General features: G+C 45.7%; 54 protein-coding genes (1 of these 54 cut by a window edge). 33 read left to right on the forward strand and 21 right to left on the reverse strand.

Annotated elements, in window-relative coordinates; all coding sequences use genetic code 11:
• Nucleotides 1-123: 123 nt before the first annotated feature.
• The 5 genes from LG368_RS04695 to LG368_RS04715 all read left to right on the forward strand — a co-directional run bounded on the left by LG368_RS04695 (nucleotide 124) and on the right by LG368_RS04715 (nucleotide 5,041).
• Nucleotides 124-999, forward strand: a complete 876-nt coding sequence (locus LG368_RS04695) for an MYG1 family protein (protein ID WP_226753574.1) — start codon at nucleotides 124-126, stop codon at nucleotides 997-999.
• 82 nt (nucleotides 1,000-1,081) lie between these two features.
• The gene (locus tag LG368_RS04700; protein WP_226753575.1) at nucleotides 1,082-2,140 is read left to right on the forward strand and encodes an extracellular solute-binding protein; all 1,059 of its coding nucleotides are present in this window, start codon (nucleotides 1,082-1,084) and stop codon (nucleotides 2,138-2,140) included.
• 68 nt (nucleotides 2,141-2,208) lie between these two features.
• Nucleotides 2,209-3,333, forward strand: coding sequence for an ABC transporter ATP-binding protein (locus LG368_RS04705; RefSeq protein WP_226753576.1), 1,125 nt, complete (start codon nucleotides 2,209-2,211; stop codon nucleotides 3,331-3,333).
• Nucleotides 3,317-4,186: an ABC transporter permease gene (locus LG368_RS04710; protein ID WP_226753577.1), complete on the forward strand. Its 870-nt coding sequence runs from the start codon at nucleotides 3,317-3,319 to the stop codon at nucleotides 4,184-4,186. Before LG368_RS04705 ends, LG368_RS04710 begins: the two co-directional genes overlap by 17 nt.
• A 3-nt stretch (nucleotides 4,187-4,189) precedes the next feature.
• Entirely contained in the window at nucleotides 4,190-5,041 is an 852-nt protein-coding gene (locus LG368_RS04715) for an ABC transporter permease (RefSeq protein ID WP_226753578.1), read from the forward strand.
• Between the two features lie 94 nt (nucleotides 5,042-5,135).
• On the opposite strand, the gene LG368_RS04720 is transcribed toward LG368_RS04715, so the two are convergent.
• Nucleotides 5,136-5,939 (reverse strand): DUF1338 domain-containing protein, encoded by an 804-nt coding sequence (locus tag LG368_RS04720; protein ID WP_226753579.1) that lies wholly within the window; start codon nucleotides 5,937-5,939, stop codon nucleotides 5,136-5,138.
• A 108-nt stretch (nucleotides 5,940-6,047) separates the two neighbouring features.
• Nucleotides 6,048-6,929 (reverse strand): LysR family transcriptional regulator, encoded by an 882-nt coding sequence (locus LG368_RS04725; RefSeq protein WP_226753580.1) that lies wholly within the window; start codon nucleotides 6,927-6,929, stop codon nucleotides 6,048-6,050.
• Between the two features lie 160 nt (nucleotides 6,930-7,089).
• Here LG368_RS04725 and amaB point away from each other — a divergent pair, with 160 nt between their 5' ends.
• From amaB to LG368_RS04785, 12 genes are all read left to right on the forward strand, one after another.
• The gene (amaB, locus tag LG368_RS04730; RefSeq protein ID WP_226753581.1) at nucleotides 7,090-8,634 is read left to right on the forward strand and encodes an L-piperidine-6-carboxylate dehydrogenase; all 1,545 of its coding nucleotides are present in this window, start codon (nucleotides 7,090-7,092) and stop codon (nucleotides 8,632-8,634) included.
• A gap of 195 nt (nucleotides 8,635-8,829) precedes the next feature.
• Entirely contained in the window at nucleotides 8,830-10,101 is a 1,272-nt protein-coding gene (locus LG368_RS04735; RefSeq protein ID WP_226753582.1) for an NAD(P)/FAD-dependent oxidoreductase, read from the forward strand.
• 149 nt (nucleotides 10,102-10,250) lie between these two features.
• Entirely contained in the window at nucleotides 10,251-11,165 is a 915-nt protein-coding gene (locus LG368_RS04740; RefSeq protein WP_226753583.1) for a LysR substrate-binding domain-containing protein, read from the forward strand.
• Between the two features lie 183 nt (nucleotides 11,166-11,348).
• On the forward strand, nucleotides 11,349-12,878 hold the full coding sequence (gpmI, locus tag LG368_RS04745; RefSeq protein WP_226753584.1) for a 2,3-bisphosphoglycerate-independent phosphoglycerate mutase: 1,530 nt from the start codon (nucleotides 11,349-11,351) through the stop codon (nucleotides 12,876-12,878).
• A 7-nt stretch (nucleotides 12,879-12,885) separates the two neighbouring features.
• Nucleotides 12,886-14,025, forward strand: coding sequence for a murein hydrolase activator EnvC family protein (locus LG368_RS04750; RefSeq protein ID WP_226753585.1), 1,140 nt, complete (start codon nucleotides 12,886-12,888; stop codon nucleotides 14,023-14,025).
• Between the two features lie 60 nt (nucleotides 14,026-14,085).
• On the forward strand, nucleotides 14,086-15,387 hold the full coding sequence (locus LG368_RS04755) for a S41 family peptidase (RefSeq protein WP_226753586.1): 1,302 nt from the start codon (nucleotides 14,086-14,088) through the stop codon (nucleotides 15,385-15,387).
• A gap of 19 nt (nucleotides 15,388-15,406) precedes the next feature.
• A complete protein-coding gene (locus LG368_RS04760) occupies nucleotides 15,407-16,483 on the forward strand; it encodes a divergent polysaccharide deacetylase family protein (RefSeq protein ID WP_226753587.1) in 1,077 nt (358 codons plus the stop codon).
• A gap of 303 nt (nucleotides 16,484-16,786) precedes the next feature.
• Nucleotides 16,787-17,899, forward strand: coding sequence for a branched-chain amino acid ABC transporter substrate-binding protein (locus tag LG368_RS04765; RefSeq protein WP_226753588.1), 1,113 nt, complete (start codon nucleotides 16,787-16,789; stop codon nucleotides 17,897-17,899).
• A gap of 90 nt (nucleotides 17,900-17,989) precedes the next feature.
• Nucleotides 17,990-18,901: an ABC transporter permease subunit gene (locus LG368_RS04770; protein WP_226753589.1), complete on the forward strand. Its 912-nt coding sequence runs from the start codon at nucleotides 17,990-17,992 to the stop codon at nucleotides 18,899-18,901.
• On the forward strand, nucleotides 18,902-20,176 hold the full coding sequence (livM, locus tag LG368_RS04775; protein WP_226753590.1) for a high-affinity branched-chain amino acid ABC transporter permease LivM: 1,275 nt from the start codon (nucleotides 18,902-18,904) through the stop codon (nucleotides 20,174-20,176).
• Nucleotides 20,173-21,057: an ABC transporter ATP-binding protein gene (locus LG368_RS04780; RefSeq protein WP_226753591.1), complete on the forward strand. Its 885-nt coding sequence runs from the start codon at nucleotides 20,173-20,175 to the stop codon at nucleotides 21,055-21,057. The genes livM and LG368_RS04780 overlap by 4 nt, the downstream gene beginning before the upstream one ends.
• The gene (locus LG368_RS04785; protein WP_264193970.1) at nucleotides 21,054-21,767 is read left to right on the forward strand and encodes an ABC transporter ATP-binding protein; all 714 of its coding nucleotides are present in this window, start codon (nucleotides 21,054-21,056) and stop codon (nucleotides 21,765-21,767) included. Before LG368_RS04780 ends, LG368_RS04785 begins: the two co-directional genes overlap by 4 nt.
• Before the next feature lie 156 nt (nucleotides 21,768-21,923).
• On the opposite strand, the gene tsaC is transcribed toward LG368_RS04785, so the two are convergent.
• The 5 genes from tsaC to glnA form a co-directional block, all read right to left on the reverse strand.
• Entirely contained in the window at nucleotides 21,924-22,481 is a 558-nt protein-coding gene (tsaC, locus tag LG368_RS04790) for an L-threonylcarbamoyladenylate synthase type 1 TsaC (protein WP_226753592.1), read from the reverse strand.
• A gap of 80 nt (nucleotides 22,482-22,561) precedes the next feature.
• Complete coding sequence (locus tag LG368_RS04795) at nucleotides 22,562-22,942, reverse strand: DUF3461 family protein (protein WP_226753593.1); 381 nt, start codon at nucleotides 22,940-22,942, stop codon at nucleotides 22,562-22,564.
• Nucleotides 22,943-23,120: 178 nt separating this feature from the next.
• Nucleotides 23,121-24,560 (reverse strand): nitrogen regulation protein NR(I), encoded by a 1,440-nt coding sequence (gene ntrC / locus LG368_RS04800; protein WP_226753594.1) that lies wholly within the window; start codon nucleotides 24,558-24,560, stop codon nucleotides 23,121-23,123.
• Nucleotides 24,557-25,642, reverse strand: coding sequence for a nitrogen regulation protein NR(II) (gene glnL / locus LG368_RS04805; protein ID WP_226753595.1), 1,086 nt, complete (start codon nucleotides 25,640-25,642; stop codon nucleotides 24,557-24,559). The genes ntrC and glnL overlap by 4 nt, the downstream gene beginning before the upstream one ends.
• 257 nt (nucleotides 25,643-25,899) lie before the next feature.
• A complete protein-coding gene (gene glnA, locus LG368_RS04810) occupies nucleotides 25,900-27,306 on the reverse strand; it encodes a glutamate--ammonia ligase (protein WP_226753596.1) in 1,407 nt (468 codons plus the stop codon).
• Nucleotides 27,307-27,666: 360 nt separating this feature from the next.
• On the opposite strand from glnA, the gene thiI reads away from it, so the two are divergent.
• From thiI to dtd, 3 genes are all read left to right on the forward strand, one after another.
• On the forward strand, nucleotides 27,667-29,118 hold the full coding sequence (gene thiI, locus LG368_RS04815) for a tRNA uracil 4-sulfurtransferase ThiI (protein ID WP_226753597.1): 1,452 nt from the start codon (nucleotides 27,667-27,669) through the stop codon (nucleotides 29,116-29,118).
• Between the two features lie 247 nt (nucleotides 29,119-29,365).
• Nucleotides 29,366-31,186 carry a translational GTPase TypA gene (gene typA / locus LG368_RS04820; protein ID WP_226753598.1) on the forward strand — a complete coding sequence of 607 codons (1,821 nt, stop codon included), beginning with the start codon at nucleotides 29,366-29,368 and terminating at the stop codon, nucleotides 31,184-31,186.
• A gap of 145 nt (nucleotides 31,187-31,331) precedes the next feature.
• Nucleotides 31,332-31,766, forward strand: coding sequence for a D-aminoacyl-tRNA deacylase (dtd, locus tag LG368_RS04825; protein ID WP_226753599.1), 435 nt, complete (start codon nucleotides 31,332-31,334; stop codon nucleotides 31,764-31,766).
• A 21-nt stretch (nucleotides 31,767-31,787) separates the two neighbouring features.
• Here dtd and tatC read toward each other — a convergent pair whose 3' ends face one another.
• The 8 genes from tatC to LG368_RS04865 all read right to left on the reverse strand — a co-directional run bounded on the left by tatC (nucleotide 31,788) and on the right by LG368_RS04865 (nucleotide 38,263).
• Nucleotides 31,788-32,543, reverse strand: coding sequence for a twin-arginine translocase subunit TatC (gene tatC / locus LG368_RS04830; protein ID WP_226753600.1), 756 nt, complete (start codon nucleotides 32,541-32,543; stop codon nucleotides 31,788-31,790).
• A 6-nt stretch (nucleotides 32,544-32,549) separates the two neighbouring features.
• A complete protein-coding gene (gene tatB / locus LG368_RS04835) occupies nucleotides 32,550-32,933 on the reverse strand; it encodes a Sec-independent protein translocase protein TatB (RefSeq protein ID WP_226753601.1) in 384 nt (127 codons plus the stop codon).
• Between the two features lie 3 nt (nucleotides 32,934-32,936).
• Nucleotides 32,937-33,152 carry a Sec-independent protein translocase subunit TatA gene (gene tatA, locus LG368_RS04840; RefSeq protein WP_226753602.1) on the reverse strand — a complete coding sequence of 72 codons (216 nt, stop codon included), beginning with the start codon at nucleotides 33,150-33,152 and terminating at the stop codon, nucleotides 32,937-32,939.
• Nucleotides 33,153-33,169: 17 nt separating this feature from the next.
• Nucleotides 33,170-33,502, reverse strand: coding sequence for a phosphoribosyl-ATP diphosphatase (locus LG368_RS04845; protein WP_226753603.1), 333 nt, complete (start codon nucleotides 33,500-33,502; stop codon nucleotides 33,170-33,172).
• Between the two features lie 16 nt (nucleotides 33,503-33,518).
• Nucleotides 33,519-35,162 carry a ubiquinone biosynthesis regulatory protein kinase UbiB gene (gene ubiB / locus LG368_RS04850; protein ID WP_226753604.1) on the reverse strand — a complete coding sequence of 548 codons (1,644 nt, stop codon included), beginning with the start codon at nucleotides 35,160-35,162 and terminating at the stop codon, nucleotides 33,519-33,521.
• A 2-nt stretch (nucleotides 35,163-35,164) separates the two neighbouring features.
• Complete coding sequence (gene ubiE, locus LG368_RS04855; protein WP_226753605.1) at nucleotides 35,165-35,920, reverse strand: bifunctional demethylmenaquinone methyltransferase/2-methoxy-6-polyprenyl-1,4-benzoquinol methylase UbiE; 756 nt, start codon at nucleotides 35,918-35,920, stop codon at nucleotides 35,165-35,167.
• A gap of 140 nt (nucleotides 35,921-36,060) precedes the next feature.
• The gene (locus tag LG368_RS04860) at nucleotides 36,061-37,620 is read right to left on the reverse strand and encodes a GGDEF domain-containing protein (RefSeq protein WP_226753606.1); all 1,560 of its coding nucleotides are present in this window, start codon (nucleotides 37,618-37,620) and stop codon (nucleotides 36,061-36,063) included.
• A 25-nt stretch (nucleotides 37,621-37,645) separates the two neighbouring features.
• The gene (locus LG368_RS04865; RefSeq protein WP_226753607.1) at nucleotides 37,646-38,263 is read right to left on the reverse strand and encodes a thiol:disulfide interchange protein DsbA/DsbL; all 618 of its coding nucleotides are present in this window, start codon (nucleotides 38,261-38,263) and stop codon (nucleotides 37,646-37,648) included.
• 441 nt (nucleotides 38,264-38,704) lie between these two features.
• Between LG368_RS04865 and yihA the strand changes: the two genes are divergently transcribed.
• A complete protein-coding gene (gene yihA, locus LG368_RS04870; RefSeq protein WP_226753608.1) occupies nucleotides 38,705-39,349 on the forward strand; it encodes a ribosome biogenesis GTP-binding protein YihA/YsxC in 645 nt (214 codons plus the stop codon).
• Nucleotides 39,350-39,421: 72 nt separating this feature from the next.
• Here the strand turns inward: yihA and gshA are convergent, their stop codons facing one another.
• The 4 genes from gshA to hisB all read right to left on the reverse strand — a co-directional run bounded on the left by gshA (nucleotide 39,422) and on the right by hisB (nucleotide 43,267).
• On the reverse strand, nucleotides 39,422-41,014 hold the full coding sequence (gshA, locus tag LG368_RS04875; protein ID WP_226753609.1) for a glutamate--cysteine ligase: 1,593 nt from the start codon (nucleotides 41,012-41,014) through the stop codon (nucleotides 39,422-39,424).
• 173 nt (nucleotides 41,015-41,187) lie between these two features.
• Nucleotides 41,188-41,961: an imidazole glycerol phosphate synthase subunit HisF gene (gene hisF, locus LG368_RS04880; protein WP_226753610.1), complete on the reverse strand. Its 774-nt coding sequence runs from the start codon at nucleotides 41,959-41,961 to the stop codon at nucleotides 41,188-41,190.
• Nucleotides 41,962-41,983: 22 nt separating this feature from the next.
• Entirely contained in the window at nucleotides 41,984-42,661 is a 678-nt protein-coding gene (hisH, locus tag LG368_RS04885; RefSeq protein WP_226753611.1) for an imidazole glycerol phosphate synthase subunit HisH, read from the reverse strand.
• A gap of 12 nt (nucleotides 42,662-42,673) precedes the next feature.
• Entirely contained in the window at nucleotides 42,674-43,267 is a 594-nt protein-coding gene (gene hisB, locus LG368_RS04890) for an imidazoleglycerol-phosphate dehydratase HisB (RefSeq protein WP_226753612.1), read from the reverse strand.
• A 202-nt stretch (nucleotides 43,268-43,469) separates the two neighbouring features.
• Here hisB and LG368_RS04895 point away from each other — a divergent pair, with 202 nt between their 5' ends.
• From LG368_RS04895 to LG368_RS04905, 3 genes are all read left to right on the forward strand, one after another.
• Nucleotides 43,470-45,722: an AsmA family protein gene (locus tag LG368_RS04895; RefSeq protein WP_226753613.1), complete on the forward strand. Its 2,253-nt coding sequence runs from the start codon at nucleotides 43,470-43,472 to the stop codon at nucleotides 45,720-45,722.
• A 69-nt stretch (nucleotides 45,723-45,791) separates the two neighbouring features.
• The gene (gene mutY / locus LG368_RS04900) at nucleotides 45,792-46,886 is read left to right on the forward strand and encodes an A/G-specific adenine glycosylase (protein ID WP_226753614.1); all 1,095 of its coding nucleotides are present in this window, start codon (nucleotides 45,792-45,794) and stop codon (nucleotides 46,884-46,886) included.
• Nucleotides 46,887-46,998: 112 nt separating this feature from the next.
• Entirely contained in the window at nucleotides 46,999-47,283 is a 285-nt protein-coding gene (locus tag LG368_RS04905) for an oxidative damage protection protein (protein WP_226753615.1), read from the forward strand.
• Nucleotides 47,284-47,386: 103 nt separating this feature from the next.
• On the opposite strand, the gene LG368_RS04910 is transcribed toward LG368_RS04905, so the two are convergent.
• Nucleotides 47,387-47,809 (reverse strand): flagellar basal body-associated FliL family protein, encoded by a 423-nt coding sequence (locus tag LG368_RS04910; protein WP_226753616.1) that lies wholly within the window; start codon nucleotides 47,807-47,809, stop codon nucleotides 47,387-47,389.
• 151 nt (nucleotides 47,810-47,960) lie between these two features.
• Between LG368_RS04910 and LG368_RS04915 the strand changes: the two genes are divergently transcribed.
• From LG368_RS04915 to trmB, 5 genes are all read left to right on the forward strand, one after another.
• Nucleotides 47,961-48,464, forward strand: a complete 504-nt coding sequence (locus LG368_RS04915; RefSeq protein WP_226753617.1) for a disulfide bond formation protein B — start codon at nucleotides 47,961-47,963, stop codon at nucleotides 48,462-48,464.
• Nucleotides 48,465-48,572: 108 nt separating this feature from the next.
• Nucleotides 48,573-49,043, forward strand: a complete 471-nt coding sequence (gene rsd, locus LG368_RS04920; RefSeq protein WP_226753618.1) for a sigma D regulator — start codon at nucleotides 48,573-48,575, stop codon at nucleotides 49,041-49,043.
• On the forward strand, nucleotides 49,015-49,998 hold the full coding sequence (locus LG368_RS04925) for a WD40 repeat domain-containing protein (protein ID WP_226753619.1): 984 nt from the start codon (nucleotides 49,015-49,017) through the stop codon (nucleotides 49,996-49,998). Before rsd ends, LG368_RS04925 begins: the two co-directional genes overlap by 29 nt.
• Nucleotides 49,999-50,068: 70 nt before the next feature.
• Nucleotides 50,069-50,470, forward strand: a complete 402-nt coding sequence (locus tag LG368_RS04930; RefSeq protein WP_226753620.1) for a DUF423 domain-containing protein — start codon at nucleotides 50,069-50,071, stop codon at nucleotides 50,468-50,470.
• A 182-nt stretch (nucleotides 50,471-50,652) separates the two neighbouring features.
• Nucleotides 50,653-51,357 carry a tRNA (guanosine(46)-N7)-methyltransferase TrmB gene (gene trmB, locus LG368_RS04935; RefSeq protein WP_226753643.1) on the forward strand — a complete coding sequence of 235 codons (705 nt, stop codon included), beginning with the start codon at nucleotides 50,653-50,655 and terminating at the stop codon, nucleotides 51,355-51,357.
• Between the two features lie 149 nt (nucleotides 51,358-51,506).
• Here trmB and LG368_RS04940 read toward each other — a convergent pair whose 3' ends face one another.
• Nucleotides 51,507-51,905, reverse strand: coding sequence for an H-NS histone family protein (locus LG368_RS04940; RefSeq protein WP_226753621.1), 399 nt, complete (start codon nucleotides 51,903-51,905; stop codon nucleotides 51,507-51,509).
• Between the two features lie 319 nt (nucleotides 51,906-52,224).
• On the opposite strand from LG368_RS04940, the gene LG368_RS04945 reads away from it, so the two are divergent.
• The 4 genes from LG368_RS04945 to glmS all read left to right on the forward strand — a co-directional run.
• The gene (locus LG368_RS04945) at nucleotides 52,225-54,375 is read left to right on the forward strand and encodes a Tex family protein (RefSeq protein ID WP_226753622.1); all 2,151 of its coding nucleotides are present in this window, start codon (nucleotides 52,225-52,227) and stop codon (nucleotides 54,373-54,375) included.
• Between the two features lie 41 nt (nucleotides 54,376-54,416).
• Nucleotides 54,417-55,319, forward strand: a complete 903-nt coding sequence (locus LG368_RS04950) for a LysR family transcriptional regulator (RefSeq protein WP_226753623.1) — start codon at nucleotides 54,417-54,419, stop codon at nucleotides 55,317-55,319.
• A gap of 167 nt (nucleotides 55,320-55,486) precedes the next feature.
• The gene (gene glmU, locus LG368_RS04955) at nucleotides 55,487-56,848 is read left to right on the forward strand and encodes a bifunctional UDP-N-acetylglucosamine diphosphorylase/glucosamine-1-phosphate N-acetyltransferase GlmU (RefSeq protein WP_226753624.1); all 1,362 of its coding nucleotides are present in this window, start codon (nucleotides 55,487-55,489) and stop codon (nucleotides 56,846-56,848) included.
• A gap of 115 nt (nucleotides 56,849-56,963) precedes the next feature.
• Nucleotides 56,964-57,671, forward strand: partial view of a glutamine--fructose-6-phosphate transaminase (isomerizing) gene (gene glmS, locus LG368_RS04960; RefSeq protein ID WP_226753625.1) — the beginning only. The gene runs 1,119 nt beyond the window's last position; only the first 708 of its 1,827 coding nucleotides appear in the window; its start codon is at nucleotides 56,964-56,966; the stop codon falls past the right edge of the window.

Consider the following 57,671-nt stretch of genomic DNA (forward strand, 5'->3'; position numbering starts at 1 on the left):
CGTCAATATCCTGTTTATCCTCGAAGAATATAAACTAAGGCGGTTCTTTGTCCTTAGAACCCTGTTGTAGTCCATTTTTCGTGTTTGACGTGCCTAAAAATAGCCCCAATCAAAGAGTGTAAAATGTCCCAGTCTATCCCAACGGTTGTTACCCATAACGGAAATTTTCATGCCGACGACGTGTTCAGTGTCGCTGCGTTGAAGAGCCTTTTCCCATCCATTCATCTTATTCGTACCCGTGATCTCGCCATTATGGCGGAGGCCGACATTGTTCTGGATGTGGGCGGTGTTTACGACGCAGAAAAAGGTCGGTTTGATCACCACCAAAAAGGCGGTGCAGGGGCTCGTGAAAATGGCATTCCGTTTTCCTCGTTTGGACTGATTTGGAAAAAATACGGTCTAGACATATGCGAGGGAAATCAAGACGTTGCCGCTTCTATTGATAAAAATTTGGTGTCTACCATTGATGCGATCGATTGTGGTCATGTAGAAGGCGTTATGACAGGCATTAGTTTGAGCCAGACCATTTCCATGTTCAATCCTACTTGGCAGGAAGAAGCGGATTTTGACGCTTGCTTTGATGAAGCCGTGGCTTTTGCCGCACGGTTATTAGAGCGCTTTATTGCTGCTGCCAGTGGTGGTGTCAACGCAAAAAGCATTGTTGCCGATGCGATTAAAAACGCACAAGATCCAAGAGTCATTGTGCTTGAACAATACACTCCATGGAAAACCACCGTGTTGAGATTGTCCCAAGAGGCGTTGTTTATTGTCTATCCGTCACAAACGGGTCAATGGCGCATACAAACTGTCCCCGTTGAGCTGGGATCGTTTGAAGACCGCAAAAAATTACCGGAAGCATGGGCAGGCTTGTCAGACGAGGCTTTACAAGGGGTAACCGGTCTAAACGACGCGATGTTCTGTCATAACGGACGCTTTATTGCAGGTTGTGCCTCATTTGAAAACACCATGAAAATGGCAGAAATGGCGCTGGCTGATTAGTCGGACTGTCACAAAAGTGTCTTGATTCGCTGTTAGCCTTGGGTGTAGTCTAAAATTTAATCGTTATCACGAGAGGTCAGTAATGAAAAAAACAAGTGTATTGTCTATTGCCATTGCTCTATCAATGTCTGCATCTGCCCAAGCTGCTGAAGAGTTACGTCTTTTAACGTGGGGAGGCTATGCACCTCAAAATGTTATTGACCTGTTTGAAAAAGAAACCGGTATCGAAGTAAAGGTAACTAATTCAAATAACGAAGAAATGATTTCAAAACTGCGGGCGACCCGTGGCTCAGGGTTTGACTTAGCGCAACCCAGCCAAGACCGTGTATTGGGTGCTCAGAAAGACCACAAAATATACAAGCCGCTAGACCTTAGCAAAATTGATCGTGCTCAGTTCATCCCCTCTATGCTAAGTGCAACTGAAGGTCAGTCGACGTTAAAAGGGGAGGTGTACGCTGTTCCTCATGTCTGGGGATCAAGCGGTTTGGTTGTGAACCGTGCCGATGCTGCAGACATCAAAGATTATACTGACCTTTGTAACGCCGCCTATGAGGGAAAGGTGTCTTATCGACTCAAGCGTCCAACACTGATTGGTTTTGCCTATGCTATGGGAGAAGACCCGTTTGCTGCGTATTCTGACGAAGATAAATATCAGCAAATTATGGACAAAGTAGGCCAAAAGTTGATGGATTGTAAGGACAATGTGAAAACCTATTGGAGCGGTGGCGATGCGCTTTTAAATCTTATGCGCTCGGGTGAAACCGTTGCTGCTATGGCATGGGATGCGGGCGGTTGGAAGTTAAACCAAGAGAATGCAGATATTACCTTCGTGGCACCAGCGTCAGGCGCCTTGGGCTGGATCGATACCTTTGTGCTTCCGCGTAAAACAAAGAATGAGGAAGCGGCCTATAAATGGATTAATTTTGTGATGCAGCCAGACATTGCGGCCATGATCACAGATTCAGCAGGTAACTTCACCGCGTCTAAAGGTTCAGATGAGTATGTTGATGCCACGTTAAAGTCTCAATACCAGGCGAGCTTTTCAGCCGCGGACATTGATAACATCAAGTGGTATCCACCGGTACCTGCTGGGTTAGAAAAAATCGAAGGTAAAATACTGGACCGCGTCAACGCTTACTAATTTTACCTTTTTCCTGTCAATATTATGCCCACTTATCTGTGGGCATAATTTTTTTAAGTGATGATATTATGCAGACGCCTCCTATTGATCTTGCGTGCGAAAATATTTGCAAGCACTTTGCCCAGTTTACGGCCGTGAATGACGTTTCTTTCACAATCCCCAAAGGCTCTTTTTTCTCCATTCTTGGACCCTCCGGCTGTGGTAAAACGACGTTGTTGCGTATGTTGGCGGGTTTTGAGTCACCGTCGACGGGTGATATCAAAATCAAACAAACGTCTGTTTTAAACGTGCCGCCGAACAAGCGCCCAGTCAATATGGTGTTTCAACACTTGGCACTGTTCCCGACCATGGATGTGGCGCAGAACGTAGGTTACGGATTGCGCCGGCAGGGAGTGGCAAAGGCTGAAATCGCTGAACGAGTTGCCGCAGTATTACAGCGAGTAGGCTTGCCAGACAGTGGTAAAAAGCAGGTTAGCCAGCTATCGGGTGGGCAGCGACAGCGTATTGCATTAGCACGTTGTCTTGTATTGAACCCCACCTTGTTATTGTTGGACGAACCTCTGGGGGCATTGGATTTAAAGTTGCGTGAGCAGATGAAAATTGAGCTCAAACAGCTGCAAAAAGAGTTTGGCACCACCTTTGTGTACATTACCCATGACCAATCAGAAGCATTGGTGATGAGTGATCAAATTGCCGTTATGAATCATGGCAAGTTTGAACAAGTAGGTACGCCCCATGAGCTTTACTATGAGCCCAAAACGGCTTTTGTTGCTAGCTTTGTTGGGGACAGTAACCGTTGGTCTGGTCGGGTTACACAGCAAACGGGTGAGACCTTACAGGTGACGACTAAGGACGGATTAACGTTGCAAGGGGTCGCTCAAGGAGGCACATTTGATGACGCGTCCGAGGTGGATATCTTTGTTCGGCCCGAAGCCATTCATGTGAGCCGCTTAGTCCCCCAGATACGACTCGATAACCAGCTCGAATGCACGGTGAATAATATTTTATTCGACGGTGCTAAGTCTCAAATCATTGCGATTGAAGAGAAAAGTGGGGGGCGTATTATGGTCGCTATGCCGCAAACCGCCGACTTTAAAGATTTAAAAATTACCGATACGCTTTATCTTACCTTCAGTACTGAGCAAGCCTTGTGTTTTAGTCATTCTCAGGAGCTTGATGATGTCGACCATTAGCCGCTCTCGTTCGCCGATAAAGCTAGGCATGTGGCTATTGTTAGCGCCTTTGTGCCTATGGTTATTGCTACTGATTATCTTGCCGCATTTAGAATTGCTGACCTATTCCCTTAGTGCCCCCGATGAAGGGGGCTTTACCTTTGAGTTCTATGGCGAGTTTTTTGGCGAATCCTTGTATTGGCGTACTTTTCTTCGAACGGCGGTGATGTCTATTTTGGCAACCATATTAACCTTGCTGATCGGTTTTCCTGTGGCTTTTTTTATTGCCAAGATGATCAAAGGGCGCTCAAAAGGCATTTTGTTTGCCATGTGCCTGATTCCTTTTTGGGTCAGTGAGCTGGTGCGTACGTTTGGCTGGATGATTTTGCTACGAGAATCAGGTGTCATTAGTACCGCATTACAATGGCTTGGATTCATCGACTCAGGGGTGGAGCTACTGTACACAGACGCCACCATTATGTTGGGGTTGGTCTACAGTGCCATGCTCTTTATGGTGGTGCCGCTTGTGAGTACGCTGGATAGCCTAGACGATAGCTATATTGAAGCGGGTTACGATTTAGGCGGCAATAACTGGAACATCTTGCGGGAAATTGTTATTCCACATGCCATGCCGGGCATTGTTTCTGGTTGTATTATTGTGTTTATGCTGTCTCTAGGAAACTATCTGACCCCAGTATTATTAGGGGGCAAAGACAGCCTGTGGTTTACCGAGCAAATATACACCCAGTTTATTACACGCTTTAATTGGGAGCAGGGCAGTGCCTTTGGTATCTTGCTGTTGATCTTGTCTTCGCTCATTGTGTGGCTTGGCCTCAAAGTGACCGGTCAATCTTTCACTAAGACGATGGGGTAAGCCATGATTCCTTCCATTAAACAATCGCGTCGCTTTTACCGTGTTTATCACAGTTATTTGGTGCTGTTTTTTGTATTTCTGTCAGCACCACTTCTTGTTGTGGGGGCCTTTGCTTTCAACGACAGTCTTTTTCCCTCTTTCCCGTGGGAAGGCTTTACTTTCGACTGGTTTTTTAACGAAGCCGGTGACAAGGTAGGGATTTTGTTTGACTCTGAATTGCTAGAAAGTATCGCTTTGTCTTGCGGTATTGCGATCGTTACAACGCTGTTTGCAACACTGGTGGCCTGTACCAATGCGTTTTTATTCGAGCGTTATGACTTTTTTGGCAAGTCTTTTTTGTATGTTTTGATGCTGTTGCCTTTGGTGATACCGGGAGTGTTACTAGGAGTATCGATTTTAGTGTTTAGCAGCCAAGTTGCGAATTACTTTGAAGATTATTGGTTGATTGATTTAGAGTTTTTACGCCCAGGTTTGCCTCTGGTGGTGATTGGGCAATTTGCTTTTATCACCACAATTTGTACATTAATCATCAGTGCAAGATTGAAAAAATTCGACCGGACACTAGAAGAAGCCGCACTCAATCTAGGGGCATCGCCTTTAATGGCCGTGTTTACCGTGACTCTGCCATATTTGAAACCAGCGCTGATTGGTGCCGCCATTGTCAGTTTCTTGATGTCGTTTGAAAACTTTAATACGACGTTTATGCTGGTAGGTTCTGACGCGCCCTTGACCGTGGCCATGTTTGAACGACTCCGGGAAGGCAGTACGCCTGTATTGAATGCGTTGTCGGTGCTGTTAATGTTGGGGTCAGCAGTGTTGGCAATTGCAAATATGTCGATGCAGAAGAAAGACTGATACAGTCAACGATTATCCACTAAGTCATGATCATGAAAACAAAAAAGGCTTGAGAAATGTCTTCTCAAGCCTTTTTTTCTGGTTACCTATGAGCTTATTTATTACTGGTTGAATCGAAGATCTTATCCGCGTTACCTTCAATAAAGCTGTCGAATAATACGCCATTTTTCATTGGGTGGCGGCGAGCAAACTCATAAAAGCAGCTGGGTATTTTTTGCTGTGAACCATCGGCAAAGGTGTAGTCGATTTTATCCGCCATGGTGGAAGACTGCTCTAGGCAGGAAGCGGGTGTGCCCTTGATGACGCCACCCACTTGGTTCAAAGCGTACCCTTCGCTTTCCAGTAAGGCATTGACTTCTTTAATGGTAGAGAACTTTTTCAAATGATTGATACTGACAGTAAAATGATTGGCTTGTAGCCCCATGGTTGCTAGCCAAGCGGCGTATTCACTGTGCTCTGCAAGGGTTGCGTAGTCTGTTTGAGTGGGTGTTTGCCATAACTTTTCTGCCCAGAAAATGGCGGGTGTTTGTACCGCGTTGGCAGGAATCTGCGCAATAAGTTTGCCAATGATCTCTTGGCAAGACTGAGGCAGTTCGTCAACGAGCAGTTCCGATAGAAAAATCTTAGGGGCGTCGACGTCAGTCGTGTGTTTGTAGCAACGTGCTTTTAAATGCTTGCTTTCAAACAAGAAAGCGCCATAGGCCTTGTAGCCAAGAGCGTCGAGTTGTGGCTCAAGTTTTTCCAGTGAGATGGGCGAATGATTAAACGTTCGAAAGGCCACATGATCGTTTAATACGGTTTCACCCTGTTGCTCAAACAGTTGTTGGATGTTGTAAGCCTGAGGGGTCACTTTGGTGTATTGATTCCAAAGTGCATCAAAAAAAGTGGTGGGTGTCATAAAGAACTCCTGCTGCATTGACTCATCATAATGTCATTTATCACTCACTCTAGTGGACAAAGGCATGCCAATGCAAAAGGTAAAAATGCACCTATTGATGCGTAAAAGTTATGCGAGCCTTGGCTCAAGGGGCAAAGTAATAGGCAAAGGTTGAGCAAACAACTGCTGTTTGGCCGTTAATATGGTGTTGATTAGGTGAGCAGGAAAGCTCTGTTGTTTATTGTGCGCCAATCCAACCACGCGTTTCAATTTGACGTCGTTTAAAGGGCGCAAACACAAATCGCTGCGACCTCGAGACGAATGTTCGGGAATCAGGGAAATCCCCAGCCCTGCCGCCACCAAATCCAGTGCGTATTCCTCGGTTTTTACCTGCGCTCGGACGTCGGTGGTGAGCTCTTGTTTTTGCATCAGATAATTCCACGATTCCAAGATGTCGCATGGCGTACGAGAAATAAACGGCTGTTTGTCGATTTGCTTGATCGATAAAGACGGGAAATCTGCCAGCCAATGATCAAGGGGCATGGCGATCACGTAATCGTCTTCCCATAATGGGTAAAACACATCTTCTTCCGACGTATAACGGCTGCAGGTAAAGCGTAAGTCGGCACTTTCGGATTCGTCGACCAGCTTTAAGGTCAGCCCATGCACTTCGTCGAGCATGGTTTTAATCACTTGACTGATTAAGGCACCGGACAAGAACGGCGCGAGCGAGATAGACAAACTCAACGGAGCTGGGTGGTCGGTAAACAGGCTGCGCATGGCGCTCAAGTCACTGACCATTTTGCACGCATGAGGGTAAAGTTGGGTGCCACTGTCGGTGGGCGATACGCCTTTAGAGTGACGGACAAACAGCTTGGTGCTTAGGTCATCTTCAAGTTGTGCCACTGTGTTTGAAATAGAAGGCTGTGCCACAAAACAGCGTTTGGCGGCGGCACTTAAACTGCGCTCTTCATACACGGCAATAAAATAACGTAATGATCGAATGTCCATCTTGCCTCCTTTTGTTTCAATATACCTATAGATCAGCCAGCTTGCTATAGCTAAAAGCTAGACCACCAGCAGAAAAACGGTATTTCTCACTTTGTCTGAGTCTGGTTTAAGGTGAAGACATTGGATATTTACTCACACACTCAGACTTTTAGAGGTTGCTATGTCACTTACTTGCTTAGACACATTAGGCGTTAACACGTTAAAACAGGGCGATATGTTTTTCAGCGTATTAACAGGTAATACCCTTGCATTAGGCGAAGGCAGTACGTTTTCGGCGCAAAGTCCAATTGACGGTGCGACCTTGTCGACGTTTAACAATGCGACACCGTCACAATTGGAGCAGGTCAATGCAGAACTAAAAGACGCGTTTAGAGTGCTGCGTACTTTGCCAGCGCCACGTCGCGGTGAATTGGTTCGTCGTATTGGCGAAGAAGCACGCAAGTACAAAAACGAATTGGCTCAAGTGATTTCCCTTGAAGCGGGCAAGATTGTTCCTGAAGCCTTGGGAGAAGTACAAGAATGGATCGACGTGTGTGATTTCGCGGTAGGTCAATCGCGTATGTTGCACGGTTTGTCTATTGTGTCTGAGCGCCCAGGGCATCGCATGATGGAGCAATGGCAGCCGCTTGGGCCCGTTGCTGTGATCACCGCGTTTAATTTTCCAATGGCGGTATGGGCATGGAACACCATGTTGGGTTTGGTGTGTGGCGACCCTGTGTTGCTGAAACCGTCTGAAAAAGCGCCCTTGTGTGCTTTAGCCATGTATAAAATTGCTCAAAATGTCATTGCTGATATGCCAGACATTCCAAAAGCGGCGGTGTCTGTGATGATTGGCGATCGTGACTTGGGCGAAGCCATTGCGTCAAGCGAGACCTTCCCATTGGTGTCAGCCACAGGCTCGACGGTCATGGGCCGAGCGGTAGCGAAAACCGTGGCGGGCCGTTTGGGGCGCTCCTTACTAGAACTAGGCGGCAACAACGCCATGATCGTCTCGGATACCGCGGATTTGGATTTGGCTCTGCGCGCCATTGTGTTCTCAGCAGCGGGCACGGCAGGTCAACGCTGCACCACTTTGCGTCGTCTGATCACCCATGAGTCCATTGTGGACGGTTTGGTTGAACGCCTGGCAAAATCTTACGGCTCACTTCGCGTCGGCCATCCGTTAGAAGAAGGTAACTTGGTGGGGCCTTTAGTAGACGAAGGCAGTTTCAATCGTATGCAAGCGGCTCTGGAAACCGCAAAACAGCAAGGTGGCGAGATCATTTGTGGTGGCGACCGTGTCACCGAAGGTGTTCCAGCAAACGGTTTTTATGTGAAACCGGCCATTGTGCGCATCGCTCACGATGCCCCTATTGTGCACGAAGAAACTTTTGCGCCTATTCTTTATGTGTTGACCTACAGCACGTTTGACGAAGCCATCGAGATTCAAAACGAAGTGCCACAGGGCTTATCTTCTGCGGTATTCACCGAAAGTATGCGAGAAGCCGAAGTCTTCATGTCGCCAGCGGGCTCTGACTGCGGTATTGCCAATGTCAACATTGGCACGTCTGGTGCAGAGATTGGCGGTGCCTTTGGTGGTGAGAAAGAAACCGGTGGTGGTCGTGAGTCGGGTTCCGATGCATGGAGAAACTACATGCGCCGTACGACGAACACGGTGAACTACGGCGGTGATTTACCGCTTGCACAAGGCATCGTCTTTGAATGAGCAATGCTGTGTTTTGAATAAACCGTGATTGCATACTACATTTAAACGGTGGAGGAAGACCCTAGTTTGGTCCAATAAAGGTGAGTGTTAGCTCGCCTTTATTGGTTTTACTGCTCATTAGTGATGAACAAAAATCTTACTTATCCTGAATGGTTTGTGTGAAGAGCGTGTAAATGCTCTTTGGAGGTCGTTGATATGGCTGAACGTATATGTGATTCATTGTGGCGTGCCAGTGCGCCCCCAGGTCCTGAGTTGTCCCCGCTTAAAGGCTCCCACGATGTTAAGGTCGCCATTGTCGGTGGCGGTTTTACTGGACTTTCTGCCGCGCTGCATTTGGCTAAATTTGGTGTGTCTGTGGCGGTGATCGAAGCACAAGAAATTGGCTTTGGTGGGTCAGGACGGAACGTTGGTTTGGCTAATGCCGGACTGTGGTTGGAGCCTGATCAGCTAGACAAAGCCATTGGTACGGAAGCGGGAAAAGTGCTTTATGATGCTTTGGCCGTGGCACCGGACTATGTGTATGGTTTGATCGCAGAATACGATATTCAATGTGAGCCGGTGCGTAACGGCTCCTTACACGCTGGCGTCGGTAAAGCAGGACTGGCACAGTTACAGCGGCGTTATGCGCAAATGGCACAGCGTGGTGCGCCGGTGCAACTTTTAAATTCTGCTGAAGCGCAATCGCGTATTGGCTCGACGAAATTTAACTCGGCGTTGTTTGACCCGCGTGCGGGTACGATTCAGCCGTTGGCTTATGCCCGAGGCTTGGCGCACGCCGCGCTTAAAGAAGGCGCGCACTTGTATGATTTTTCTCCTGTGAGCAGCATAGTGCCACAAGACAATGGCTGGCTATTGAGTACGGCAGAAGGTGAAATTCGTGCCGAAAAAGTTATTCTGGCGACCAATGCTTACAGCGAACATGGTGTGAAAGAACAAGCTCGTAAATTCGTACCGATTCACTACAGTCAACTGGCGAGTAAACCGCTCAGCGATGCGCAGTTAGCGGTAGTGCTGCCAAATAAAGAAGGTGTTTGGGATACTTGTACCGTGATGAGCTCTTTTCGTTTGGACAAACAAGGGCGTTTGGTGTTTGGTGGCATGGGCGGAGAAGGGAATGTGTTGTCTAACTGGGCGTCGCAACGGGTGGCGGAAATGTTTCCGGTTTTGAGTAAAGTCGAATGGGATTACTGCTGGACAGGACAAATTGCCTACAGCGAAGACCATTTGCCCCACTGTCAGCAATTACAGCGTGGTTTGTACAGTGTGGCAGGCTACAGTGGGCGGGGTATTGGGCCGGGCACGATTATGGGTAAGGAATTAGCCGAGTGGTTTACCGATCGTCGAGAAGCGCTATCGGTGCCCACCACGGTGTTGCGTAATATCCCAATGCGAGAGTTAAAGCGCTTATTTTACGAAGTAGGGGCACAAACATATCACCTTGGACAACGCTCACACGCACTGGATTAAAAAACGCCATCTTATTGATTTTATTGCCATTAGTGATTGTTCAAAAAGACGCATCTTTAAGGTGCGTTTTTTTGTTTTACGGTTGGGAATTAAGAGAAAGATAAGATACAGTTAGCATCCTCCTGTTTTTATCAATGAGCAAGGTCGCCATGCGCCGTTACATTCCATCATCAACCGCGTTGAAGTGTTTTGAAGCCTCGGTACGACACTTGAGTTTCACCAAGGCGGCCGAAGAACTGCATTTAACACAAAGTGCGGTGAGTCGTCAGATCCGTAACCTTGAAGCGTTTTTATCCCGTGATCTGTTTATTCGCTTGAACAAACGCTTGGTGCTGACAGGAACGGGAGCCGCTTATTACAAGGAAGTTGTTCCCTTGCTGGATGGTATGGAAAACGCCTGCTTAAAAATGCTTCATCGGGAAGACGAAAAAACCACCCTGACTATTTCGTCGTTGCCGACACTGGCGTCTCACTGGTTGATCCCTTTGCTGGCGGATTTCCAGTTATCCCATCCGCAGTTTCAGATTAAGGTACGTTCTCTGGATGATGCCGCCAAAATCGACCCTGAAAGCATTGATGTCATTTTGCATTACGGTGGGGATCATTGGCCCCGCGCCATTTCTCATCAAATGATGCGTGAAAAAGTCATCGCAGTATGCTCCCCGGACCTTCTAACGCGGATTTTTGGGTCATCGGTGGCAGCATGTCGTGCAGAGGACGTCGTGCAGTTTCCTTTTTTGCATTTGTCATCGCGTATTAATGCTTGGCCAGATTGGATGGTGTCGCAAGGGTTAGAAAGTGGCTCTTTTGCTGGGGCATCGTTTGCGCATTTTCATATGGTGTTGGAAGCGGCAAAAAACAGCATGGGCATCGCGATTATGCCAATCATCCTAGCGCAACGCGGCTTGCAAACCGGTGAGCTGGTAGCACCATTTGGCGAGGCGGTGCCTACGCCCCATGAGTACTTACTGTCTTATCCTGTTGATAAAGCAGACCTCGAACAGGTGGTGGTCTTCCGTGATTGGCTATTGGCGAAACTGGCCGTTGACGACCTGACGCATTAAAACGTACTTCTTTTACCTGCTCTCGTTTATTTCTTTAGCCGCTGGTTGCCAGAGAATAACCTGATGACGTCATCCGCTATTAATCTTATTTATGCTTCTGATCCTTTTTGTTATCGGTAACAAACCGACTTGCCTGTGATAGTATCAAGCCATAAATACGATCAATTCACAGGACAAGTTAAGATGAATAAAAAGACCACCGCCCTTTTTATCCTTGATGGATGGGGATACAGCGAAACATCAAAATCCAATGCGATCACAGCTGCCAATACCCCTAATTGGGATGCACTGTGGGAAAACCACCCTCATACTTTGATTAAAACATCAGGTTTAGCGGTGGGTTTACCAGAAGGGCAAATGGGTAACTCCGAAGTCGGTCATATGAATTTAGGCGCTGGGCGCGTGGTGTACCAAAACTTTACACGTATTGGCAAAGCCATCGATGACGGCAGCTTTTTTGATAATGCTGCACTGGTTAATGCGGTGGACAAAGCGGTCAGTGCGGGTAAGGCGGTACACATATTAGGCTTGTTATCCGCGGGCGGAGTGCACAGTCATCATGAACAAATTATGGCCATGTGTGAACTGGCCGTAAAACGCGGAGCGAATGCGGTGTATGTGCATGGCTTTACCGATGGACGCGACACCCCGCCACGTTCTGCTCACACACCGATTGTTGAGCTAGAAGCCAAATTGGCTGAGCTTGGTGTAGGAAAAGTTGCGACGTTAACCGGCCGTTATTTTGCTATGGACAGAGACAACCGTTGGGAGCGCGTGCAAACGGCTTACGATGCTATTGTCCAAGGCAAAGGCGTTTTCCAAGCAAACAGTGCAGAAGAAGCACTGCAAGCAGCTTATGATCGAGATGAAAACGATGAGTTTGTCAAAGCCACGGTGATTGGTGAGGCGGCTCCAGTAGAAGATGGTGACGCAATTGTGTTTGCAAACTTCCGTCCTGATCGCGCTCGTCAATTAACGCGTGCGTTTACAGAGCCTGAGTTTGACGGCTTTCCTCGTGCTGTGTTGCCATCCCTGGCGGCTTTTGTCACCTTTACTGAGTTCGCTTCGGATATTAAAGCCGATGTGGCTTTTCCTCCTGTTGCTTTGAGCAATACCTTAGGCGAAGTTTTGGCGAAGCAAGGTAAAAAGCAACTGCGTATTGCCGAAACAGAGAAGTACGCTCACGTCACTTTCTTTTTTAATGGCGGCGAAGAAGCCTTGTTTGATGGCGAAGAGCGCGAGTTGATTCCATCTCCTAATGTGGCGACTTACGATTTACAGCCTGAAATGAGTGCGCCAGAAGTGACTGACAAGCTGGTGGAAGTCATTGAAGCGGGTAAATACGATACGATCATTTGTAACTTCGCGAATGGCGATATGGTCGGGCACAGTGGTGTGTTTGAAGCGGCTGTAAAAGCCGTTGAAGCGGTCGATGCGTGCTTAGGTCGTATTATTACGGCATTGAATAAAAATGGCGGGCAATGCCTCATTACAGCCGATCATGGCAACGTTGAGCAAATGCTGAGCGACGATGGTGCACAACCCTTGACCTCTCATACTATTGGTCCTGTTCCTTTGGTATTGGTGACACCAACCGCTGGTTTGGGCATAAAAGAAGGCGCCTTGTGTGATTTAGCACCAACAATATTGGCTATGATGGGGCTGGAAAAACCCACAGAAATGACGGGCGCGAGCTTGCTAACGCGAGTGTGAGGCGAACATGAAGGCATTCGTCCGCAGTCTTTTTCTTTGTCTGACCTTCCTGTCCAGCGTTAGCTGGGCAGCGGGAGAACCACAAACGCCAGAAGAAGCCAAACAGCAAATTCAGGCGTTACAGCAAGACTTAAAAAAACTTAATAGTTGGTTAAAAGAGCTGAAATCGGAGCGTTCCGGTGTGGAAAAACAGCTTGAAAGCAAAGAAAAAGACATTCAAGAGTTGCTCAAAAGCATTCAGTCTATTCAAGACAGTTTAAAAAAAGGTGAGCAGCAACTGGGGGAGTTAAGAGTTCAGCAAGGCTCCTTACAACTCAGTATTCAGCAACAAAACGAACAAATAGCCGCCCAATTAAGGGCGGTTTATCGTTCTGGCAACGAAGAAAGCATCAAGTTGCTGTTAAACGGCAATCATGCCGAGGAAGCCGAACGCCTCGTGCAATACAACCGTTATGTTTCCAATGCACGCCAATCTTTGATTAATGGGTTTATCATTGAAGTCAGTGATTTAAATCTAGTGGAAAAAAGCATTCGTAGTCATCGGGCACAACAAGCCCAAGAAGCCGCAGAATTAAAAGCAGAGCAAAAGCGTTTAGTTAATCAACAAGCGGATCGTCGTACGCTCTTGGCTAAGTTGGACGCTGATCTGACTCAAGGCGACAAGCGTGCTAAACAAATTCGACAAGACCAGTCTAACCTACAAAGTATGCTCAAACAGTTGGAAGAAGCACTCGCTGATATCCAGTTGCCCGATCAAGATGTGCCATTCTCTTCTCAACGCGGTAAATTAGTACGTCCTCTAAATCGACTCACAGAGCTGTCTTCTAATGGCAGTGTGAATTTAGGTGGGGTGGCGTTGAAAGCGGAAGAAGGGGAGCCAGTTCGTGCGATTTTTTCCGGTCGAGTCGTATTTTCTGATTGGATGCGCGGGTTTGGTTTCTTACTTATTCTAGATCATGGTGACGGATACATGTCATTATACGGCTATAATCAAAGCTTATTGAAAGACGTTGGTGAGTGGGTTGGGGCGAGTGATACCATCGCCATGGCTGGCAGCACAGGAGGTCGGGCAGACTCTGCGCTTTTCTTTGCGATTCGGCACAACGGTGCGCCGTTAAAGCCCCTTGCTTGGGTTAATGCAGGTTAACGCTTTGCTCAGTAAGACGTACCCGCTGTCCAAAGGGTCATTCAAACGGCAACTCAAATAATGATAAAGACTATGGTGACTCCTATTTTGCGTCAAAAAATTCCCTTTCTATGTACTTTTCTGTGCGCAACCTTGTGTTTGCCTACGGTGTCCTTGGCCGAATCAAGCCCGTCAACGCATTTGCCAACGACGGAAATTCAATCTTTTGTGGAAACGTTTGAAACCATTCGAGAAGGCTACGTGGAAGTCATGTCTGATCAAGACATTTTGCACAAAGCTCTAAAAGGTATGGTGTCAGGGCTTGATCCGCATTCTGAATATTTTACTAAGAGTGAGTTGGTGGACTTTAATGAGCTGACATCAGGCAACTACGCAGGCATTGGCGTGGAAGTGGAAATAAAAGATAAGCGTTTGACCATAGTGACGCCGATTGATGGCACACCGGCTGCTCAAGCAGGAATATTGCCAGGCGATGTGATTGTTAAAATTGACAGCACATTGACCACAGACTTAGGCATGCAAGACATTGTGACTCTTATGCGAGGCGAGGTGGGAACCCTCATTTCGCTGGATATTGAGCGCGATGGTGAGGTAAAGCATTACGAGCTGACACGAAGCCTAGTCGAAGATGACAGTGTGACGTCAAAGTGGTTAGAAGACAGTATCGCCTATTTTCGTATCAGTCAGTTCCAGAGCGACAGCGACAAAGAATTCTACAGCGCGATTGATGCTTTTAAACAGGAAAAAGCGATTAAGGGCGTGGTGCTCGATCTAAGAAACAACCCAGGTGGTGTCTTGCAAAGTGCGGTAGGTGTTGTCGATGCCTTTATTAGTAAAGGGCGAATTGTTTACACCGATGGCCGTCATGAAATATCGAAGAGTCAATTTAACGCCACCAAGACCACCACACGATTGTCAGGTCTGCCTGTGGTGGTGTTAGTCAATGAAGGCTCAGCGTCGGCATCAGAAATCGTCGCAGGGGCACTGCAAGACCACCAAAAAGCGGTCATCATGGGCACAGAGACGTTTGGTAAAGGTTCTGTACAAACTGTGGTTCCTTTGTCGAATGGGGATGCGGTGAAACTCACAACCGCTTTATACTACACGCCGAATGGACGCTCTATTCAAGCGCAGGGTGTGACACCGGATCTTGTGGTTCCTCAAGCCAATTTGACTTTTAAAAAGGGACAGTTTTTTGTCAAAGAAGCGGAGTTAAAGGGCCATCTTGGTAATGGAACTGGTGGTAAAGAGCGCACCAGTGTGGATGTGGCGTCGGACATCAGTGAGTTGGCAAAAACGGATTTCCAACTTTTTCAGGCGGTGACTATTTTGAAAACTTTGCCTAAGTTGATGCCAAAATAGCCTTTTTATTGATCTCAGTATGTTTGGTAACAGTTTGTATTTAAAAGCAGTGTTATGGGGTATTTGTGGTGCTCTCATGAGTGTGAGTGGTGCCTATGGGACGGAATCTCATCCGTCTGAAGCGTCGCCAGTGTTGCATAAAATGGCTTCGATGGGGCAAGAAGCAGAGCAGGCTCACTCACGTTTTATTGATGAGCTGACACAATTATCCAGTAAGACAGCTTCTTCAGAAGAAAACGTGCTATTACCAAAGCAGCTTGGCCCGGTACTTCCCCCTATTTTACCTTTGCCCAATTTAGTGGTGCCATTGTTACCTTATCCGCCGAAGGAAGAGGATAAGGTTTCCCGTAAGGCAAATCCGGTTGCTCCTTCCGTTCCCGATGACATTCTAGCGGTTGATGTGCACCCAAAACAGCCTCGAATCGCCATCTTGATCGATGATCTAGGTTACAACCGACAGGGCATGACGTCTTCATTAGACTTACCGACAGAAGTTGCCTTGGCTATTTTGCCCAGTACACCTTTTGCGCAAAAAACCGCTCAAACTGCTCAACAGCAGCGACGAGTAACCCTATTACATGCGCCTATGGAAAATCTACGAGGACTAAAATTAGGGCCAGGTGGCTTGTATGCCAACATGACAGAAGAAGAGCTTAAGGCAACACTGAAAAATGACCTCGACAGCCTGCCAGGCATTCAGGGGGTTAATAACCACATGGGGAGTCTGTTGACCACCAAAGCGAATTCTATGGCTTGGGTTATGCAAACTCTACAGGGGCGCTCACTTTTCTTTATTGATAGCCTCACCAACGCCAAAAGTGTCGCAAAACAGACAGCGCAGGACTACGGTTTGGATACCGTCAGTCGTGATGTTTTTTTAGATAACATACGCACCGAAAAGGCGATTGATCATCAGTTTTCACGTCTGATTACCTTGGCTAAGCGCCATGGTAGTGCAATGGCCATTGGGCACCCTTATCCTGAAACGACGGCCTATCTTAAAAAACGTCTGGCGAATTTAGAGGACGACGGCGTTCAGTTAGTGCCACTTTCAGATTTATTGATATCGTCACCAACAAAAAAACTTTCTCCATAGATCAACGTTTTCCTGCACTTTTCTGTTGGTTTATTCATGCTTTTTTTAAGTTGAATGCGTTGTCTGGCGTATTTTTGACGAATAAGTTCGTTCCTTGTCCTGCCCATTTATTTCCATTATTTGCACCGCTATTGACCAATATTTTTGTAAAGACTAGTGTGTAAATCCATTGAGGTGCACATTTTTTGAATAATTACCTCATAGTTTTCATAAAGTATACTTTTTTAAAGGGTTTTATTTTATGGAACGCTTCTTGCTTTTGAATAATAACGATAAAACACAAAACGAGTAGAGGCTTTTCTTATGTCAAACATGGTTATTAGAAAAACGTTCATTTCTCTTGCGGTAGCTGGAGCGGTCACAATGGCTCAGGCAGAAGTCGTGATTGGGGTCGCAGGTCCACATACGGGCGCTTATGCCGCTTTTGGTGAGCAAATGTGGAAAGGGGCTGAAAAAGCCGCTGCGGATCTGAATGCCGCTGGTGGTATTAATGGGGAAATGATTAAACTAGTAAAAGCCGATGATGCTTGTGAACCCAAACAGGCTGTGTCCATTGCCAACCGTCTTGTCGATTCCGATGGCGCATTGGCTGTTGTGGGACATTTCTGCTCTTCCTCCTCTATTCCCGCTTCTCGTATTTATGAAGAGGGTGGCGTTCTGATGGTGACCCCAGCATCAACCAACCCTGCTTTGACAGAACAAGGATTGCCGAATGTTTTTCGTATTTGTGGTCGAGACGACCAGCAAGGTGATGTTGCAGCAAGCTACATTGTTGATGAATTAAACGCTAAGCGTGTTGCTGTGCTTCATGACAAAGATACCTATGGCAAAGGGTTGGCTGACGCAATGAAAGCAACATTGAATGCGTATGGCGTAAAAGAAGTTTTGTATGAAGGTCTGACCCGTGGTGAAAAAGACTTCAATGCCGTGGTCACTAAAATCCGTTCTGTCGACGCGGATGTTGTGTACTTTGGTGGCTTGCATTCAGAAGCCGGCCCATTGGTTCGTCAGCTTCGTGAACAAGGGTCAAAAGCACTGTTTATTTCGGGTGACGGTATCGTATCAGATGAATTTGTCTCTGTAGCCGGTTCGCCAGCCTACGTTGAAGGCGTCATGATGACCTTTGGTGCGCCACCATCGTCTTACCCTTCTGGTAAAAAAGTGATCAGTGAATTCCGTGCGTCAGGTTATGAACCCGAAGGCTATACGCTCTATTCTTATACGGCCATGCAGATTGTTGCGGAGGCCCTGTCTAAAAATGATCTAGACCCAATGGCGGGTGCAGAGTGGCTGCAAAGTAACTCTATTAACACCGTGATGGGTAAAAAAGACTTCGATGAAAAAGGCGATTTAACCGTGTCTGACTACGTCATGTATGAGTGGGACGATAAAGGCAAATATCACCAAATAAACTAATGTCCATTTAGTTTGATACACGCGCTTATCGAAACGGTTTGATAAGCGCGTTTTTTCCTTAAAAATCAAAAAACTCCCTCGAGGTCTACAATGGATATCGTTCTCCAGCAGTTGGTAAACGGTCTTACCCTGGGTTCTGTTTATGGACTCATTGCGATCGGCTATACCATGGTATACGGCATTATTGGCATGATTAACTTTGCCCATGGCGATGTTTACATGGTATCCGCTTACATTACCGCCATCGCCATCGCTCTATTAACATTCTTTGGTATTGAATCTTTTCCTATTATCATCATCGGCACGCTTTTTCTCACTGTGGCAGTGACTGGCGCTTACGGTTGGGTGATTGAGCGTATTGCTTACCGACCTCTACGGAATTCTAGTCGTTTGTCTGTATTGATCTCAGCGATTGGTATGTCTCTTATCTTACAAAACTATGTGCAACTTAGTCAGGGTGCGAACCAACAGGGCGTGCCTACTTTACTGACTGGTGCAATTCGTTTTTCCGTAGGTGATGGCTTTGTGCAAATCACCTATATGAAGCTAATGATTCTTCTGATTTCTTTATTGGGTATGGGCATCCTGACCTATGTGATTCAGAAAACAAAGCTAGGCCGTATGTGTCGTGCCACACAGCAAGACAGAAAAATGGCGTCTATTTTAGGCATCGATACGGATAAAGTGATTTCGACGGTCTTTGTGATTGGTGCCATGATGGCGGCACTAGCAGGTGTGCTGATTACCTTGGACTACGGTGCGTTTGATTTTTATGTCGGCTTCATTATCGGTATAAAAGCGTTCACGGCCGCAGTATTGGGTGGTATAGGTTCTTTGCCTGGGGCTATGTTGGGTGGTTTGATTCTAGGCTTGTCTGAGGCCTTATTTGCAGGGCTTATCAGTTCCGATTACAAAGATGTCTTCTCCTTCTCTTTATTGGTACTCATTTTGATTATTCGTCCTAGTGGTCTTCTTGGCAAACCTGAAGTGGAGAAAGTATAAATGAGTCAAGCAGCAGGAGTTAACTTTAAAAAAAGTACGATAGATGCGCTGATTGCCGGCTTTCTAGCGCTGATCTTATTTGGTCCTATCGTAGGGGTGTTGTTAGACGGTTATCAATTTAACTTTGAAACTGACCGTGTCGCTTGGATGGTGGCGATTGTCGCCATTGGGCGTTTTGCAATCTCAAGCTTTTTTCAGACTGAAAAAGGCATTGCGATGTCATTCCGATACGCAAACAGTAACGACGGTGCCACCGTACTGGCGCCTGGACACAAATCAAAAATGGTCTGGATCATTCCATTGGTGATTGTGATCGGTCTTCTGATTCCCTTTATTGCCTCAAAATATGTGCTGACCGTGGTCATTCTGGGGCTTATCTATGTGCTGCTTGGACTGGGTTTAAACATCGTTGTTGGCTTAGCTGGGTTGCTCGATTTGGGCTTCGTCGGGTTTTACGCTATCGGTGCTTACGGTTTGGCGTTGGGGTATGAAAATCTTGGTCTTGGCTTTTGGTCTATGTTGCCGATTGCAGCGATTTTAGCCGCAGTTGCTGGGGCGATTCTCGGCTTTCCGGTATTGCGTATGCATGGCGATTATTTGGCCATTGTGACCTTGGGCTTTGGTGAGATTATCCGTTTGGTGTTAACCAACTGGGCGTCTTTTACCCACGGACCAAATGGTATTTCTGCACCACTACCGACTCTGTTTGGCCTTGAATTTAAGCGTAGGTCCCGTGATGGGGAAACCTTCCATGAGTTTTTTAACCTTCCTTATGATTCCGCTTATAAGTACATGTTTATTTACCTCGTCTTATTTGCCGTGGTCTGGGCTGTGCTTTTTATTAAACATCGCCTGGTAAAAATGCCGATTGGTCGTGCGTGGGAAGCCTTGCGAGAGGATGAAATTGCCTGTCGTTCATTGGGGTTAAATCATGTTCTAGTGAAGTTATCTGCCTTTATGTTAGGTGCCTCAACAGGGGGCTTGGCCGGTGTGTTTTTTGCTACTTACCAAGGCTTTATTAACCCTTCGTCTTTCACCTTCTTTGAGTCTGCTTTGATCTTGGCCATTGTGGTACTAGGAGGAATGGGCTCCACATTAGGTGTGGTGATAGCGGCTTTCTTTTTAACCGTATTGCCTGAAATGCTAAGGGAATTTGCAGAATATCGTGTTCTGATGTTTGGTATTTTGATGGTTGTGATGATGATTTGGAAACCAAGAGGCATTGTTCGTGTGACTCGAACGGGATTTGCACCAAAGCAGGGGGCCGTAAAATGAGCAGTGAAAACGTGTTAACGGTTGAAAATTTAGTGATGCATTTTGGTGGGATCAAAGCGCTTAATGATGTGAATTTTGCTATTAAACGAGGCTCCGTCTCAGCGCTTATTGGCCCCAATGGGGCGGGTAAAACCACAGTGTTTAATTGTCTCACTGGATTTTACAAGGCGACAGGTGGGAATATTTTATTGTCGGCGGGTGGTAAAGACACCAGTGTGATCAAGGTACTCGGTGAACCTTTCCAAGCAACGGATTTCTTTTCACCGGTCGCTTTTGTGCGTCGCCTGAAATACAAGATGTTTGGAGGATCTCACCTCGTTAATCGTGCAGGTCTGTCTCGCACATTTCAAAATATTCGCTTGTTTAAAGAAATGTCTGTGGTGGAAAACCTGCTTGTTGCTCAGCATATGCGAGTCAATCGCAGTTTAATGGCGGGTATTTTAAACACGAAATCTTATCAAAAAGCAGAAGAGGAAGCGTTGGAGCGTGTCTTTTACTGGTTGGGTGTGGTGGATTTGGTGGACTCTGCGAATCGTCTAGCGGGCGAATTATCTTATGGTCAACAACGTCGCTTAGAAATCGCTCGTGCCATGCGTACCAATCCAGAAATTGTCTGTCTGGATGAGCCTGCGGCCGGTTTGAATCCATCAGAAACCGAAGCCTTAACCAAAATGATTCGTGTATTGCGTGATGAACATAATACGACCGTGTTATTGATTGAACATGATATGGGCATGGTAATGGATATCTCTGATTATATTGTGGTACTGGATCATGGCGAGGTTATTGCCAAAGGAGGACCAGACGACATTAAGAACAACCCGAAGGTCATTGCGGCTTACCTTGGTGCAGAAGAAGATGATGAGGAGGTGTCCCTATGACCACATTGATGGAATTTAAAGACGTAGACGTTTACTACGGGCCGATTCAGGCGTTAAAAAAAGTGTCTTTGTCTGTTAATGAAGGGGAGATTGCGACCTTAATTGGGGCGAACGGAGCTGGTAAGTCGACCTTGTTGATGTCGATTTTCGGCCAACCTCGGATTTCGTCTGGTGAAATCATCTATCGCGGTGAGGACATATCACAAAAGTCTGCACACTATGTGGCCTCCCATGGTTTGGCTCAGTCACCAGAAGGTCGACGTATTTTTCCAGGTATGTCGGTAGAAGAAAATCTGTTGATGGGGACCATTCCAATTGGTATGGATCACGCTGAAGAAGACATGCAACGTATGTTTGAGCTTTTCCCACGATTGTTGGAGCGCCGAAATCAACGGGCCTCGACTATGTCTGGTGGAGAGCAACAAATGTTGGCCATTGCGAGAGCCTTGATGAGCCGTCCAAAACTGCTGTTGCTGGATGAGCCCAGTTTAGGGTTGGCTCCCATCATTGTGAAGCAAATCTTTCAGATTCTAAAAGATGTAGCGAGTACGGGAATGACAATTTTCCTTGTGGAGCAAAATGCCAATCATGCTTTGAAACTGGCGGATCGTGGTTATGTGATGGTGAATGGTGAGATTCGTATGGCGGGAACGGGTCAAGAATTACTGGTAAACCCAGAAGTACGTGATGCTTATTTAGGGGGCCATTAATTGATCACTGTCTTATGATATTTTTCTGAGGTCACTTAATCCCTTTGAATAAAAACGCCGAGGTATTTTTTAGAATCCTCGGCGTTTTGGTTTTCATGTGGATAACTTGTGTTCTTTTACACAGAAAAAGACGCATTATCGCGAGATATCAGTCAATCAGGCGCGAAAGAGCTGTCCTGTTAAAATGTCTTTCACTTGTGAGGGTTGCGATGCTTGACCAAGGGGAGCATCAAAAATCGCGTCTATTTTGTCGCCAAAATAGTCCGCTACTGCCTGTGCACTTAACGCGGGTGCTAATCCTGCAGGATTGGCAGAGGTTGAAACCAGCACCCCACCAAAGGCTTGGCAAAGCGCTTGCACAGGTTGATGCTGAGATAAACGAATCGCAACACTGTGATGTGCGCCTCTAACCCATGCTGGGGTGGTGCTTGTGTCTGGCACAACCCAAGAGGTGGGAATGGTGTTGATGCTCACCAAACGCTTTGCAGCTTCCTTGTCTAACGATGTTAGCCAAGGCGTAAGGTGTTGTTCTGCGCCCGCGACTAGGATGAGTCCTTTCGACTCAGGTCGATCTTTGATCTTGAGTATGCGTTCTACGGCGGCGTGGTTAAAAGGATCACAGCCTAATCCCCATACGGCTTCTGTTGGATAGGCAACAACGCCACCCTGACGAATAATGTCGGCAAGTTGTGTCACAGAGGTTATTAATTGCATAGTAAAATGAACGTCTCACGCAAAAGACCCCTATGAGAAAGGAGCCAATAAAAAAGAGGTGTCTTGTCGGATTCGTCGTATTATGACATGGCGTCAATTTTTTGTTTGATCTCACTGATTTTACTGTTAACGACTTTTTCCAAGTGTTCCAGCTCTTTAATCAGGTCGTCTTTGGTTACCTGAGCTTCGTGTTGTTTGCCCACAATGTCTTCTAGCTCTTCCATGGCACGTAAGACAATCAATGACGGTTCTTGTACTTGGCGGTAGGTTTGCTGACCCCCGTCAGCGAGTACCGTCTTGCTTGAACGACCAAATTTAAATTTTTTGCTTTTTGGTAACAGGGAGCCTTTCTCACGACGATAATAGATTTTCAAAACATCGTGACCGCCTTCATAGCGCAGGGTGAACTTTTCAATATCGTTAAGACTGGTGATGCCCATTGACTCGAGTGTTGGATACATGGTGTTTTTCCCGTTCGTTGAAGGTTTATAGGTAAATGAAAGCGCTTTGTTTAATTAGTAGGGGATTGTGTCAACAAAATCAAGCATTGGCGATGAGAAAGTAAAAGAAACAAAGCCAGCCCCAATTGAACGGGGCTGGCTTTGCTGTAGGCCTTGTGCGACGAGGTCAGATAGGTGATTAGTCTTCGTCTTGCTCGACATTGTCGATATTGAGTTCTTTGATTTTACGCGTCAAGGTGTTGCGCCCCCAACCGAGTAGTAGGGAAGCATCGCGGCGACGTCCTCCTGTATGAGCCAGAGCCGTCTCAATCATGATGCGTTCAAACTTAGGCACGGCTTGATCGAGAATGCCCTTTTGACCCGATGCCAGCGTATTGTCCACCCAGTTTTTTAGGGCTTCTTCCCAGGAAGAGAAGGGTTGTTCATTCGGTACCGATTCGAGCAACTCCGGTGGCAAGTCTTCAACTAAGACTTCACGACCGGATGCCATGACAATCAACCAGCGACATGTGTTTTCAAGTTGGCGAACGTTACCTGGCCAATCAAGCTGGGTTAAGTATTGTTCGGTTTCTTTCGTGAGTTGCTTGGGTTCAACGGCAAGCTCCTCAGCAGCGCGACTTAAAAAGTGACGGGCAAGTTTAGGGATGTCTTCACGGCGCTCTGCTAATTTTGGTAAGTGAATACGAATGACGTTTAGACGGTGAAACAAATCCTCACGGAAAGAGCCGTTTTGTACCAAGGTTTCTAGATTCTGGTGCGTTGCGGCAATAATGCGAACATCTACTTTTACTGGCGTATGACCCCCCACACGATAAAATTCGCCATCGGCCAAAACGCGTAATAACCGTGTCTGAGTTTCCGCTGGCATATCGCCTATTTCATCTAGAAACAGGGTGCCACCATTGGCTTGCTCGAAGCGACCACGGCGTTGAGTATTTGCACCAGTGAAAGCGCCTTTTTCATGACCAAACAATTCAGACTCAATCAGGTCGCGAGGAATCGCCGCCATATTCAAGGCAATAAAAGAGTTTGTGGCTCTTGGGCTATGTGTGTGGAGGGCTTGGGCAACCAGTTCCTTACCCGTACCTGACTCGCCATTGATGAGAACCGTAATATTGGAATTGGCAAGACGCCCAATGGCACGAAACACTTCCTGCATCGCAGGGGCTTCGCCAATGATTTCTTTGTCTACTTGGTTATCGTCTTCACAAATGACGTCCATGCTGGCGGTGCTTGGACGCGCGTTACGGTGGTGCAACATGGCACGTTTTACAAGACTGACGGCTTCTTCAACATCAAAGGGTTTTGGAAGGTATTCAAACGCACCACCTTGGTAAGACGCCACTGCACTTTCTAGATCCGAATGAGCTGTCATAATAATAACAGGCAAATAAGGGTGATCTTTTTGCAGCTTTTCCAGTAACTCCAATCCGTCCATACCCGGCATGCGAATATCACTGATGATGGCGCTGGGTTGTTCTTTGTCGATGAGGTTGACAAGGTTTTCAGCGGAATCAAACAGGCGACACTGTATGCCTTCTTGTTCCAAGGTTTTTTCTAAGACCCAGCGAATAGAGCGATCGTCGTCAACAATCCATACGGTTTCTTCGGGTGTCATACGTGTTTCTCCTGATCTTGGACAGACGTCTCAATGGGGATAAGTAGGTTGAATTCTGTCTTTTGTGGGTAGCTATTGCACTCCACGATACCGTGGTGCTGGTGGATGATAGATTGTGCAATAGACAGCCCCAAGCCCGTGCCATCCGCTCGACCACTGACCATGGGGTAAAATAGTGTTTTAAGAATGGCTTCTGGAATGCCTGGGCCATTGTCGATAATACTGATTTTGCATACGAGGCGATGGCGTTTTGAGCCTATGGTGAACTGGCGTAAAGCTCGCGTCACCATATGAATGGTTTTATCTTGATTGGTTTCGTCTTCAAGTAAGGCCTGCATGGCGTTGCGAGTGATGTTAAGCAGGGCCTGAATTAATTGCGATTCGTCACCGATCAAATCCGGAATGCTGGGGTCATAATCTCGGACAATGCGTATTTGATTGTCTGTTTCAACGGAAATCAGTTGGCGCACACGTTCGATGACCTTGTGTATGTTAAGCGACGTGTTTTTAGGAAGCTGCCTTGGACCCAATAAACGATCAACCAAGTCCCGCAAGCGATCGGATTCTTCAATGATCACTTGTGTGTAGTCGTTTAGAGCTTCATCAGTGAATGCGCGGCTTATCAGTTGCGCCGCACCGCGAATACCGCCAAGAGGGTTTTTAATTTCATGGGCAAGACCCCTTACCAACTCTTTACTGCTCTCGTGATTGGCAATAATTTCGTCTTCTTGGGAGATACGCTTCATTCTATCCCGAGGGTAAAGCTCGATGATGAGACTCTCTGTTTCATTCGATGTGCCCATAACGGGTGTGACAGTATAGTCACAAAACAATTTTTTACCGTTGTTTCGCACAATTTCTGCTTCACGTTTCGTGAATGGATAGCCAGATTCAATGGCCAATTGCAATGCCTGAACACTGTTTTCGTCTTCTCGAAAGGCGGCATGAATAGGATGGCCATAAATGCGACGACGGCTGACCGCTAACAGCATTTCTGCCGCAGGGTTGAGGTATTCGATGTCAAGTTGGTCATTAAGTTGAATAACCGCAGTAGATAAATGATCGATTAGTAAGCTATACACAGACAGTGCCTCTCTGTTGACTCCTGCTTTTATAATTTCTTCAAAAATAACTGCAAAAAACGAACCAACATTGGGCAGCTCGAAATGGCGTGTTTATTAAGGTCTTTATATAACAGGAGAAAATTGATCGCACTAAAAAAGTGCATTAAATTTGATGTGTTGTTTTTCGTGCAAAAAAAGCGCTTTGTAAACGCGAGCAATAAAAAAGCCCCAGTCATAAACTGAGGCTTTTTCTGTATCTTGTGTCTAAAGCGATATTACACGCTGTAGTACAATTCAAACTCAAGTGGGTGAGTAGTCGTAGAGATACGCAATGCTTCTTCTGTTTTTAGGTCGATGTAGGCATCGATCATTTCATCAGAGAATACGCCACCTTGAGTCAAGAACTCACGGCCTTCGTCTAGGCACTTAAGTGCTTCTTCTAGGCTGCCAGCAACCTGAGGAATGGCCAAGGCTTCTTCAGCTGGAAGATCATATAAGTCTTTATCTGCTGCATCGCCAGGGTGAATCTTGTTTTTGATACCGTCGATACCCGCCATCAACATAGCAGCGAATGCTAGGTATGGGTTAGCAGTTGGATCAGGGAAACGTGCTTCAATACGCTTGCCTTTAGGACTTGCAACGTATGGGATACGGATAGAAGCAGAACGGTTACGTGCTGAGTAAGCCAACATAACAGGCGCTTCGAAGCCAGGAACAAGACGTTTGTAAGAGTTTGTTGATGCGTTAGTAAACGCGTTCAACGCTTTCGCGTGCTTGATGATACCGCCGATGTAGTAAAGTGCCATTTCAGAAAGGCCAGCGTATTGGTCACCAGCAAACTGGTTTTCGCCATCTTTCCAAAAAGATTGGTGAACGTGCATACCAGAACCGTTGTCACCAACGATTGGTTTCGGCATGAAAGTCGCTGTTTTACCGTAAGCGTGCGCTACGTTATGTACGCAGTACTTAAGAATTTGAACTTCATCCGCTTTTTTCACCAAGGTATTGAATTTAATACCGATTTCGTTTTGACCAGCGGTTGCCACTTCGTGGTGATGAACTTCAATAACCAAGCCCATTGACTCCATTGCGCCACACATTGCGCCACGTAGGTCATGATGAGAGTCAACTGGAGGAACAGGGAAGTAACCGCCTTTAACGAATGGACGGTGACCCATGTTACCACCTTCGAATTTCTTGTTAGAAGACCAAGCGGCTTCTTCAGAATTGATCTCTACAGTGGAACCTGACATGTCTGTTTTCCAACGAACGTCGTCGAAAATAAAGAATTCTGGCTCAGGACCAAAAAATGCTGTGTCGCCAAGACCTGTTGATTTAAGGAATTCTTCTGCACGAAGTGCAACAGAGCGAGGATCGCGATCGTAGCCTTGCATAGTAGAAGGCTCAATGATGTTACAGCGAACAATAACAGTTGCTTCTTCAGTGAAAGGATCAACAATAGCCGTGTCATCTTGTGGCATCATGATCATGTCGGATTCGTTGATGCCTTTCCAGCCAGCAATAGATGAACCATCGAACATCTGGCCAGTTTCAAAAAATTCTTCATCTACCGTGATTGCTGGAATAGATACGTGTTGTTCTTTACCTTTAAAGTCAGTAAAGCGAAGGTCAACCCACTTCGCGTCATGCTCAGCAATCAAGGCAAGGGTCTTGTTTGACATAGTTGTTCTCCAGTCGTAGTGAAATCGAAAAATATTTTCGGTTATAGAGTGCTTCAATATAAAGCGCTAATTGACGAATATAAAGCATAACTTATGCCAGAATGTTGTGCGGTCTAATAAAGGCTTATTTTACAATGAGATAGGCGATTTTGGTTTTTTTGTGCTCCTTATTGAGTCTTTGGAAAAGCCATCAAAAACAATTTATGCACTTTATTTGTGCATAAAAAGATGCTTTTGTTCATTTATGGTGCTTTTTTATTTTTATTAAATGATGATTCATGTTTCGTTGCCATTTTGTATCGGTGCTCTTTTCTCTATACTGGCCGACTTTTTTAACTTCCGGTCCTCCCTCCTTGTCTTATGAAATTCATTATTAAGTTTTTTGCAGAAATCACCGTTAAAAGTAGTCCAGTCAGAAAAGCCTTTATTAAGCAGTTGCGTCACAACACGCGGTTAGTGCTTAAAAAGCACGACGCTAATGTGACCGTGTCGGGAAATTGGGATTTTTTGGAGGTGTACTCGGAGCACGACGAGTTACGAGATGATTTTGTTGCGTCCCTTGCCAACATAGCAGGCATTGCTCACTTTCAATATGTTCGAGAGTTGCCGTTAGTTGACCTTGATGATGTCGTCGAGCAGGCGGTGTTGGCATACGGTGATTTGATTAAAAACGCGGTTTTTGCGGTACGGGTAAAACGTATTGGTGACCATAATTTTACGTCTGTCGAGGCGGAACGTTATATTGGCGGAGAGCTTATGGCGCGCTGCGGTGCCTTGGCCGTGCGTCTTAAAAATCCAGAGGTCTTAGTGCCTATTGATATTCGTCATGATCGAGTTTGGCTCGTGGAGCAGCGTGTTGAAGGCTTGGGCGGCTATCCATTAGGCTCACAAGATCCCGTATTGTCATTGATGTCTGGTGGTTTTGATTCAACCGTCAGTTCCTTTATGACGATGAGTCGAGGATTGAAAACACATTTTTGCTTTTTTAACTTGGGAGGCGATGCTCATGAGATCGGGGTTAAGCAGGTGTCTCACTTTCTCTGGGAAAAGTACGGTTCTGCATTAAATGTAAAATTCGTTACTGTGCCATTCGAAGCGGTAGTGGGGGAAATCCTAACGAAAGTCGACAACGCCGAAATGGGGGTGATTCTTAAGCGCATGATGTTGCGTGCAGCCTCACAAGTCATGGAGCAAGTGGGCGCAAAAGCATTAGTGACCGGAGAAAGTGTTGCTCAAGTATCCAGTCAAACGCTGACCAATCTGAATATTATTGATCAAGCAACTGATGAGTTGGTGTTGCGTCCTTTAATCACTACCAATAAACAGGTGATTATTGATAAAGCGGTCGAAATTGGTACCGCCCCTTTTGCGGCCAGCATGCCAGAGTTCTGTGGTGTGATTTCGGTGAAGCCAACGACACGGGCAAAAATGTATAAAGTCGAGTATCAAGAATCAAAATTTGATTTTGCTCTGTTGGAGCAAGCGGTTGTGAGTGCCAAGGTGGTTTCCATTCAAAATGTAATGGATGACGTGGCGAAGCAATATCAAGGTGAAGTACCTTTCGTTCGCATGCCAGTGGGGAATGAGGTGATTGTTGATATTCGACATCCAGATGAGGCGGCTAACCGCCCTTTAAAAGTCAGTGGTCGTCCAGTGAAAGTGATTCCATTTTTTGCGCTGGAGTCGAACTGGGAAGCGTTAGACCAAGCTGTGCCACATTTACTTTATTGTGGGAAAGGCGTGATGAGCCGCATGCAGGCCGCCTATCTCCTTGGTAAAGGCCATCAAAATGTCGGCGTTTACTTACCCTAAAATGGCTTTCTGCGCGGTAGTATTTCTGTCGTAATACCCTGCTATTGTCTCAATGTTGGATCGCATGAGTGCGCTTGTTACGCATTTTTGTGGACTTTTTTTGCCACTTTAATGGGATATTTATCAGGATAAGGGTACAATTGCGCGAATTTTACCCCGCACCAAGATTCGAGACGCTTGAAGAGCCTATCCGCTAAGTCAAGCGGCGTTTGTCTTTTTGCTCACTCGAAATATAGAGAAAATCTAAATGTCTAATGATATCAGTAAGTTACGCAACATCGCGATCATCGCTCACGTCGACCATGGTAAAACAACGCTCGTTGATAAGCTATTAAGCCAGTCTGGCACGCTAGATCGTAAAGACCAAGGTTCAGAACGAATCATGGATTCAAACGATCAAGAAAAGGAGCGTGGCATCACCATTTTGGCGAAAAACACTGCCATTATGTGGAACGATTACCGTATCAATATCGTAGACACACCTGGACACGCTGACTTCGGTGGTGAAGTAGAGCGTGTATTGTCTATGGTTGACTCTGTATGTTTATTGGTTGACGCGGTTGATGGTCCTATGCCGCAAACACGTTTCGTAACTTCTAAAGCGTTTGAGCGTGGCCTTCGTCCAATCGTTGTTATCAACAAAATTGACCGTCCTGGTGCTCGCCCTGATTGGGTTATGGATCAAGTGTTTGATTTGTTCGATAGCCTTGGTGCGACAGAAGAGCAACTAGACTTCCCAGTTATCTACGCTTCTGCCATCAATGGTATTTCTGGTGATGATCCAGAGAACATGGCGGAAGACATGACACCGCTTTACCAAATGATTGTTGATAGTGTGCCTGTGCCAGACGTTGATCCAGATGGCATGTTCCAAATGCAGGTTTCTGCATTAGACTATGACCCTTATGTTGGTGTTATCGGTGTAGGCCGTATTACCCGTGGTAGCTTGTCTCCTAACCAGCAAGTGATTGTGAAATCAGCGGATGGTAAAGAGCGTAAAGGTAAGGTACTAAACGTGAAGGGCTACCATGGCTTGGCGCGTGTTGATACTGCCAAAGCGTCTGCTGGTGATATCGTTTGTATTAATGGCATTGATGGTTTAAGTATCTCTGACACTCTATGTAACCCAGAGTGTGTTGAAGCATTGCCTGCTTTGTCAGTAGATGAACCAACCGTTAGCATGACCTTCATGGTTAACGATTCGCCGTTTGCTGGTAAAGAAGGCAAATACATTACCACACGTAATATATCTGACCGTCTTGACCGTGAGTTGATTCACAACGTAGCGCTACGTGTTGCTCAAGGCGATACACCAGATAAATTCATCGTATCTGGCCGTGGTGAACTTCACCTATCGGTATTGATTGAGTCTATGCGTCGTGAAGGCTTTGAGATGGGGGTTTCTCGTCCTGAAGTAGTACAAAAAATGGTTGATGGTAAGGTTCAAGAACCATTCGAGCTAGTGGTTATTGACGTTGAAGAGCAGCACCAAGGTTCTATCATGGAAGAGCTTGGCTTACGTAAAGCAGAGCTAACAAACATGGAACCAGACGGTAAAGGTCGTGTTCGCCTTGAGTTTATGACACCTTCACGTGGTCTTATTGGCTTCCGTGGCTTGTTCCTAACGCTAACGTCTGGCTCTGGTATTATGACCAGTGTTTTCGATCACTACGGTCCAGTAAAAGATGGTGATGTGGGCAGTCGTCAAAATGGCGTGTTAATCAGTATGGTGACCGGTAAAACCGCCGCGTTTGCATTGTTTAACTTGCAAAGCCGTGGTCGTTTGTTCTTAGGCCATGCGGTAGAAGTGTATGAAGGTCAGGTTATTGGTATTCACTCACGTGATAACGACCTGTCTGTTAACCCAGTAAAAGGTAAGCAGTTAACCAACATGCGTGCTTCTGGTACCGATGAAGCCTTGACGCTTACGCCGCCTATCAAGCATACCCTTGAGCAAGCACTTGAGTTCATCGAAGACGACGAATTGGTAGAAGTAACACCAGAAAGCATTCGTATTCGTAAAAAACTATTGACTGAAAACGAGCGTAAACGCGCTGGTCGTAAGTAAGTTTTTATAGGCTTGTAAAAGAGCAGCAGCAAATGAGTTCATGTGAATGAATTCAGGAGCGACAGAAGCGCCTTCGGGCGCTTTTGTTTTTTCTGGGGTTGGAGAACGTTCATCTTGAGTAAGGCATAGAGAAAAAGGAGAAGAAATGAAAGTGCTTGTGCAAAGAGCGATCGATGCGAGTGTGACCGTAGAGGGTGAGGTGATTGGTGCCATTGATCACGGACAACTTGTTTTAGTCGGCATCGAAAAAGGCGACACCGAGGCGGATACACAACGGCTAGCCGATAAGCTACTAAAATACCGTATGTTTGGTGATGAAGATGGAAAGATGAACCTCAATGTTCAACAAGTCTCTGGCGGCATACTTCTGGTTTCTCAGTTTACTTTGGCAGCGGAGACTAAGAAGGGGTTGCGGCCTGGCTTTTCCAGTGCTGCCATTCCATCGGAAGGAGAGAGGCTATTTAATGACTTTGTGAGTAAGGTACGAGCTCAATATGACAAAGTCGAAACAGGGCAATTTGGAGCGGATATGAAGGTCGCATTTATCAACGATGGCCCTGTGACTTTTATGTTGGATTAATCTAGAAAAGAGGCGTTTAAATCAGGCCTCATTTTCTTCCTCGCGACCATCTACCACGACTTTAACAGTACGGCCGGCAATAAGACCAAGCTCAAACAACATCCACATAGGAATGGCCAATAGAGTCTGAGAGAAAATATCAGGAGGGGTGATAAGCATGCCAATGACAAAGCAACCTAGAAAGATATAAGGACGCTTTTTCGATAAAGTGGCGACGGTTGTGACCCCTGCTTTGATAAGCAAGTAAGTGGCGACAGGGATTTCAAAGGTGACGCCAAAAGCGAAAAACAACTTCAAAACAAAGTTCAAATAATTATTAATGTCTGTCATCACCGTGACTTCTCCAGGCCCTACGGTTGTGAAGAAACCAAAGATTAAAGGCAGAACAACAAAATAAGCAAACAATACGCCTGCATAAAACAAAAAGATGCTAGAAATTAACAGGGGAATGGCAATTTGTTTTTCGTTTTTATACAGAGCGGGTGCAATAAACGACCAAATTTGAAATAGGGTATAAGGCACCGAAATAAGCACAGCCACCGCAAAGGTCAGTTTGAGCGGTGCTAAAAAGGGCGAAGCCACTTCGGTGGCAATCAGTGAACTGCCTTCGGGGAGCAGCAGTCGTAAAGGCTCAGACACAATCAAATAAAGATCATTAGCAAAGTAATATAAGCCTATAAAGAGCACTAGAATCGCTAACACACTTTTTAATAGGCGATTTCTAAGCTCAACAAGATGCGTGACCAATGGAGCTTGGTTGGAGGTGTCGGTACTCATAAAGCGTTATCTGTCCGCAGAAGGGGTGGATTGAGAGAGAGGCTTTGCTTGTTGGTCGTCATCAGCAATCATCTGTTCCGTTGCTGAAGGCTCTGCTGTGTTTGTTTGAGTGGTCATCTGATTGTCTGGCTGGACGGTTTTTTGATTAAGTTTCTCTTGTACCGACTGGCCTTCTTTTAAGATACGCTGATTTGTTTCAGTGATCTTTTGCTGCAACTCTTCCTGATCCAGCTGAGCATTAATTTCACGTTGGACAGAGTTAATGCTGCGGCGAATTTTGCGCACCCATAATCCCGCTGTCTTAGCCGCGTGTGGTAGGCGTTCTGGGCCTAAAATAAGCAAGCCAACCACAAAGACAACGAGAAGTTCTGAAAAGCCAATGTCGAACACAGGTTAAGCGCTCTTATCGTCTTTTTTTGCTTCAGCATCGATCACTTTATGCTGAGCGGCTTTATCGTCCGGTTCACCGTCTTTATCCACGGCTTCTTTGAAGCCCTTAACGGCACCTCCTAAATCAGAACCAAGATTTTTCAGTTTCTTAGTGCCAAAAATCAGGATCAAAATAGCCAACACGATAAGCAGTTGCCAAATACTGATTCCACCTAACATAACTTACTCCTAAATAATTATTTGTTGCGATTGGCCTTTTCTTCCAAGCCAGACAAATTAAATCTGCGCGCCAATTCATCCAATATCGCCTCTGGGCCTATGTCTAAATGAGAAAGCATAACGAGAGTGTGGAACCAAAGATCAGCCGTCTCATAAATCACGTCTGATTTGTCTCCAGAATTCACCGCGTCTTTGGCTGCGATGATGGTCTCTACACTTTCTTCGCCCACTTTCTCTAAAATCTTGTTTAGACCTTTTGCATGCAGACTCGCTACATAAGAAGAATCGGCGGCGGCGCTTTTACGTTGTTCAAGTGTTGCTGCTAATTCAGCTAATACATCAGAATTCATTATAGTCTCTCGGATGTTACGGTTTTAAGACAAGTAAATATAAGCCCACTAAAAACAGTCCCATACTTGCGAAGTCAGCTTCTTTTAGATGAGATAAGGAGGCCGGATCGGTGATCACCCAAGCGGCGCCTAAACTGACCAAGCCAAGCAGACGGAAAGGCACGTTCTTACGACCTTTTTTCAGTTCGCCGCTTAAATCCTCAATGGCTTTGGTCTGAGCCTGCATACGCTCTTCTTGATGGGACATTTGTGACAGCGCTGTAAAGATCAAGTTGGGTATCTGTGGCAACTGACCTGCCCACTGAGGAGCTTGCTTACGCGCTTCTTCTAGCACACGCTTAGGCCCGACTTGCTCGCTCATCCATTTTTCTAAAAATGGCTTCGCTGTTACCCAAAGATCTAAGTCTGGGTAAAGCTGACGGCCTAGCCCTTCAATGTTTAGCAGTGTTTTCTCTAGCAAAACAAGCTGAGGTTGAACCTCCATATTGAAACGACGAGCGGTTTGGAACAAGCCAATCAACACTTGGCCAAACGAGATGTCTTTTAATGGCTTGGCAAACATAGGCTCACAAACACTGCGAATAGCCGATTCAAATGCATGGACGGGTGTGCCTTTAGGTACCCAGCCACTTTCTACATGCAGCTCTGCCACTAAGCGATAATCTCGTTGGAAAAAGGCCAACAAATTGCGGGCTAGGTAGTTTTTATCTGCGTCATCTAAGCTGCCCATGATGGCACAGTCGATGGCGATGTATTTGGGTTTTTTCGGGTTACTCACATCGACAAAAATATTGCCAGGGTGCATGTCAGCATGGAAGAAACTGTGAGAGAAAACTTGAGTGAAAAATATTTCCACACCACGCTCTGCTAAGCACTTCATGTCAACGTTGGCCTTATTAAGTGCTTCAACATCGGCAACTGGAATGCCAGAAATACGCTCAACAATCATCACGTTGCGATGACTGTAGTCCCAATGGACTTGTGGTACATACAATAGTTCTGAGTTGACAAAGTTACGTTGCAGTAACCCAGTATTGGCAGCTTCTTTGGCTAGGTCCAGTTCATCAAGAATGGTGTATTCATAATCCGTGACCACTTCGACAGGGCGTAAACGTCGACCATCCGCGCTTAGGTCAGCCACGAGATGTGCCAAGGTATACAGTAAGCCAATGTCTTGGCGAATCGTTTTTTCAATATCGGGACGAATCACTTTAACAACAACGTCTTCACCCGAGTGCAGTTTAGCGGTGTGTACCTGTGCAATTGAAGCGGACGCCAATGGGGTGACAGAGAACTCGGCAAACAATTCATCGACAGACGCTTTTAAATCACGTTCGATGATGGCTTGTGCGACTTCGCCTGGGAAAGGTGGCACCTTATCTTGAAGTCGGGCTAATTCGTTAGCGATGTCATCGTCGAGAAGATCGCGTCGCGTCGATAAAATCTGCCCAAATTTCACAAAAATAGGGCCCAATGACTCAAGTGCAAGACGAAGACGCTCGCCTTTGTTTTCACTGGCCTTTTGACGCCCAATTGCACACACCAAGCCTAATGAATAACGAATGTACCAAGGTGATAATTCAAACGGGATGAAGACATCAAGTCGGAAACGAATAATCGTATAAAGGATGCGCAATAAGCGAAAAGTACTGGTAAACATGGTTAGAATTTAAACCCTTTGTGTAGCGCTACAATGCCGCCTGTTAAGTTTTGGTAGCTTGTTCGTTCAAAGCCGACCTCGTCCATCATACCTTTTAAGGTTTCTTGATCTGGGTGCATACGAATTGATTCAGCAAGATAGCGATAGCTTTCTGAATCATTGGCAATCAGTTTCCCCATCGCCGGTAAAAGGCGGAAAGAATACTGATCATACACCTGTGAGAGCATTTCTGATTCGGGTTTAGAAAACTCTAACACTAACAGACGACCACCAGGTTTCAACACACGGTACATGGAGGCGAGCGCTTTGGATTTATCAGTCACATTTCGCAAGCCAAAGGCAATGGTGATGCAATCAAAAGTGTCATCAGGAAAAGGCAATGCTTCAGCGTTGGCCTGCACACATTTCACATTACCAACAACCCCTAGGTTGGCCAATTTGTCCCGACCGATTTTTAGCATGGAGTCGTTGATGTCTGCCAAAATAACCTGACCTTCACTGCCGACTAAACGTGAAAATTTCAGTGTCAAGTCACCGGTTCCGCCAGCGATGTCTAATACACAGTGACCCGCACGAACACCGGATTGACTCACGGTATGGCGTTTCCAAAGGCGGTGAATGCCTCCTGACATTAGATCATTCATAATGTCGTATTTTGCGGCAACAGAATGAAATACGTTGGCAACGGCTTTTACTTTTTCATCTGCTGGGATTTCTTTAAAACCAAAGTCGGTGGTTTTGCTTTTATCATCTTGCATAAACTGCGTCATCCTAGTGGTGTAAATACACACTTTTTCTGTCTGAAATTGTATATCGAGTCATTGATCAATTGTGTTAGTGACTCTATCGCCTTTTATTGTAACCTTGAGCGCAAAGCTCTGGTACTGATTTGTCCGTTCTATTTGTCTGCGACAACCTTATTACGACCAGACTCTTTTGCCAAATACAGTTGTTTATCTGCCCTAGAGAATAAGGCCTCAGGTGATTCTTGTGGCATAAGCTGTGTAATACCAATAGACACTGAAATATTTATGGGCTCACCCTGCATATTAAACGGCGTCTCAAACACTGTACGTCGCACCGCTTCTGCGCGTGCTTCAGCGTCCTTTAAAGCGGTATTCGGAAACACAATGACAAACTCTTCACCGCCATAACGAAACATAAGGTCTTCTTTTGCCAGGGCGTTTTTAATTTGCTTAGGCACGAGGCGTAGTACCTTGTCGCCTGCTTGGTGCCCCCAAGTGTCGTTGACTTTTTTGAAAAAATCGATATCACACACGGCTAAGCACAGCGGCTTTTTCGTTTTCTGCATAAATTTGCAAAGGGGCAAGATGGCATCTTGGTAAGCCGTTCGGTTGGGCAGATCGGTTAACGAATCCGTCATGGCCTGAGCAAGCTTCTCTTGTAATAACGAACGTAACGAAACGGTGTCTTTTTCCATTTTCGTTACTTTATTTTTTAATTGTGTGATGGATTGATTCGCATGCCTTTCTTGCTCAATCATCTGAGTCTTATGTTCTTCCATTGTTTCAGAAATCGTCGTAAGGCGTTCATCAATGAGAGACTTTAAACTGTCTAAATCGTTGCTCTTTTTGACGGCTTCTGCGGTGTTTGTTACCTGATTTTGTAGCTTGCAATTAAAATTTTCTCTGCTCTGAGACAGGTTGGCCTGAGAGTTTACACTGCTGGAAATGGACTCATTAATGCTCGCCAGTTGTTTGTTTAACTGACTTAAATAGTTGGTTAGGTTTTCCTGTGTTTTGCCGACTGAGATCATAATCAAATGGACGACTTCGTCCAACAGGCCTGGCAAATCTTGTAAATTGGTTGTTTGAGTAAAAGCGTGCTCTAGGTCGTTGATGTTCTCATCGTAACGACTGGGAAGGGCCAAATTGTTCAGCAAATCAATAAGAGTATGGCTGACCTGCTTCATAATGTCTGCTGAATCCAATGTACCTTGATTCGGATTGGATGTATTTTGCTGTCCATCGCTTTCCTGTCGATTAAATAATCGTGTTAAGAAAGAAGAGCGGGATTCTGGCGGCTCAGGTTCGCTGGTAGACAGCGTTTTTTGAGCTAAGGAAAGAAACCCCTTAACCAAGCTTGGCCATTGAGAAGAGGTTTGCCACTGTACACGGATCTGTGATTCCAGCTGTTTTTTGTCCCTTTGTGGCACACGACTGCCTTCTTGCTTTTCTAGCAGGTCAATCAATCGTTCAAGCGTGGCTCTGATCAGACGTGCTCTCTTTAACTGAACTTCGTCGTTTTGAATGAGCAAAGGTTCGGCGTTACTAAGGACGGCTTGTATCTCTTTGGCGTTGGCGCCCTTAGTAATGGTTTGTCGAATCTGACGGACAATACTATCAAGTTTTGGATCGTTACCTTCCGCTAATAGACTGGTTCTCGATACCGCTTTGCGTAACATGATAACCAGTTCGTCACTTGATGAGTCCGTCATACTACCTCACGTCCCTGTTAATGAATTACTGACGTTCTTTTTCAATAAGAAAATCAACGACTTTATAAATATTGTTGTTACCCTTGGCTGTTTCTGCGCTAACTAGGTACTTACCGTTAACGATTAATCCTGGAACACCACGAGCACCGTAGGCACGAATTTTTGCATCGGCTTGACTTAAACGGCTGTTAACGGCGAATGAATTATACTGTTTACGAAATTCGCTTTCACTCACACCGTAATCAACAAAGAAATTGGCTAACGTATCTTCAGAGTTTAAATTACGACGTTCTATATGAATAGCGTTAAAAAGAGGCGTGTGTACTTTATCTGCGATACCAAGAAGGTCTGCAACATGGAATGCTTTTGCATGGGCCAACCAATTACGCCCAAACACGGCAGGCAAATAATTAAAATCTACATCTTCAGGAAGGTTTTTTTTCCAAGCTTGAGTAATGGGTTCCAACGTAAAACAGTGAGAACATCCATACCAGAAGATTTCTGTTACTTCGACTTTGCTCGGGTCGTTAGTGCGAACCGGTGTTTTGATGGTGGTGTAGCCATTGCCATCACTGTATGGCGCTGCATTGGCTGACAGTGACACAATCATTGATAATAGCAATGCTGAGAACAGCTTTGTCATGAAAGACTCCTAAATCCTAGTAATCGTTAAAGATGATAGCGAAAAATGCTTCCATAATAATGCACAGAATCACCGCACAATACGATTCTAAACACGGCGCAAGGCGCTAGTTTTCCGGTAAGTTTACGTAAAACTTACGTTTAGATGGGCAATTAATCAACCGCTAATTAAGAGAAAAGTGATTGCCTTTGGTTTACAGGGTATTTGTATACTCTTTATATAAGCTTACGTACTGGAAGCTTATTAGACTCTTAAATAAGCAATAAATTTTCTGTAAAACAAAATAGGTTGATAAAAAGGCCTGATTGAGTTTGGCAGGATTTGCCTATCATGCCCTCACGAAGAGTTTAACATGGCATATTGGCGTATTTGCTGGCATCATATAGACACATAAAGACAACCCCAAATGTTAAATTCAACTCTACTGACGAATATCAACTTATGACACCTTTTGACTCTATTTTCCAATCCGCTCATTTCATCAAGAGTGCTGAGAAGCTTTCTCAATGCCCATTAGACCAAGGTGTCGAAGTTGCTTTTGCTGGCCGCTCAAATGCAGGAAAGTCAACGGCACTGAACACGTTGACGAACCAGAAAAAACTGGCTCGTACCTCTAAAACACCTGGTCGAACTCAGTTAATTAACTGTTTTGGTTTAAATGTAGAAGACCGTCGCTTGATCGACTTACCTGGTTACGGCTTTGCAAAAGTGCCGATTGAAATGAAGAAAGTTTGGCAAGCGCACATGCAAGACTATCTTATGAACCGTCGTTCTTTGGCGGGAGTGGTGTTGGTTATGGATATTCGCCATCCATTAAAAGAATTTGATGAAATGATGCTGGATTGGGCAAAAGCCAATCACATGAAGGTACACGTCTTGTTGACCAAATCAGACAAGCTAAAGCGCGGCCCAGCGCAGGCGTCTATGTTTAGTGTGCAGCGTGAACTAAAAGCGCAAGGTGTGGATGGTACGGTACAAACTTTCTCGGCGTTAAACGGTGACGGTGTTGATGCGTTACGTACTAAGCTTTCTGAGTGGTTGGTACTGGAGAATCTAGAGGTTATTCCGGTTTCGCCTAACGCCTAACGCTATGCCAGTAACATACAAGGCCTCTGCTTCTTTATGAAACAGGGGCCTTTTACGTTATGAATGGCGCATTTATTGGGGTGTTAAATACGCCTTTAAAAAGGTGTCGAAGTCTACTTCATCTGCCGCTTCAACGGCCTTTTGATCTTGCAATGAGCGTTCTGCTTTTTCTATAAAAGCCTGTGTTAACGACTCAGGTAATGGGCATTGCATCCAAGCAGCTTGTTGCTCTTTTGATAACGCGAGCATGGCATTTTGATAGCCATTTCGCGCCTTAGTGCGAGCAAGTAGTTTTGCCGATGGGAGCTGATCTTCATTAATAAGCTTGTTCTTCTGCTCTTCAACTGCCGCGGCATAGGCCGGATTTTGTGTATTTGAGGATAAAAACGCCGCCACAATAGCCAACTCCTGTAAGAGCGTATTGGCTTTATCGCGTAATTTTATTGGACCCTGACCAAAGTCGAAGTCCATGTCTAAATCACGGCCATGGGAGGCAATTTCTTGCTGCATTTTACGCAATAGACTGCATTCGTCAGCGCCGAGTTGTTCGTCGCCGCGCAACATACAGTAAAGTAAGAAGACATCAATAAAGTACAGTGTGGATGACTTCATACCAATTGAAGAGTCAGGATCAAGGTCCATGATGCGTACTTCAATGTATTCCACGCCGCGAGCATGCAAAGCGGCACTGGGATGCTCGCCAGATTGTGTAACGCGTTTTGGGCGAATATCGCTGTAATATTCGTTCTCAATTTGTAATAAGTTACCGTTTAACTGGCGATACTGGCCATCTACTTTGACGCCCATTTCTTGGTAGCGCGGGTACGGCGTCTGCAGTGCTTTTTTGATGGTGCTTATGTAAGTTTCGACCTCGTTATAGCAGACATACAGGTCAGCCTGAGCTTTGTTTTGGTAACCTAGATCACTCATTCGTAATGAAGTGGCTTTGGGCCCAAACCAGGTATTGTCTTCTAATGTGTCTAGGCTGGCGGGTTTTTTAGGTAAAAAACTGTCATCGATCGCGGGTGAGGCACCAAATAACAAAGACAGTACCCAAGAATTGCGACGGAAATTACGAATCAGGGCGAAGTAGCTGTCAGATTGAAATGTTTGCTTTTCAGCGGCAGATAGGGTTTTTTTACCCTTATATGTTTCCAAAAATGCCCAGAAGTCGGCATCAAAAGAAAAGTTATAATGCATACCCGCAATACATTGCATGATACGACCGTAACGATTTGATAAGCCTTCACGGTAAACGCGCTTCAGTTTACCCGTGTTAGATTCACCGTAGTACGCAATAGGAACATCGCTGTTGTTTTCTAGGTGACAAGGCATACTGGCGGGCCACAGGCATTCATCTAACTTGAATAACTCATGGTTCACTAAGTTGTGAATATCATCTAACTCTTTAATAACACCCTCAACACTAGGGTGTACCTGAGTAATAAACTCCATCAACGCTTCTGAATAATCGGTGGTAATAGACGAATGAGTCAGTGCAGACCCTAGCGACTTAGGGTGTGGCTGATGGGAAATGCGGCCATCAGTACGGCCAACACGAAGTGCTTCTCGCTCCACACCACGATGAAACGTTAACGCATCGGTAGACGCGGCTTGTTGGCAGTGGTTTGCCAGTGCTTGTAAAGCATCGGATAAAGTGGTCAAGAAGTTTTCCTTCTAGTAAGTGGGCAGGGTTAAGTAAAATATATCGCGCGAATTGTACTCGGCACAACTTGATAACAGCAAGCAAGCGATGTCGCGTGCACAAAATATGCAGACTTATCGGCCAGTACTCACGTAGACCGATAAGAGAGCAATAACTGTCTGTATGCCTGTTTTTACAGACGCATTTCTATACCCGCGTCAGTCATGCGCTGTTTTGCTTCGGCAATACTGTGTTCACCAAAGTGAAAAATGCTGGCCGCTAATACCGCATCTGCCTTACCTTCAATGACGCCGTCAACAAGATGGTCGAGGTTACCGACACCGCCCGAGGCAATGACCGGCACATGGACCGCTTCACTGATGGCGCGCGTGACGCCAAGGTCAAAGCCATTTTTCGTGCCATCACGGTCCATGCTGGTGAGCAGGATTTCACCGGCGCCGTATGCCACCATTTTCTTTGCCCATTCGACAGCGTCTAGCCCTGTTGGCTTACGACCACCATGGGTGAAAATTTCCCATTTATCAGGCTCGCCTTCAGCGCTGACTTTTTTCGCATCAATAGCAACAACGATGCATTGTGAGCCAAAGCGTTGTGCCGCTTCACGAACAAATTCAGGATTAAACACCGCCGCTGTGTTGATGCCCACCTTGTCGGCACCTGCATTGAGCATGCGACGAATGTCTTCACAAGTACGAATGCCGCCACCGACTGTTAAAGGGATGAATACTTGACTGGCAATGGCTTCAACCATATGAACCGTTGTTTCACGGTCATCAGAGCTGGCGGTGATGTCTAAAAAAGTAATCTCATCGGCGCCTTGTTCGTCGTAGCGTTTTGCGACTTCAACGGGGTCGCCGGCATCACGAATGTCTAAAAACTGCACGCCTTTGACGACTCGACCATTGTCCACATCAAGACAAGGAATAATACGTTTTGCTAAGCCCATTATATGGCTCCTGATCTAGTGGTTATGGCTTGCCATTCCAGTGAATGAAATTCTTGTATAACTGCAGACCATCTTTATGGCTTTTTTCTGGATGAAACTGCACCGCAAAGACGTTGTCGCGGGCCAGTGCCACACAAAATTCTAGGCCATAGTCACAGGTGCCGGCGACTTCGGCTTTGTTTTCCGGCACCACATAAAAGCTGTGGACAAAATAGAAGCGCGCATTGTCTGGAATGCCTGCCCATAAAGGATGGTTAAGAGTGTGTTTGACTTGGTTCCAGCCCATGTGTGGCACTTTTAATTTACTGCCGTCATGGTCTCTATGGTTATCACCAAAGAAAAGAGCGTTCCCAGCGAAATGATTCAAGCAGTCAACACCGCCATTTTCTTCGCTGTGTGACATCAATGATTGAATACCGACGCAAATTGCTAAAAACGGTTTCTCTTTCATGGCTTTACGAATGCTGGGCACCAAACCGGTGTTGTGCATTTCGCCAATGCAATCACGAATGGCCCCAACACCAGGCAATAAAACACGGTCTGCAGCATCAATCACAGCAGGGTCACTGGTCACGATCACTTTGGTGTATTCATCAGCAACGTGTTCAAGGGCTTTGGCCACTGAATGTAAATTCCCCATGCCGTAGTCAATAACGGCAACGGTTGACTGGTTTGTGTCAGATTCTGTGAGATTGGTCATAATTAGCGAGTCCTACAAGCAACCCTTCGTGGAAGGCATTTGCCCTACCATGCGTTCATCCACTTCTAATGCCATGCGTAAAGCGCGACCAAAGGCTTTAAATACAGTTTCAGCTTGGTGGTGCGTGTTTTTACCACGAAGATTGTCTAGGTGCAGCGTGACTTTTGCGTGGTTAATAAAGCCATGGAAAAATTCAGAGAATAAGTCCACATCAAAACCACCCACAGAGCCACGAGTGAAGGGCACGTGCATTTGTAAACCTGGACGACCAGAGAAATCAATCACCACACGAGACAAGGCTTCATCTAAGGGGACATAGGCATGACCGTAACGCTTGATGCCCTTTTTGTCGCCCACTGCAATTTCAAAGGCTTGGCCAAGTGTAATGCCTAAGTCTTCAACCGTGTGGTGAGCATCAATGTGAAGGTCGCCGACCGCGTGAATGTCGAGGTCAATCAAACCATGGCGCGATACCTGCTCCAACATGTGATCAAGAAAAGGTACACCTGTAACGCAGTTGAATTGACCGGTACCGTCTAGATTAATCGACACCTTGATCTGAGTTTCAAGCGTATTACGCTCGACACTGGCAATGCGATCTGACATTGGTTGAGTTCTCCACAATGAATAGGGCGAGTCGTTCGCCACGTATTATTTAAAATAAGGCCTCTATTATAGAACGAGGGCTTCTTTGCATCCATGCTTTGGTAAGGTGTTTTTTGATGAGTTCTCTCTATGGCATCGATAAAGGCCAAACTTGAGTGCTATGATAGATTGACAAGTTACTTATATTTTTGGGGTATATGGCATGGTATGGATAAAGCGTTTATTACTGATTATTGCAGGCGTCATTGCCTTGCTGGCGATGGCATTAGCGTACGTCATGGTGTTTGTAGACCCTAATGATTTCAAAGACGAACTAAAGACGATCGCGGCTGAAAAAGCGGATGTTACGTTACGCTTGGACGGTGATATCAGTTGGTCCTTTTTCCCTTGGTTAGGGTTAGAGCTTGAAGATATTGGCGTGGCGCTGGGGGCAGACGATGAGATTGTTCAATTTGATCGTGCAGAATTTGGCTTGGCGATTTTGCCGTTACTTGAGCAAAAAATACAGGTGGATAACGTCACCCTTGTTAACTTAAAGGCGAACCTGCAAAAAGATGCACAAGGCCGTGGTAACTGGGAAATGACCTCATCAAGCTCATCGGTGACAACCGAAGATGCGACAAGCACGACAGCGTCTTCAGCCTCCAGCCGTGAAAACCTCACATCAGAAGAGGCACCTTCTGCACTCAGCTTGCCTGACTTACAACTAGATACCTTAATCATCGAAAATGCACAGGTCAGTTACCGCGATGAGCAAGCGGATCAGCTTATCAATGCCACGCTGAACGTGACGTTAAGCGATGTGCAGTGGGATACTGCATGGCCTATGGTGATGGATATTGTTGTAACGCAAAGTGATCTACAAAAATCGTCTGTACTGACTGCCAAAGCGAGCTTAAATGCGAACCTTGCGGTGTTTCCCTCTCGTGAGGCCTTATCACTGGATTCTTTGGTGTTAAATGGTGAGGTTATGGGGGACGCACTGCCCGCTAGCCCGATCAACGCCAAATTCAGTGCAATGACGGTCGATGTAGACCTACCACAAGAAAATTTACTGGTCGATGGGCTGACTTTGAGCTCTCTAGGAGTCAACTTAGATGCCAAGCTTCAAGCTTATCAGATACTTAGTGCGCCACAGTTTTCAGCAGTTATGTCGATAGGTGAATTTAATCCAAGATACCTGCTGACTCGATTGAATATGGCCTTGCCTGATATGGCCGATGAAAGCGCCTTAACAAAAGCACGTGCGAACCTTACCTTTGAGGGGGATTTAAACACCATCACGGCTCAGCCAATTTCGCTCTTTATGGACGATACCAGTATCGAAGCAAATGCGGTGCTGGATTTGTCGCCATTACGTTGGGACGTCAGTGTGGCAGGGAAAAACCTTGACCTAGATCGTTACTTGCCAGCGCCTGTGGAAGAAAACGAAAACGCGTCAAAAGAAGCGGTAACCTCAGCTCAAATAGAGGCAAAAGTGGAAGAGCAAGCGCCGAGTGATCTCTTGCCTATTGACACCCTTCGTGATCTCAATGGCCACGTAGGTGTTGTGTTTGAAGACCTGACAGTGAAAAAACTGAAAATTGATAAAATTGAGCTGGATTCAACGCAGTTCCAAGGTTTAGTGGAAGTGTCGCCGTTACGGGCTTCTTTATACAAGGGCACCGTCTCTTCTCAAGCCAGCCTCGATGTTCGAGGTAAAACGCCAGTGTTGTCTCTTGTTCCCAATATCGACAACGTGCAAATTCAACCTTTGTTAGTGGATTTTATGGAGCTGGATAAAATTGCTGGGGCAACCTATCTCAATGGCGAACTGAATGCCACCGGCAACCGTATTGATGATCTGATGTCCTCTTTACAAGGTGATTTGTTGGTTGAGGTTCGTAACGGTGCGCTAGTGGGCGTTAATGTGACCAAAACCGTGTGTCAGGGCATTGCATCGGTACGTAATGAAAGCATTGATGAGAGTGCATTTGGCCCTGATACGCCTTTTGAAAGTCTGCGTTTTCCTGCCTACATTGTAGACGGTAAAATATCGACACCCGGTTTGGATATCCGCTCTGCTGGGGTGCAAATCACTGGTGATGGGGTAATTTCTTTGCCGGATTCTTCGCTGAACTACCAAGCAAACGTCGGTATCTCGGGGAGTGAGATGGACAATGCTTGTCGCGTAAATGAAAAATACGCCAGTCTTGCTTTTCCTATCGTATGTAAAGGGCAATTCAGCGATGACCCTGCTGGCTTGTGTGGCCCTGATTTAAAAGGCTTTGGTAAGCTGTTTGCTGATCTTGCGAAAGAGGAGCTAAAAGTAAAAGCCGAAGCGGAAAAAGCTCGAGCCAAAGCGAAACTAGAGGAAAAGCGTGTCGCTGAAGAAGCACGATTGAAGGAAAAATTTGAGGCAGAAAAAGAAAGAGCCAAAGAGAAGCTGAAAGAAAAACTTAAAGGCTTATTCTAGGCGTTCCCTTTATGGACGGCTTCATTACAGCGTCTAAACGTAAACAGAGCAAGGTAAATACGAGAAAAAATGACACCAGTTGAGAATTTTGCGCCCCGTGTGTTGGCGTGGTTTGACGAGCACGGGCGTAAAAGTCTGCCGTGGCAAGAAAATAAAACCCCTTATCGAGTATGGATTTCTGAAATCATGCTCCAACAAACTCAGGTGGCAACGGTCATTCCTTATTATCATAAGTTTATGGCATCGTTTCCAACCGTTGCCGCCTTGGCTGAGGCGGATCAGGAGTCGGTGTTGGCGCACTGGAGTGGGTTGGGGTATTACGCTCGTGCTCGCAATATGCACAAGGCGGCCAAAAAACTGGTGGACGAACTGGACAGTGAATTTCCCCAAAGTGTGGAAGGGGTGTGTGAGTTGCCTGGTATAGGGCGATCTACTGCAGCGGCTATTTTGTCTATTTCACGTGGTGTTCAGGCAGCCATTTTAGATGGCAATGTAAAGCGTGTGTTAGCGCGTTTTCATGCTGTGCCTACGTGGCCTGGCGAGAAGAAAACTGAAAACGCGATGTGGACACTTGCGGAGCATTATATGCCAAGCGAACGTTGCGGGGATTATACTCAAGCAATGATGGATCTTGGTGCGACACTTTGTACTCGCTCAAGGCCACAATGTCTATTATGCCCCTTGCAAATGGATTGCCAAGCACGACGGACGCAAGACCCAACACAGTTCCCTATTCGCAAACCGAAAAAAGCTGCGAAGCCAGAAAAAAGTTTGCAACTTTTGGTCATTACGAATCCAAATGGGCAGATTTTGTTAGAAAAACGTCCGCAAACCGGTATTTGGGGAGGGCTTTGGAGTTTACCGGAAGTCGCCAGTGATGAGTCTGTTATTTTGCATGTAGAGCAACGTTTTGCCGCACAAGTTGCTGCTGTCACGCCCTTGCCCTCTTTTCGTCATACTTTTAGTCACTATTATTTAGATATATCGCCCAGCGTATTGCAAATTAGCACAATGAACACAGTGGCTGAAAATAACAAATATCAATGGTTTCGAGCTGAAGAGGCCATGGCACAAGGTCTACCCGCACCTGTTAGAGCCATTTTAACGCAAGGTCAGCTGTTGGACGATTCCGCTTCAGCGCCTTTTGATAAAGCACTGTCATAGGTGTGCTTTGCTAGGGCGTCTTGATTTTTGCAGGATCAGCGCCATTGTTTAAGGTAAGTTTACGTTTTATTTTTAATGTTTATTTTTATTCTATTAGCAGCGAGTGATCTTTATGGCGAATACCGTTTTTTGTAAAAAATACCAGAAAGAGATGGAGGCGCTAGACCGTGCGCCTTTGCCAGGTGCGAAGGGCAAAGAAATTTTAACGAGTGTGTCGAAGCAGGCTTGGCAAGAGTGGCAGCTTTTACAGACCATGATGATCAATGAAAAGCAGCTTAACTTGATGCAGCCAGCATCACGTCAGTATGTCTTGGAGCAAATGGATAAATTCTTTAATAACGAAGAAACAGATAAGTTAGCGGGCTATGTAAGCCCCGATGATATCACTGAGCTGTAAGTTACTTATTTACTGTAATTAAAAAGCCCTGTGATTAAAAAGCCCTGTGATTTTTCTGTTGCGAAAAGTCACAGGGCTTTTTTATGGTAAACATCAACACTGACTACTGCGTGACAAAGCTAGAAAATAAGATGTCTGTGACCGGTGTTTGGCCTGTCTCTGCTTCTAACGCGTCATTTACCGCAGTCGCCGCATCGGCTCGAGTTTGTTCTCGTGCTATTGCGCCAGTTACCTGCTCACTTGTACGAGCGCTGAGGAACATCACTAGAGCGTCTCTAACCAAGGGCATATTCGCTTCGATAAGCGCTTTTTGGTTGATGTCTGTACGAATAGTAATGCCGGCCTTGATGTATCTTAAGCGGGCGTCATCGCTTTTATAGTTCACCACAAAATCGGGTGTCAGTTCAACATACGCTGTTGCAATGGGTGCGTCGTCTTCTGCGTAACCGCTAGTGCTTACAGCCCAGCAAAACAGTAATAAAGCAAGGGGACGAAGTGTATGACGTAAGGGGATCGTCAAAGACATACTGGATTCTCGTATTCGTTAAAATAGACAGTATACTAACTGCCATTAAAGCTGTCTGTCAGCAGTAATTTTGATTTTCCCGTTTTATTAACACGGGTGTTTTGATGTGGGTTTCTTACCTGTTTACTCATTAGTTTAGGAATAATACTGTATGTCTGTGCTTCTTTTTGCCCGTCGTTTTCATGGTGTTGTGGCTTTAGTGTCGTTTGTTTTATTGGCTGTGGCTTTTTATATGGAATACCAAATGGGGTTAGAGCCTTGCCCTTTGTGTATGTTGCAGCGTGTTGTGTTTTTCTGCGTTGGCGTGGTTTCTTTGATTTCTTTTCTTTTATCGAGCGATAGGCTGCGTAAGTGGTGCGCATGGAAGATAGCAGTACTGTCTGTTCTTGGTGCCGCCTTAGCGGTACGTCATTTATATTTACAAAACCTACCTGCTGATGAGCTGCCCGCTTGCTTACCCGGTTTGAGTTATATGTTTGAGGTGTTTCCTTGGCAGGAAATTGCCCAAGCGATGATCATGGGGACAGGAGAGTGTGGTGAAGTGGTCTGGCGCTTCTTGGGGTTAAGTATCCCCAGTTGGACACTTGTTGTATTCGTAGGGATGGCTGTGATTAATATTGTTGTGGCTATAAAAATAGGCAAAAAAACAGAGTGACTTCTAGGGGCTTACAAATCGCTTCTCGATACTGTCTTGCAGGGGATAACGTATCGGAATATGCTGTTGAAATGACGAAAAATAAATAGAGTATAAAGGGGTCAACGTATGTTAGAAGGTTGTAAAACAGCCCAAGAGCGATGGGGCGGAGTGCATGTGATTATTGACCGCTGGCTGGATCAGCGTCGACAGCTGGTAGAGATGTGGACATACCTGAGAGAACGTGGCGACTTTACCCCAACAGACACGCCGAGTATTCAACGTTTTTGTGAGCTTTTGGTGGACTATGTATCAGCAGGGCATTTCACTGTTTACGAGCAATTGGCATTGGAAGCGAAAGAGTTTCATGACGATGGAGCGGTTGTGTTGCTGAACACATTACTGCCTCTGGTGGATGAGTCGACGCAGATTGTGCTTGAGTTCCATGATAAATATGACACAAAGCAGCATTGTAACAGCCAACTTGAAGCCTTGCCCTTTTCTTTACAGGCACTCACTTTGGTGATGATGGAACGTTTCCAGTACGAGGATCAATTAATTGAAGAATTGCATGAAGCGCACAGCGAAGAAAGCGCTTAAGCTGAGTTTAGTAAGTGGTTGTGCACTGGCTTTATTCGCTTGTTCAGCAGAGAAACCGGTTCGTACCGCTCAATACGCTGTTCAAGGCGTATTTTCTGCCGTCTTAAGTGATGATGGTTCGGAGTCACTGGTAGGATCGGTTCAGCACGGGGGCAGTTTTTGGGCAAATGCCACCAACGAACGCCGCTATAACTGGAATCATGTCACAGGCGAATACACTGCATTAGCTGGGGTTGATATCGATCCTAGTGGTGAATACGCCGCAACAGGAGGGGCACGAACTCTAGCCTTATGGAACACATCCAATGGTCAATCAGAGGAGTTCTGGACAACACCAGGTGATATTCAGTCGTTAAAACTGACACAAAATGGTGATCAAGCCTTAATTGGACTCAATGATCAGACCGCGCGTTTTTTTGATATCAAACAGGGTGGTATTCTCCAAACCTTGCGGACAGGGGCGACGGTTCGAGCGGTGGATGTGACGCCAGATGGTTCGATCGGGATTACCGGTGATGATACTTCGACAGTGACCTTGTGGGATCTGCAAACGGGTGAAAAAAAGTACCAATGGTCACTGAATAATCAAATTGCCAGTGTGGCCTTATCGTCAGATGGGCGATACGCCTTTGGGGCAGCGCAACTGGGGAATGCTAAAATTTGGTCAACCAGTACTGGGCGAGAAGTCACCAGTATTGATACAGGAGCTCTAAAATATCGACAGGTGACGATCAGTCAGGCTGTGTTTTCCAGTAACAGTCGTAATTTGTTGATTGGTGAAGTGAGTAGCCAAGTGTCTTTGGTGCAAGTGGCGACGGGTGAGGTACAAAACACATGGCGCCTTTATACACCTAAGGGTCGCCCTAGTGGTGCCAGTGTATTGGCATTGGCTTTTGCTCCTGGAAACCGTTACTACGCGATTGGCAGTAATGGCTATATGAATGTTCTACAATAGTTTGGATGTTTTTGGGCGTTAGATTTATTGTGGACAACACAATGTACTTTTTAGGAATGAATGTATTGTTATGTCGGATTCAAACACAATAGTGTCATCGTTTCGATCAAAATGGGGCACTGCATTTGCCTTACAAGCCGCGCTTTCGGTTGCTGCTGGCGCGTTTGGTGCACATGGTTTAAAAGCAATATTAGACACACAAGCTCTTGAGTGGTGGCAGACTGGTAGCCAATACCTTATGTATCATGCACTTGCAGGGCTTATTGCCGTGGGTCTGTCTGCTTTTTTACCACGCCTACAATGGGTTCTGGTATTCTTCAGCCTCGGTAATCTACTGTTTGCTGGCAGTCTTTATACAATGGCATTGACCGGTTACACCTTGTTAGGTGCCGTTACTCCCTTAGGTGGTGTTTGCTATTTATCTGCCTGGTGCCTTTTAGCGCTTAAGTGCTGGCGTTATACACCTGAGTGATCATCGGCTTTTCGTTTTAAAGAAGCGCAAATTCAGATAATAAGTGCACTGCTTATGAGTGCAGGACACTTCGTGCTTTTTCAGTTAATATTGCCCACCAAATTTATCGTGAATGTGCGGTGTCTTAAAATAAGACCCATTAAATGCATTTAAACAGAACACATCAAAGTGATACGGAACCCATGCAAGAGCAGAATACAGAAACACCAGATACCACTAAGAAGCGCACCATTCGCAGTTTTGTTGTACGCGGCGGGCGTATGACAGAAGGTCAACAGAAGAATTACGATGCTAACTGGGCGATTTATGGCTTAAACCTAGAAGAGGGTCGGATAGATTATACGCAGGTGTTTGGCCGTGAGTCCGATGTTGTATTGGAGGTGGGTTTTGGTATGGGGGCGTCTCTCGTTGAAATGGCGAAAAATGCACCAGAGAAAGACTTTATCGGCATAGAAGTTCACCCACCTGGTGTGGCGAAACTGATGATGCTGGCAAAAGAAGAGGGTGTGACCAATATTCGTGTGTATTGTGATGATGCGATCGAAGTTATGGCACAATGCTTACCTCAGAAAACGGCTAGCGCCTTTCAGCTGTTTTTCCCCGATCCATGGCACAAAAAGAAGCACAATAAGCGTCGTATTGTACAACCTCTTTTTGCTCAACAAGTTGCTAACGTCCTTAAGGAGGGAGGGTATTTCCACATGGCGACCGACTGGCAGCCCTATGCGGAACACATGATGGAAGTGATGGAAGAGCAAGAAAACTACACCAATGCCGCAGGTAAGGGCGAGTATCACCCAAGACCTGAATGGCGCCCTCTGACCAAATTTGAACAACGTGGTGAACGTCTTGGTCACGGTGTATGGGATTTGATTTATAAAGTATAAGGCGAAGGTTTCGCTATAAAAAGAGTGGAGTATTTACGGATTGCAGTAGGTTAAAAACGTCACCTTATATTAAAAGATGCTCTAGATATAAGAAATAAAAAAAGCGACTTAAAAAGTCGCTTTTTTTTTCATTTAACTAAGTTGCAGAATTATTTGATTTCTACACTTTCACGGCTGTTGCCAGCATCAAAGTATTGTTGGAATACTTTTGGTGTACGACCGCGGCCAGTCCATTCAAATGTTTCACCATCAACCGTTAGGCGGTATTTTGGTTCTACGATTTTGCCTTTTGTTGCGCCCGCTTTTGGTGTGGTGAGTTCCGCCACTTCTTCCATGGTTAAGCCGCTTTCAGCAATAAGAGAAGCAATTTTTTCAGCACGAGCCGATTTAAGTGCCAGTTCAGCGTTACGCGCTTCTTCTTCCTCTTTTACTTTTTCAAGTGCATTGGTAAAACCTGCGATAAGGTTTTCAAGTTGTGCAACGTTTAGCTCTTTTGCGGCGGCACGTGCTTTCGCTTTATTACCGGCTAGTTCTAATAATAAACTCATTGTTGTCCCCTAGTTATTTGTTCAAAACAGTGTTAGTTGATTTTGGACTGAAGAAGAGGTCCGTCTTTCAGGTTCAGTAGCCTGTGATACTATCATCGCATTATACTATTTACTAAAAGCGGACAAGGAAGCATTTTTGCCGCATTAGATCGCTTTTAACGTGGTTACTTTTAGATAATACGAAATAATGATCCGCCACATTTTTATGATAATGGGCTTGATTTCAAATCAGTCCTCGGATTCTAATTTAAAGTAAAAGAATATGCTAATAAAATTAAGTGTTACACCTGCTAGAAAAGTGTAAATAATAGGGTAATAAATGAAGATAATCTCCGACAATCTAAGTACAGAGTTTTCTATTTCAAAAAAGTATACAAATAATATTGTTCAATTATTCGAGGAGGGAGCAACGGTTCCCTTCATTGCCCGTTATCGAAAAGAAAATACGGGCGGGATGAGTGACATGGATTTAAGACGATTTTATGATCGTTGGCAATATTTGGTTGAATTAGAAAAGCGTAAAGAGAGTATTTTATTACTGCTGGCTGAGACAACTGCCTCTGATGTGATTAAAAATAAGATACGTCATGCAACAACAAAGAATGAATTAGAAGACCTTTATGCTCCCTTTAAAAAGACACGAAAGACGAGAGCAGACGAGGCAAGAGCACTTGGCTTAGAGCCCTTGGCAGCACTGGTCTGGTCTGGGCAATGTGCAGACACACCAAACGCTTTACAGGCTTGGTGCCAACGGCATTTAAAAGCCTCGATTGCTGCAAATGTTGCAGTAGAAGGTGTGATTGACATTATTAGTGAGGCCGTCGCGAACGACAGCGAGTTACTAAAAAGAGGGCGGGAGGATTTATTAACATCGGGTCTATTAACCAGTCGTGTTATGCGAGGGAAAAAAGAGTTAGGTGAGAAATTTAGAGACTACTTTGATTACCAAGAAAGGCTAAATAAAGTACCCTCCCACCGTCTATTGGCTCTTTTTCGTGGCAAAAAAGAAAGCATTTTAAAGTTGGGTGTTACTTTAAAAGACGAGGATGTATTTCCAGCAAGCTTAGTATCCGGTCATTTAAATGCCTTATTTGATCCTTCTCAACCGACTAAGACACCGCTTACCAGAGTCCAATATCGCTATTTAAACTTAGCTTGGCAAAAAAAGGTATTTCCCAAACTGGAAACCGATGTGCTGGCACAATTAAAAGACCGAGCTGAAGAGGGCGCTATTCACGTTTTCTCTGAAAACCTGCAGGATTTATTGATGGCTGCACCGGCTGGCGCCCATTGTGTATTAGGATTAGACCCAGGTTTTCGTAATGGCGTTAAATTGGCGGTTATTGATCCGCAGGGCAATGTTTTAGATCACGGTGTTATTTATCCGCATAGCCCTCAAAATCGCATTCAAGAAGCACAGACGAGTTTATTGTCTTTGATTAAAAGCCATCAGGTCACTTGGTTGGCGATTGGTAACGGAACCGCTTCTAGAGAAACGGAGACCTTTGTAAATACATTGATTAAAGAACATTCATTAGAATGTCGAGCCGCCATTGTAAATGAGGCGGGTGCATCGGTATATTCTGCTTCGCCAACGGCAATTGAAGAGTTTCCTGATTTAGATGTGACGATTCGTGGTGCGGTTTCCATTGCTCGGCGTTTTCAAGATCCACTGGCTGAATTGGTGAAAATAGACCCCCAGGCGATTGGTGTAGGGCAATATCAACACGATGTTAAAGCTTCGAATCTAGCAAAAAGCCTGGCAAACGTTGTAGAAGATTGTGTTAACCGTGTTGGGGTGGACATTAATTTAGCCTCTGTGTCTTTGTTGTCTTATGTTTCTGGACTGACCACACGGTTGGCTCAGAATATCGTGTTGTACCGACAACAAAAAGGACGCATAGAATCCCGTGCTGAGCTGTTAAAAATTAAAGGCATTGGCGACAAATGTTTTGAACAGTGTGCGGGTTTTCTACGCATACAGAAAGGCAAAGAAGTGTTAGACCAGTCGGGCGTTCACCCTGAGTCTTATCCCTTGGTCAGGAAAATGGCGGCTCAGCTTTCATTAAAGGTGGAGGTGCTGTTGAACAACCCTTCTGCTCTGCAGTCGCTCACGGCTTCAGCCGCTCCAGATGACTTTACTTACCGTGATATCTTAGTGGAGTTGGCCAAACCAGGCCGAGATCCAAGGCCAGAGTTTCGTTACGCTGCGTTTGATCAAAATGTACACACCTTGGAGGATCTGCAGGAGGGCATGGCATTAGAAGGTGTCGTGACCAATGTTGCTGCTTTCGGTGCTTTTGTGGATCTAGGCGTCCATCAAGATGGGCTTATCCATATATCACAATTGGCCAACCGCTTTGTAAAAGACCCAAGAGACTTTGTTCGTGTCGGTCAGGTGGTGAATGTGACGGTGTTAGAGGTGGATGTGCCGCGCAAACGTATTGCTCTAAAAGCCAATGGCCTATAAAAGCGCCACTTTACAACATAGCGTATTGAAAGGGAAAGACAGTGAAAGCACCAAGAGTGACCCTAGAACAATGGCGAGTACTGCAGTCTGTGGTCGATAAAGGCGGCTTTGCTCAGGCCGCTGAGGCCCTGCACAAAAGTCAGTCATCGGTAAGTTATACCGTTGCTAAGCTGCAAGAGCAGCTTGGTTATCCCCTATTAGTGATTGAGGGGAGAAAAGCCAAGCTGACGGAACGAGGCGAAGTGTTATTGCACCGTTCTCGTCACCTAATAAAAGAAGCGGTGGATCTTGAGGAGTTGGCAAACACGTTAGGATTAGGTTGGGAGCCAGAGCTTGAGCTGGTGGTTGATCAGGCTTTCCCTACTCCTGTGTTATTAAGAGCGCTGCAGGCGTTTGAGCCACAAAGCCAAGGCACACAGGTGCAATTAAAAGAAGCGGTATCGAGTGGCGGAGAAGACGCGTTGCGCAAAGGTAGCCCAGATTTAGTACTAAGTACTATTGTGCCGAAGGGGTACTTGGCAGACCCTATTGCAGATGTTGAGATGATTGCTGTTGCGGCCACCAATCATGTGTTACACAGCGAGGTCGACCCCATTAACAATGAACGTTTAAGTAGAGAGTTACAGATTGTGATTCGCGACTCGGCATTAGACGGTACCCTGGATGCTGGACGGTTGGAGGCAAACCGGCGTTGGACGGTATCCAGTGTGCAGTCTGCATTGGAGATTGTGACCAGCGGTATTGGCTTTGCTTGGTTGCCTAAAGCGGATCTGGAGTACGCGTTACAAAGTCGGCAATTGCAAAAATTGCGGCTTATTTCTGGCAGTGAGCGCAGTTTTCCTATGTATGCCATTTTTGGCAAAGGAGAACGCACTGGACCTGCCACACGCTTGTTGGTTGAACTGTTACAAACGGAATGCAATCGCTTTATTTCTGTTAGGTAATACGGTGTTTTATTTTTCTCTTAGACGAAGGGATGCGTCTTTTTGAGGCTAAAAAGGAATAAATTGTCATTTTATTTTTGACAAGTATGCTTGTTGCCTCCCAGACAACAAGGTCTAATAGCCGTCCTTAATTCATTCATTTTCAACTTATCATACAAGGACTCTTCATGACCCAGGACATCGTAATTCTTGCTGCCGGAAAAGGCAGCCGAATGAAATCCACTTTTTCTAAGGTATTGCATAAAGTGGGCGGCATTGCCATGGTGAAAAGAGTGTTGGCAACGGCGAAGATGTTACCTGAGTCCACCTTGCACCTTGTGGTGGGTCATCAAGGCGAACAAGTGGAAAAAGAATGTCAGGATTTCTCAGCCAATATTGTATGGCAAGACAACCCTCAAGGCACAGGTGATGCACTGCGTCGCGTTGCGCCTTTTTTGCAAAGCGAAGGGGCGACGTTAACGCTGTACGGTGATGTGCCTTTAATTCGCTCTTCTACGCTGGAAAAAATGACGTCCTTGTCGACACCCAATACCTTGGTGTTGCTGACGATCAACTTAGACAACCCAACAGGGTATGGCCGTATTGTTCGCGATGAGAAGGGGCAAGTCTGTGCGATTGTCGAACAAAAAGATGCGACATCTGAGCAACTGGCCATAACAGAAGTCAATACTGGCATTCTTTTGGCCCCAAATGCCCATTTACAGGGGTGGTTAGCGTCACTCGACAACAACAATGCGCAAGGCGAATATTATCTAACAGACGTGATAGCGATGGCGGCTAGAGACGGTGTGGAGATTGTTACTGTTAACCCAGAGAACGAAGCTGAAGTCGCTGGTGTCAACGATCGAGTTCAGTTGGCGGCGTTAGAGCGTGAGTTGCAACAGCAGACGGCACGACAACTGATGCAAAACGGAGCGACATTATTAGATCCTGCACGCATTGATGTCCGTGGTGAATTGACCACAGGGCAAGACGTTGTTATCGATGTGAATTGCGTATTTGAAGGCAAAGTCACCTTAGGCGATGGCGTTGAGATCGGCCCAAATTGTCATTTGAAAAATTGCACGGTGGGTGACAATACGGTGATTAAGAGCAACAGCATGATTGATGAAAGCCAAGTGGGCGAACACTGTGATATTGGCCCTTTTGCTCGCTTACGACCAGGAACACAACTGGCGAATAAAGCCAAAATTGGCAACTTTGTAGAAACTAAAAAAGCCATTATTGGTGAAGGCAGTAAGGTGAACCATCTAAGCTATATTGGCGACACTCAAATGGGTGCGAACGTGAATGTAGGGGCCGGCACCATTACTTGTAACTATGATGGTGTGAATAAATATAAGACACAAATTGATGATGGTGTTTTTGTGGGCTCTAATTCTTCCTTAGTCGCGCCTGTTCATGTGTCACAAGGTGCCACGATCGCTGCAGGCTCTACTATTACAAAAAAAGTAGAAGCGGAGCAATTGGCTTTTGCGCGAGCTCGACAAACCAACAAAGACAACTGGCCTCGTCCAGCAAAGAAGTAAAACGAAAAGTGTTTTAATTAGGCGGCATATGCATTTTGTCGCCTCTTTTTATGGGTATTTTTAATATATTGTGTGTTGAACGATGTTTTAGCACAAAAACAAAAAGGACAGGGTTATGTGTGGAATCGTCGGTGCTATTGCTCGTCGTAACGTGGCAAAAATTTTATTAGAAGGTTTGAGCCGTTTGGAATATCGCGGCTATGATTCGTCCGGTGTCGCTATTAATAACTTAGACGGAGTGTCTTCCCATCGAGCGGTAGGCAAGGTGCAAGCATTACGTGATAAATTCACCGCTGAGCCGCTGGATGGTAAAATCGGCATCGCGCACACTCGTTGGGCAACCCATGGCAAACCAACCGAAGCCAATGCGCACCCGCATTTTTCTGGTGAAGACTTGGCGTTGGTTCATAATGGCATCATTGAAAACCACGAGCCGTTACGTCGTGAATTAAAAGCCAAAGGTTATGAGTTCAAATCTGAAACAGACACAGAAGTCATTGTTCACCTTATTCATGATGCGCTGAAAACAGAACCTGACTTGTTGAAAGCCGTGCAAAATGTCCTGACAAAACTGCACGGTGCGTTCGCCATTGGTGTGGTGAAGAACGACGAAAACGGTCGTTTTATTGCCGCTCGTAAAGGCAGCCCGCTGGTTGTGGGCGTTGGTATCGAAGAAAACTTCATTGCGTCTGATCAGTTGGCGTTGTTGCATGTAACAGATCAATTTATCTTTCTTGAAGAAGGTGATGTGGTTGAGCTTACTCGTGATCAAGTGACTATTTTTGACGAGAAGGGAGAGGTACAAGAGCGCCCAATCAGCGTT

It is taken from the genome of Marinomonas algarum, from assembly GCF_020532605.1.
GTDB lineage: Bacteria > Pseudomonadota > Gammaproteobacteria > Pseudomonadales > Marinomonadaceae > Marinomonas > Marinomonas algarum.

Coding starts and splice junctions, on each gene's coding strand:
- rsd (WP_226753618.1), top strand. CDS start 48,573: ATGTTAGAAGGTTGTAAAACAGCCCAAGAGCGATGGGGCGGAGTGCAT.
- ubiB (WP_226753604.1), bottom strand. CDS start 35,162: ATGTTTACCAGTACTTTTCGCTTATTGCGCATCCTTTATACGATTATT.
- LG368_RS04715 (WP_226753578.1), top strand. CDS start 4,190: ATGATTCCTTCCATTAAACAATCGCGTCGCTTTTACCGTGTTTATCAC.
- LG368_RS04945 (WP_226753622.1), top strand. CDS start 52,225: ATGAAGATAATCTCCGACAATCTAAGTACAGAGTTTTCTATTTCAAAA.
- mutY (WP_226753614.1), top strand. CDS start 45,792: ATGACACCAGTTGAGAATTTTGCGCCCCGTGTGTTGGCGTGGTTTGAC.
- LG368_RS04710 (WP_226753577.1), top strand. CDS start 3,317: ATGATGTCGACCATTAGCCGCTCTCGTTCGCCGATAAAGCTAGGCATG.
- LG368_RS04765 (WP_226753588.1), top strand. CDS start 16,787: ATGTCAAACATGGTTATTAGAAAAACGTTCATTTCTCTTGCGGTAGCT.
- LG368_RS04940 (WP_226753621.1), bottom strand. CDS start 51,905: ATGAGTTTATTATTAGAACTAGCCGGTAATAAAGCGAAAGCACGTGCC.
- hisB (WP_226753612.1), bottom strand. CDS start 43,267: ATGTCAGATCGCATTGCCAGTGTCGAGCGTAATACGCTTGAAACTCAG.
- LG368_RS04720 (WP_226753579.1), bottom strand. CDS start 5,939: ATGACACCCACCACTTTTTTTGATGCACTTTGGAATCAATACACCAAA.
- tatC (WP_226753600.1), bottom strand. CDS start 32,543: ATGAGTACCGACACCTCCAACCAAGCTCCATTGGTCACGCATCTTGTT.
- LG368_RS04895 (WP_226753613.1), top strand. CDS start 43,470: ATGGTATGGATAAAGCGTTTATTACTGATTATTGCAGGCGTCATTGCC.
- LG368_RS04740 (WP_226753583.1), top strand. CDS start 10,251: ATGCGCCGTTACATTCCATCATCAACCGCGTTGAAGTGTTTTGAAGCC.
- LG368_RS04700 (WP_226753575.1), top strand. CDS start 1,082: ATGAAAAAAACAAGTGTATTGTCTATTGCCATTGCTCTATCAATGTCT.
- LG368_RS04760 (WP_226753587.1), top strand. CDS start 15,407: ATGTTTGGTAACAGTTTGTATTTAAAAGCAGTGTTATGGGGTATTTGT.
- LG368_RS04780 (WP_226753591.1), top strand. CDS start 20,173: ATGAGCAGTGAAAACGTGTTAACGGTTGAAAATTTAGTGATGCATTTT.
- LG368_RS04865 (WP_226753607.1), bottom strand. CDS start 38,263: ATGACAAAGCTGTTCTCAGCATTGCTATTATCAATGATTGTGTCACTG.
- gpmI (WP_226753584.1), top strand. CDS start 11,349: ATGAATAAAAAGACCACCGCCCTTTTTATCCTTGATGGATGGGGATAC.
- livM (WP_226753590.1), top strand. CDS start 18,902: ATGAGTCAAGCAGCAGGAGTTAACTTTAAAAAAAGTACGATAGATGCG.
- LG368_RS04695 (WP_226753574.1), top strand. CDS start 124: ATGTCCCAGTCTATCCCAACGGTTGTTACCCATAACGGAAATTTTCAT.
- LG368_RS04750 (WP_226753585.1), top strand. CDS start 12,886: ATGAAGGCATTCGTCCGCAGTCTTTTTCTTTGTCTGACCTTCCTGTCC.
- LG368_RS04845 (WP_226753603.1), bottom strand. CDS start 33,502: ATGAATTCTGATGTATTAGCTGAATTAGCAGCAACACTTGAACAACGT.
- LG368_RS04705 (WP_226753576.1), top strand. CDS start 2,209: ATGCAGACGCCTCCTATTGATCTTGCGTGCGAAAATATTTGCAAGCAC.
- ntrC (WP_226753594.1), bottom strand. CDS start 24,560: ATGACACCCGAAGAAACCGTATGGATTGTTGACGACGATCGCTCTATT.
- LG368_RS04910 (WP_226753616.1), bottom strand. CDS start 47,809: ATGTCTTTGACGATCCCCTTACGTCATACACTTCGTCCCCTTGCTTTA.
- LG368_RS04915 (WP_226753617.1), top strand. CDS start 47,961: ATGTCTGTGCTTCTTTTTGCCCGTCGTTTTCATGGTGTTGTGGCTTTA.
- trmB (WP_226753643.1), top strand. CDS start 50,653: ATGCAAGAGCAGAATACAGAAACACCAGATACCACTAAGAAGCGCACC.
- typA (WP_226753598.1), top strand. CDS start 29,366: ATGTCTAATGATATCAGTAAGTTACGCAACATCGCGATCATCGCTCAC.
- LG368_RS04795 (WP_226753593.1), bottom strand. CDS start 22,942: ATGTATCCAACACTCGAGTCAATGGGCATCACCAGTCTTAACGATATT.
- LG368_RS04905 (WP_226753615.1), top strand. CDS start 46,999: ATGGCGAATACCGTTTTTTGTAAAAAATACCAGAAAGAGATGGAGGCG.
- LG368_RS04785 (WP_264193970.1), top strand. CDS start 21,054: ATGACCACATTGATGGAATTTAAAGACGTAGACGTTTACTACGGGCCG.
- LG368_RS04860 (WP_226753606.1), bottom strand. CDS start 37,620: ATGACGGACTCATCAAGTGACGAACTGGTTATCATGTTACGCAAAGCG.
- LG368_RS04725 (WP_226753580.1), bottom strand. CDS start 6,929: ATGGACATTCGATCATTACGTTATTTTATTGCCGTGTATGAAGAGCGC.
- tatA (WP_226753602.1), bottom strand. CDS start 33,152: ATGTTAGGTGGAATCAGTATTTGGCAACTGCTTATCGTGTTGGCTATT.
- LG368_RS04735 (WP_226753582.1), top strand. CDS start 8,830: ATGGCTGAACGTATATGTGATTCATTGTGGCGTGCCAGTGCGCCCCCA.
- dtd (WP_226753599.1), top strand. CDS start 31,332: ATGAAAGTGCTTGTGCAAAGAGCGATCGATGCGAGTGTGACCGTAGAG.
- ubiE (WP_226753605.1), bottom strand. CDS start 35,920: ATGCAAGATGATAAAAGCAAAACCACCGACTTTGGTTTTAAAGAAATC.
- yihA (WP_226753608.1), top strand. CDS start 38,705: ATGACACCTTTTGACTCTATTTTCCAATCCGCTCATTTCATCAAGAGT.
- hisH (WP_226753611.1), bottom strand. CDS start 42,661: ATGACCAATCTCACAGAATCTGACACAAACCAGTCAACCGTTGCCGTT.
- LG368_RS04930 (WP_226753620.1), top strand. CDS start 50,069: ATGTCGGATTCAAACACAATAGTGTCATCGTTTCGATCAAAATGGGGC.
- LG368_RS04770 (WP_226753589.1), top strand. CDS start 17,990: ATGGATATCGTTCTCCAGCAGTTGGTAAACGGTCTTACCCTGGGTTCT.
- thiI (WP_226753597.1), top strand. CDS start 27,667: ATGAAATTCATTATTAAGTTTTTTGCAGAAATCACCGTTAAAAGTAGT.
- LG368_RS04755 (WP_226753586.1), top strand. CDS start 14,086: ATGATAAAGACTATGGTGACTCCTATTTTGCGTCAAAAAATTCCCTTT.
- tsaC (WP_226753592.1), bottom strand. CDS start 22,481: ATGCAATTAATAACCTCTGTGACACAACTTGCCGACATTATTCGTCAG.
- LG368_RS04925 (WP_226753619.1), top strand. CDS start 49,015: ATGAAGCGCACAGCGAAGAAAGCGCTTAAGCTGAGTTTAGTAAGTGGT.
- glmU (WP_226753624.1), top strand. CDS start 55,487: ATGACCCAGGACATCGTAATTCTTGCTGCCGGAAAAGGCAGCCGAATG.
- hisF (WP_226753610.1), bottom strand. CDS start 41,961: ATGGGCTTAGCAAAACGTATTATTCCTTGTCTTGATGTGGACAATGGT.
- glnA (WP_226753596.1), bottom strand. CDS start 27,306: ATGTCAAACAAGACCCTTGCCTTGATTGCTGAGCATGACGCGAAGTGG.
- amaB (WP_226753581.1), top strand. CDS start 7,090: ATGTCACTTACTTGCTTAGACACATTAGGCGTTAACACGTTAAAACAG.